We start from the raw sequence: 57671 nt of genomic DNA on the forward strand, positions 1-57671 counted from the left end.
CGCCGCCCTGCGCGAGGTGCACCGGCCCGCCAGCAAGGAGGCGCTCTACCGGGCCCGGCGCCGGCTCAAGTGGGACGAGGCCTTCGCGGTGCAGCTCACCCTGGTGCGACGCAAGCGGCAGGCCGCCGACCGTCCAGCCCGACCACGACCCGGGGTGGACGGTGGCCTGCGGGACGCCTTCGACGCCCGCCTGCCGTACCAGCTGACGGTTGGTCAACGGGAGGTCGGCATCGAGATCGCCACGGACCTGGCCACCGCCCACCCGATGCATCGGCTGCTCCAGGGCGAGGTCGGTTCCGGCAAGACGGTGGTCGCGCTGCGCGCGATGCTGCAGGTGGTGGACGCCGGTGGGCAGGCCGCGCTGCTGGCCCCGACCGAGGTGCTCGCCGCCCAGCACCACCGTGGCATCCGCGACCTGCTCGGGTCCCTGGGGCGGGCGGGCGAGCTGGACTCCGCCGAGCACGCCACCCGGGTGGAGCTGGTCACCGGATCGTTGGGTGCCGCGGCCCGCCGGCGGGCGTTGGGCGAGATCCGCAGCGGCGCCGCCGGCATCGTGCTGGGCACACACGCCCTGCTGTACGAGGGCGTCGACTTCGCCGACCTCGGTCTGGTGGTGGTGGACGAGCAGCACCGCTTCGGCGTCGAGCAGCGGGACGCGCTGCGGGCGAAGGCGGAGCAGCCGCCGCACGTGCTGGTCATGACGGCCACCCCGATTCCCCGTACGGTGGCGATGACCGTCTACGGAGACCTGGAGGTCTCCACCCTGTCGCAGCTGCCGCGGGGACGCTCCCCGATCGCGTCGCACGTGGTTCCGGCCGCGGAGAAGCCGGCTTTCCTGGACCGGGCGTGGCGCCGGCTGCGGGAGGAGGTCACCGCCGGCCACCAGGCGTACGTGGTCTGCCCGCGCATCGGCGACGGCCCCTCCTCGGACGAGGAGGCGGCGGCGGAGGAGGACGACACCGCCCGTCGGCCCCCGCTCGCGGTGACCGAGGTGGCGCCGCTTCTCGCCGAGGGGCCGCTGCACGGACTGCGAATCGGGGTGCTGCACGGTCGGCTGCCCGCCGAGGAGAAGGACGCGGTGATGCGTTCGTTCGCCGCTGGCGATCTCGATGTGCTGGTGGCGACCACTGTGGTCGAGGTCGGGGTGGACGTGCCGAACGCCACCGTGATGATCGTGTTGGACGCCGACCGGTTCGGGGTGTCCCAGCTGCATCAGCTCCGGGGCCGGGTCGGTCGTGGTTCCGCCGCGGGGCTCTGCTTGCTGGTGACCGAGGCGATGGAGGGTAGCTCGGCGCGGGAGCGGCTGGACGCCGTGGGGTCGACAACGGATGGTTTCAAGCTCGCCGAGCTCGATCTGGAGCAACGCCGCGAGGGCGATGTGCTCGGCGCTACCCAGTCCGGTCGCCGCTCGCACCTGCGGCTGCTGTCGCTGCTGCGGGACGCGGACCTGATTCGTGACGCCCGGACCGAGGCGATCAACCTGGTCGAGGAGGATCCGGAGCTGGTGCGCCATCCGGCCCTGGCGGCGTCGGTGGCGGCCCTGGTGGACGCGGACCGCGCCGAGTACCTGGAGAAGGGGTAGCCGCGCCAGCGGCTGCGGCGCAGACCCGAGCGGAGCCGGTCCGCTGTGGCCCTTCCCGCGGGATCGGGTCCGGTCCGCTATGGCTGGTCCCGCGGGATCGGGTCCGGTCCGGCAGGCCGGGACGGGATCGGGTCCGGCGAACGGCGAAGGGCGGGCCGACCAGCTGGTCGGCCCGCCCTCAGCGGTCAGTAACCCTTAGCTCAGGCGGTGAACCGGAGCTTGCGACGACGGGCCATGACGAACAGGCCGCCACCGACGGCCAGCAGCACGGCGGCGCCGGCGGCGATGCCGCCAGCCGCGGCACCGGTCACTGGCAGGCCGGGGTCGCCGCCGCCCTCACCGGGGGTGCAGTCCTCGGGCTTCTCCCAGGCGATCGGCTTGGGGTCCTCGATGCCCTCGCCGCTCGGCGTGACAATCAGGCCCTCCTCGGCCGGGAAGGAGACGGTGCCGCTCATGCCGGGCTCGACGGTCAGCGTCTGCGGCTCACCCTTGTTCGGGGTGAAGGTCGCGGTGGTGGTCTCGCCGTCTTCGGGGTTGTTGATCTCGAAGATCAGCTCGTCGCAGGTGGACTTGTAGGCGCCGGTCGGCTCGCCCGGCTTGACACAGTTGTCGGCCGGCTCCGGATCGCCGTGGAAGAGCGGCTCCTTGCTGCCCTCGACGGTCACCTTGATGTCGGTCGCCTGCTCCGCCGGAACCTCCACCGAGGTGCTTTCGCCGGGCTTGACACTCACCTTCTCGGTGAAGGCGCCGGCACTGGCTTCGACGGTGAACTCCGCCGGAGCGGTCGCGTCGTCGGCGTTGTTGAGCGTGACGTGGGCGATGCCCTCGCAGTCAGCCTGGATGCTCGCCGACGGGTTGGGGACCGTCGGAGCCGGCGGCTCCGAGGGCGACGGGGTCGGAGTCGGAGCCGGCGGCTCGGAGGCCGACGGGGTCGGAGTCGGCTTCGGTGGCTTGCAGGTGCCGCAGAACTTGACCTTCGCCGTGCGCATCCGGTCTTCGACGAAACCGTTGTCCCACTCGGCCCGGACGGCCAGCGACGCCATGGTGACGTTGCTGTCCACCCGGAGGTTGGCGGTCAGCGCCTTCTTCACCGAGTGCGGGTACTTGTCGCCGTCGGTGACGCTGATTTCGGGGATGGTGACCTCGGTGGCCTTCCCCCCGACGTAGGTCTTGGCGACGACCTCGACCAGCTTGTACTTCTTGACGCCCTTGGGGGCGTAGGTCTTGATGGACCAGTCGACAACCCACTCGCCGGTGGCAACGTCGCACTTGGCCTGACCGGTGATTTCGCTGTGGTGGGCGCTGGCGGGGGCGGCGAAGATCGCCACACCGGTGAGACCGAGCAGCGCGCCAGCGGCGACGGCGCTGGCACGTCGGAATAGGGCATGGAGACGGTTCACGTCTGCTCCTGAATGAGGGATCGGACGACGTGCCGGGCGGAACGGGAGGTAGCGGCGATGTTGGCGTGGACCGCGGGCTCACGGCGCTCGCCTGGGCACAGGCTGCGCTCGCCAAGGCGGGCGCACAGCTGGTGACTGTACTGGTTTGTGATCAATATCGGGAGCCGGGATGAGGGGACTCACATGATGTTGTTAATTCGTGATCATTGATTGGCGGAGGGTTGTCGAGCGATGACCGTCCGATGTGTGCCGTCGGTGACTTCCGGCCTGGTTCGGCCCAGAAGCGCTCGGCCCGGCGTAGGTGACGTAGCGTCGCAGCATGACCAGGAGCAGGCGGTGACGCGCATCGTGGCGGGCGCGCTTGGTGGGCGCCGGATCACCGCCCCGCCCGGCGCCGGCACCCGGCCGACCTCCGACCGGGTCCGGGAGGCGCTGTTCAGCGCCCTTGAGGCGGCCGTCGACCTGGCGGGGGCACGCTTCGCCGACCTCTACGCCGGGTCCGGAGCGGTGGGGCTGGAGGCGCTCTCCCGGGGTGCCGGGCACGTGCTGTTGGTCGAGTCGAACCCGCGGGCCGGCCAGACGATCCGGGCGAACATGGCGGCCCTGCGAACTGGTCCGGCTGCCCGCCTGGTTGCGGGGAAGGTCGCCACCGTGCTCGCCGCCGGTCCCGAAGAGGGCCCGTACGACGTGGTCTTCGCCGACCCGCCCTACCCGGTGTCGGATGAGGAGGTTTCCGCCATGCTCGCCGCGCTCGCCGGCAACGGGTGGTTGGCGCCCGAGGCCCTCGTCGTGGTGGAGCGGTCGAGTCGCAGTGGGCCGGTCGGCTGGGTGCCAGGTGTCACCGGCGAGCGCAGCCGCCGGTACGGCGAGACCATTCTTTGGTACGGTCGCCGATCATGAGGCGTGCGGTCTGTCCCGGCTCGTTCGACCCGGTCACCAATGGTCATCTCGACATCATCGGCCGGGCCAGTCGGCTCTTCGACGAAGTGATCGTCGGAGTGGGGATCAACCAGTCGAAGACCCGTCTGTTCACCGTTGACGAGCGCATCGGCATGCTCCGCGAGGTGATCTCGTCGTACGACAACGTCCGGGTGGAGTCGTTCCGCGGCCTGTTGGTCGACTTCTGTCACGCCCAGCGGGCCAGTGTCCTGATCAAGGGGCTCCGGGCGGTCAGTGACTTCGACTACGAGTTGCAGATGGCCCAGATGAACATCGGCCTGGCCGGCGTGGAGACACTCTTCATGCCGACCAACCCGCTCTACTCGTTCCTCTCCTCGAGTCTGGTCAAGGATGTGGCGAAGTGGGGTGGTGACATCTCCGCCCACGTGCCCGAGGTGGTCCGCGAAGCCCTGCTGGCGCGCCTCGACCCGCCGTCGCGGCTCTGATCCGTCGTCGGTGTCCCGGCTCCGCGGCCGGTGACTCGGTCCGGTCCGCCGACGTCAACCCCTCCCGGCGACGCGCCGGGAGGGGTCATGATGCACCGGTGGATGGCACAGCGCATCATGGGTGGGAGCGCCGAACCGGGGTTCAACCCGCATCATTGAGATCGGCCGACGAACGACAGGAGTGAGGTACCAGTGGACCCGCTCGATCGAATCGACGAACTGATCACCATGGTGGAGCAGGCCCGCTCCGTGCCGATGTCCCGCAACAACTGCATGTTCGATCGGGGCGAGATGATCGCGGTCCTCGACGAGCTGCGCGCCGAGTTGCCCGCGGACCTGCGCCGGGCCGCCGCGTTGCTCGATGAGCGAGACAAGATCATGGAGGCCGGGAAGCGGGAGGCCGAACGGATCATCGCCGAGGGGGAGACGGAGCACGCCCGGCTCGTGTCGGTGAACGAGATCACCGTCTCGGCCGAGCACGAGGGGGCGCGGATCGTCGCCGAGGCGCGGGCCGAGGCGCAGCGGCTCCGGGAGGAGGTGGACGACTACGTCGACACCGCGCTCGCCAACTTCGAGCAGTTCCTTACCCGAGCCCTCGCCTCGATCGAGCGGGGTCGGGACAAGATGCACGCGCTCCGGGAGATCGGCACGTTCAGCGGAGAAGAGGCTGAGCGGCCATTGAATTTCTAGGGTCGGCCGCCAGAACCGCGGCTCGGGCCGCGCCGGAACAGGTGCGAACCGCCGCCGCCGTGGGTGGAAACGCCCCCGGTTCGACGCTGCGGCGACCACCCAGGTAATCTCGGGTGTCGGCCCTCCTACCGGCCGGAGTCTAACTATGCCCAAGCACACGCCTGCACCACTCGACCCCAGGTCGCCGCTGGTCCTCGACACGAGGGACCTGCCGCGTCGACCTGGTGCGTTGCGTACGGTCCGGCGGGTGGCGGCGGCACCGGCGGACCTCGGCGTGGAGTTGATCGGCGTGCCGGCCGGTGCTGACCTCGACCTCGACCTGAGGTTGGAGTCGGTATCCGAGGGGGTGCTCGTCTCCGGGACCATCAGTGTTCCCATCAAGGGCGAGTGCAGCCGCTGCCTGCGCGAGATCAACGACGTCGCGGCCGTCCCGGTCCAGGAGCTGTACGCGTACGAGAACAGCACCACGGACATGACGGCCGACGAGGACGAGGTGGGCCGGATGCAGGGCGATCTGATCGACCTGGAGCCGGTGCTGCGGGACGCGGTGGTGTTGACGCTGCCGACCAACCCGCTCTGCCGGGAGGACTGCCCAGGCCTGTGCCCCGACTGCGGGGTGGGCTGGGCCGAGCTGCCGGCCGATCACAGCCACCAGCAGGTCGACCCACGTTGGGCGGCCCTGTCGCAACTGACCCGTAAAGAGGAGTAAGAACCGTGGCCGTCCCCAAGCGCAAGATGTCGCGCAGCAACACCCGGTCCCGTCGGGCGCAGTGGAAGACCGCGGCGGTTGCGACCGTGGCCTGCCCGCAGTGCAAGTCCGCCAAGCTGCCGCACGCCGCCTGCTCCGTCTGCGGCACCTACAACGGCCGTCAGGTCCTTGAGGTCTGACCTGGACGACGAGTGACGCCCCCGACCTCTGGTCGGGCGGCGCGTGCGCCCCGGCGCTCGCCCGATGTCCCGGCTCCCATCGCCGCCGGCTGGCCTGTTCCGGTCGAGGTCCCGGTGGAGCCGGGCATCGTGCGGATCGCCGTCGACCTCCTCGGCGGGGACGACGCTCCCGCCGTCGTGGTTGACGGCGCTCTGCGGGCCGTCCGTGCCGACCCCGACCTACACGTCCTGCTCATCGGCCCGCCCGAGGCGCTCGGCGAGCTGACCGTCGCCCTCGATCCCGCCCAGCGCTCCCGGATCATCGTGCGCCCCGCCGAGCGGGGAGATCACACCACCGCGCGAGCCAACTCCACCGTTGGCGCCGCCGTGGACGCCGTCCGGGAGGGCGCGGCCGACGCGCTCGTCTCCGCCGGTTCGACCGGTGCCACCGTCACCGCCGCGGCCCTCGGGCTTGGCCGCTGGCCCACCGTCCGGCAGCCGGCCCTGGCCGCCACCCTGCCCGGGGTGAACGGCCCGGTGGTCCTCCTCGACGTCGGCGGCTCGTTGGAGCCCCGCCCGGCTACCCTCGCCCGGCACGCGGCGCTCGGCGCCGCGTACGCCGCCGTCACGCACGCGCTCGAGTCGCCGCGGGTCGGGCTGCTCTCGATCGGCACCGAGCCCGGTAAGGGCGACCGCGCGCGACGCCTGGCCGATCCCACCCTCGCCACGGTGCCGCTGCCGTGCGCCGCTCGCTACGTCGGCCTGGTCGAGGGGTACGACGTTGCGTCCGGCGCGCGCGCCGATGTGGTGGTCACTGACGGATTCACCGGTAACGTGCTGCTCAAGGCGATCGAGGGCGCGTACGCCATGACCGGTGGCCCACCGGCTGGCGGCCGGGCTCCCCGGGCCGCTGCCCTGCTCGGCATCGCTGGCACGGTGGTGGTGTGCCATGGCGCTGCCCACGGAGGGGACATCGCCTCGGGTATCGCGTTGGCCGCCCACCTGGCCCGACGTGGGGCCACCGACCAGGTCCGTGCGCTCCTCTCCGATATCGGCGCGGAAGCTCACCCGGACCGCAACGACCGCATCACCGACACCGAGGTACGCACATCATGAGCATCGACAAGCGTCGGCGGCCGGCCGTCGGACACCTGGAGGCGGCGTTCGGCGTGGCGCTGGACCCGGAGCTGCTGGAACGGGCCTTGACCCACCGCTCGTACGCGTACGAGAACGGCGGTCTGCCCACCAACGAGCGGCTGGAGTTTCTCGGCGACTCGGTGCTCGGTGTGGTGATCACCACCGCGTTGTTCCACAACCATCCGGACCTGCCCGAGGGGCAGCTGGCGAAGCTACGGGCCAGCGTGGTCAACATGCGGGCCCTCGCCGAGGTAGCCCGCGGTCTGGGCCCCACCGGCCTCGGCCCGTACCTGCTGCTCGGCAAGGGGGAGGAGAGCACCGGCGGGCGGGACAAGGCGAGCATCCTCGCCGACACGCTGGAGGCGCTGCTTGGCGCGATCTACCTCGAGAGCGGCCTGGAGACCGTGGCGAGCGTCATCCATCGTCTCTTCGACCCGCTGATGGCCGAGTCGGCCGGGCGGGGCGCGGCGCTGGACTGGAAGACCAGCCTGCAGGAGTTGACCGCCGCCCAGGGGCTGGGCGTCCCGGAGTACCGGATCGAGGGCACCGGGCCGGACCACCTGAAGACCTTCACCGCCTGGGTGGTGGTGGCGGGCCGGCGTTACGGCGGCGCGGAGGGGCGGAGCAAGAAGGAGGCCGAGCAGCGGGCCGCCGAAGCGGCTTGGCGGACGTTGACCGCGCAGGCGGAGCAGGAGCCGGCCAGCGCCGGCAGCGGGGCGGCCGGCAGTGCCTGAGCTGCCGGAGGTCGAGACCGTCCGGCAGGGGTTGGCGCAGTGGGTGATCGGGCGGCGGATCGCCGAGGTGCAGGTGCTGCACCCGCGCGCGGTACGCCGACACCTGGCCGGTGCCGCGCACTTCGCGGACGTGCTCGTCGGGACGACCTTTCGGGACGTGCGGCGGCGCGGAAAATACCTGTGGCTACCGCTGGACAGCGGCGATGCGGTGATCGGGCACCTCGGTATGTCGGGGCAGCTGCTCCTGCAGCCGGCTGCGGCGCCGGACGAGAACCACCTCCGGGTCCGGTTCCGGTTCGCTGCTGACGGACCCGAGTTGCGCTTCGTCGACCAGCGGACGTTCGGTGGGTTGTCGGTCAGCGCCGGGGGTGCGGAGCTGCCCGCGGAGATCGCACACATCGCCCGGGATCCGCTGGACCCGGAGTTCTCCGACGCCACCTTCGTCGCGGCGCTACGCCGCCGCCGTACCGAGATCAAGCGGGCTCTGCTGGACCAGACGCTGCTCTCCGGCGTGGGCAACATCTACGCCGACGAGGCCCTCTGGCGGGCTCAGTTGCACGGCGCCCGGCCCGCCGACGGGCTGACCGGCCCGGCCGCGCTGCGCCTGCTCGGGCACGTCCGGGACGTGCTCGGCGAGGCGATCAAGGAGGGCGGAACGAGCTTCGACGCCCTGTACGTCAACGTCAACGGCGAGAGCGGTTACTTCGACCGGGCACTAAACGTGTATGGGCGGGCGGACCAGCCGTGCCGGCGGTGCGGTGCGCAGGTGCGCCGCGAGGCGTTCATGAATCGGTCGTCATTCAGCTGCCCGCGCTGCCAGCCGCGGCCGCGCGGGAGGGTCCCGGCTCGCGGCTGAACCGAAGCGCCCGGTTGAGGTAGCGGCGCTACCTCAACCGGGCACCCGGTCGGGACGGGGCGGACGACGACCCGTGGTCAACGGGGCGCGGCGAAGACCTGCGTCCAGTAGGGTCCGTTGCTGGTCGCGATGCCGACGCCGATTTCGGTGAAGGAGCAGTTCAGGATGTTCGCCTTGTGACCGGGGCTGTTCATCCAGGCCTTCATCACCGCGGCCGGCGACTGCTGGTTCCAGGCGACGTTCTCCCCGATGGCACTCCACTGGTAGCTGACATCGTTGACGCGGTCGCCGAGGCCGCTGCCGTTGCTGCCCGTGTGTGTCATCTTCTTGTTGTCGGCCTGATCCTGGCTGTGCCGCTGGGCGGCGGTCATCAGCTTGTCGTCAATGCTCAACGCCGCGCAGCCGGCCGCCGCGCGCTCGACGTTGGCCAGGCGAACCACCTCGGCGGCGTCTTCGCTGACGTTGCCGTTGGTGGGCGTGGTGGTGCTGCTGGTGGGGGGCGCGGTGGTGCGGGTCGGGGCGGGCCGGGAGGTGGCGGTGGAGCGCGACGCCGTCGGGCTTGGCTTGCGACTGGGCGTCACCGACGGCGACGGTGCGGGCGCGCTGGTGCTCGGCGTGGCGCTGGGGCTGGGGCTGGCTGAGGTCGGCGTCGCGCTGGGGAGCGCACTCTCCTCGGTCGGGTTCGTCGCCACGATGTCGTCAATGGCCGAGGTGGGGCTGGTCGCATCGCCGCCGGCGAAGGTGACGGCGCCGACGCCGAGGCTCACCACCAGCATGGCTGCCGCCGCGGCTCCGCCGATGAGCAACGGTCGTCGGTTCCGACGGCCGGGTCGATCCTCGCCGGCCGGCAGGCCATCGGTCGGTGCGGCGGCTCCCGCGATGGGCGGCATGCTGGTCGTCGGCTCGTCGGCGTACCAGCCGGTCGGCTTCGGGGCCGGCCACTGGCCGGCGGGCGCCGGTTGCCCGGTGGGGGTGGCCGCGCCGTGCCAGCCACCGCTGGGGTTGTCCTGCCCGCCCGCGAACCGCTGGTCGCGCCAGTCGCCCGGCTGGTCCTGCTGCCAGCTCTGGGTGGGCTCCCCGTGCTGCCAGTTCGGGGTGGCGTCCCAGCCCGGCGTGGGCTGCTCGTGGTAAGGGTCACCGGTGCGTCCGTAGTGCGGGTGCTCCGCGGCTCCCCAGCCCCGGACCGGCTCGGCGTCGGGCCGCCAGGGCGCGGTCGGCTGCTGCTGGTCCCACTGGCCGGTGGGCCGGTCCCACTCGTTGGCGGGCTGGTCCCACCGGTTGGCGGGTTGCTCCCACCGGTCGGTGGGCTGCTCCCCGCCGCCGGAGGGGCTGTCCGGCTCATCGCCGAACAGGTAGGCGGAGCGCGGTTCCGGGCGGTCTGTCGGCCAGGCTGGCTCGTCGGCCGCCGGTTCGGGTTGCCGACGGCTACCGTCCGGGTTCCTCGGGTCGTTCCAGCCGTACACGACGGTCGCCTCCACGGGTTGAGGTGCGGGCCGGGGCGACGCTACGTCGCGGCCGCTGCCTGCGGCAACGTGGCTAAGAAAGAGTTAAGGGGAACCCAGACCCGAGGGGTGGGGAGTTGGCGGAAGTTGTGCGTACAGTTGGGTGGTCCGGACAGTGCATGTCCGCGCCGAAAGGCAACCCCCGTTAGGTGGACAGGTCGACGTGGAGATGTTTCACGGCCTGTAGCAACTTGACGAAGGAGGGGGTGCCGGCTCAATATGTAGGTGTCGCCAGTCGCGCCCGGTCATGCCCAGAATTTGCTGGAGTGACAGTCGCGTACTAACTGGGCGCGCGTTGGCCGGCTTTTCCGGCAGCGCAAATCAAGGAGTCAACATGGCGAAGGCCCTGTACGGCCACGTAGGTGCGGCGCCCGATCGGCGCCTGCTCGACGAGGTCACCCGACTGCGTGCCACGGTTCAGGCACTCGAGTTCGAGATCACGCGGTTGCGTGCCGAGAACGATCGGCTCGCGGCGGCGGCAGCCGAGGCGGACGACCTGCTCCGTCTCGCCGAGCCCGCGCTGACCTGACCCACCAGGTCGGCACTGATCCGCAGTCCGCAGAAAACTGAATCGCACCAGGTAAGAAGCGCGCCGACACGACTGTGCCGGCGCGCGGCTCTGTGTCCGCCGTCACCTGGTGGATTGCGCCCGGGGGGTGCGCCGTTACCCGGGCCGGTCGGCATTTCGACCGGGCCGTCATCTGTGCCTCCGGTCACCTGTGCGTTCGGTCACGGGTTTCGGTGCCGGGGCGCCGAAACAACGCCCACGTCATCGTTTTCCTTGATCGGCTCGGGTGTGGAAACCTGAATCAGATATGACCGGCGGTGGCGCCGCGGGGCGGGTCGCGTGCGCGGTGACCGCCGACTGCGGGTTAGTCTGCGGGTTCACCAGGTCCGCGCAGCCGGGCGACGGTACGGCGGCCACCGGACGAGGATCGAGAAGGTGCATCTCAAGAGCCTGACGGTCAAGGGCTTCAAGTCCTTCGCCTCAGCGACGACGCTGAAGCTGGAACCGGGCATCACCTGCGTGGTGGGCCCGAACGGCTCCGGCAAGTCGAACGTTGTCGACGCCATCGCCTGGGTCCTCGGCGAGCAGGGCGCGAAGGCACTGCGGGGCGGCAAGATGGAAGATGTCATCTTTGCCGGCACCGCCGGGCGGGCCCCGCTGGGCCGCGCCGAGGTGACCCTCACCATCGACAACACCGACGGCGCGCTGCCCATCGAGTACACCGAGGTCTCGATCACCCGCCGGATGTTTCGCTCTGGCGAGAGCGAGTACGAGATCAACGGCGACTCCTGTCGGCTGCTCGACATCCAGGAGCTGCTCAGCGACTCGGGCATCGGCCGGGAGATGCACATCATCGTCGGGCAGGGTCGGCTCGACGGCATGCTGCACGCCAAACCGGAGGACCGGCGGGCCTTCATCGAGGAGGCGGCCGGTGTCCTCAAACACCGCAAGCGCAAGGAGAAGGCGCTGCGGAAGCTCGACGCGATGCAGACCAACCTCAACCGGCTCACCGACCTCACCGCCGAACTACGCCGCCAGCTCAAGCCACTCGGCCGGCAGGCCGAGGTGGCCCGTCGGGCCGCGGTTATCCAGGCGAACCTGCGGGACTCCCGGCTCCGACTGCTCGCCGACGACCTCGCCACCCTGCGTAGCACCCTGGCCAAGGAGATCGCGGACGAGACCGCGCTGCGTGAGCGGCGCGAGCGAACAGAGGCCGAGCATGCCGAGGTGCAGGCCCGCCTCGGCGAGCTGGAGGCGGCGCTCGCCGAGGATGCGCCGTTGCTCGCCGCGGCCCAGGACACCTGGTACCGGCTCTCGGCGCTGCAGGAGCGGTTCCGGTCGATGGAGCAGCTGGCCCGGGAGCGGCGGCGCCACCTCAGCGCCACGCCGGACGACGAACGGCCGGGCCGTGACCCGGACCAGCTCGAGGCGGAGGCGGAGCACGTCCGCGAGCAGGAGGAGGAGCTTCGCGCGGCGCTCACCGACGACCAGATCCGGCTGGCGGAGGCGGTGGAGCACCGCCAGGAGCTGGAGCGGCAGCTCGCCGCCGCCGAGCAGGAGCTGGTTGCGGCGGCGAAGGCCAACGCCGACCGGCGGGAGGGGCTGGCCCGGCTGGCGGGGCAGGTCAACTCCGCCCGCGCCCGTACGGCCACCGCCGGTGAGGAGATCGAGCGCCTCGACACCGCGTACGCCGACGCCCTGGCCCGGGCGGAGCGGGCCCAGGCCGAGCTGGACGCGGTGGAGGAGCAGTCCACCGAGGCCGATCGGGACAACGCCGGCCTGGATGCCCGCCACGCGGAGGCGGTCGCCGACCAGGAGCAGGCGCAGGCGGGGGTCCGGTCGTGCGGCGACGCCGAGCGATCCGCGGAGAAGGAAGCCGCGACCTGGAAGGCCCGCGAGGAGGCGCTCGCCCTGGGCCTGCGGCGTAAGGATGGCGCGGGTGCCCTGCTGGCTCGGGCCGGGGAGGTGCCGGGGCTGCTCGGCGGCCTCTCCGGGCTGCTCACCGTCGCGCCCGGGCACGAGGCCGCGCTCGCCGCGGCGTTGGATGGGCTCGCGGACGCCGTCGTGGTCAGCGGCGTGGACGAGGCGGCGGAAGCGATTCGCCTACTCAAGATCACTGATGCAGGTCGGGCTGGTCTGCTGGTGGGTAGCCCGGCCGGCCCCGGCATGACCGGCCCGGCCGACGCGCTGCGTCCCAAGCTGCCCGACCGGGCCCAGTGGGCGCCGGACCTCGTGGAATGCGACCCGCCGATCCGGCCGGCCGTACACCGGGCGTTGCGGGATGTCGTCCTCGTCCCCGACCTCGCCACCGCCGCCGAGGTCATCAGCGACAATTCCGAGCTGCGGGCGGTGACCCCGGAGGGGGACGTGCTCGGGGCGTACGCCGCCGCCGGCGGGTCGGCCAAGGCGCCGAGCTTCATCGAGGTGCAGGCCGCCGTCGAGGAGGCGCGGACCCATCGCGTCGCCGCCGAGCAGACCGCTGCGCAGCTACGCGAGCAGCTGGTGCGGGCGCGGGCCGAGGTGGCGGTGGCGAAGGAGGCGGTGCAGCAGGCCGCCGCCGCGAAGCGGGAGGCTGAGGGGCATCGCAACGCCGCCGCTCGCCGGCTCGCCGAACTGGGGGCGGCGGCCCGGTCGGCGCGGGCCGAGACCGAACGGCTCGGTGCGGCCCGCTCCCGCGCCGTCGAGGCCCGCGAGCGGGACCTCACCAGCCTGACCGAGCTGGCCGAGCGGCTGCGGCTGGCCGAGGAGGCGCCGGTGGACGTCGAACCCTCCACCGAGGAGCGCGATGAGCTGGCCGCGGCTCTCCCCCGAGCCCGGCAGAACGAGATGGAGGTACGGCTGGCGGTGCGTACCGCCGAGGAGCGGGTCTCCTCGATCGCCGGCCGGGCCGACTCGCTGCGCCGGCAGGCCACGGCCGAGCGGGCCGCCCGGGAGCGGGCGGCGGCGCGGCGGGCGGTGCGTACCCGGGGCGCCGCGGTCGCCGGGGCGGTGGCCGCCGGAGCGCACACAGCGCTGACCCAGCTCGATGTCTCCATTGCCCAGGCGGCGCAGCAGCGGGACACCGTGGCCAGCCAACGCGCGGCCCGGGAGGCCGAGCTCGCCGAGGTGCGCGGCGCCGCCAAGCGCCTCGGGGCGGAGCTGGAGCGGCTGACCGGCCAGGTGCATCGCGACGAGGTCGCCCGCGCCGAGCAACGGCTGCGGATCGAGCAGCTGGAGGCGAAGGCGGCCGAGGACTTCGGTCTGGACCTGGCGACCCTGATCGCCGAGTACGGTCCGGCCCAGCCGGTCCCGCCGACCGACGCCGAGGTCGCCGCCGCCGACCGGGACGGCCTGCCCGTGCCCGAGCCCGTCGGGTACGAGCGGGCGGTGCAGGAGAAGCGGGCCGCCAAGGCGGAGCGGGAACTGACCCTGCTCGGCAAGGTCAATCCCCTCGCGCTGGAGGAGTTCGCGGCGCTGGAGGAGCGGTACAAGTTCCTCTCCGAGCAGCTGGAGGACCTGAAGGCCACCCGGCGGGACCTGTTGACCGTGGTCAAGGATGTGGACGACCGGATCCTGTCGGTCTTCGCCAGCGCCTTCGCCGACACCGCCCGGGAGTTTGAACAGGTCTTCAGCGTGCTCTTCCCCGGCGGCGCGGGGCGGCTGATCCTCACCGAACCGGACGACCTGCTCACCACCGGCGTCGAGGTGGAGGCCCGCCCACCGAGCAAAAAGATCAAACGGTTGTCGCTGCTCTCCGGCGGGGAGCGGTCGCTGACCGCGGTGGCGATGCTGGTGGCGATCTTCCGGGCCCGGCCCAGCCCCTTCTACATCATGGACGAGGTGGAGGCGGCGCTCGATGACGTGAACCTGGGCCGCCTGCTCACGCTGCTCGCGCAGCTGCGGGAGAAGAGCCAGCTGATCGTCATCACGCACCAGAAGCGGACGATGGAGGTCGCGGACGCGCTCTACGGCGTGACCATGCGAAACGGCGTAACCCAAGTAATCAGCCAGCGGCTCGACCGAGCCGGGGGCGGGCAGGAGGATAGCGAGTGAGTCGGGAACGAGCGACGGCGTTGTTGGTGGACTTCGACGGGGTGCTGCGCCGCTGGGACCCGGCGGTTCCCGCTGGCGTCGAGCGGACGTACGGGCTCACCGAAGGTGTCCTCTACGAAATCGCGATGTCCTGGGGGTTGCTCCAGCCGGTACTGACCGGCCAGGTGAGCCACGCCGAGTGGATGGCGAGTGTGGTAGCGGCGCTGACCCCGTCGGTGGGGGAGCAGCAGGCTCAGGCGGCGGTGCACGAGTGGCAGCGCTACCGGGGCGAGGTCGACCCGCAGGTGCTGTCGTTCGTCCGGGAGGTCCGGGCGTCCGGGGTCCCGGTCGGGCTCGCCACGAACGCCACCGACGTACTCGACGCCGACCTCGCCGCCCTCGGGCTCGAGGATGAGCTGGATGTCGTAATCAACTCGTCGGTCGTCGGCACGCACAAGCCGGCGAAGGAGTACTTCGAGGCGGCCTGCGAGGCGCTGCGCACCTCGCCGTCGCGGGTGCTGCTCGTTGACGACAACGACCGGGTGGTCGCGGGGGCCCGGGTGGCCGGGCTGTCGGCGCACCGCTGGAGCGGCCCCGGCGACCTGCGCTACCTGCGGGCCGCCCTGGCCCCGGCCGGCTGACGTTCAGTCTCCGGTGACGCCGTCGAGGCGTTCCCGGATCAGGTCGGCGTGGCCGTTGTGCCGGGCGTACTCCTCGATCATGTGGAGGTAGACCCAGCGCAGGCTGAGCTGGTCGCTGCTGCCGTCCCGTCGGCCCAGCGTGAACTCCTCGTCGAGGTCGCGCCCGGCGGCGGCGTCGTCGGCGGCCGCGATCTCGGCCCGGAAGGCCGCGAAACTGGCCTCCGGGTCGGCGGTCTCCACCCGGAACTCCGCGTCCGGATCAGCGGTGAAGTCGAACGGGTCGGGCAGGTCCTGCCCGGCGAAACGCTGCCGGAACCACGCCCGCTCGACGTAGGTCATGTGCCGAACGAGGCCGAGGAGGGAGAGCGGGGACGGTTCGACGCTCGCGATGCGTAGCTGGTCGGCGGTCAGGCCCGCGCACTTGTGTAGCAGCGTGTCTCGGTGGTAATCGAGCCAGCCGGTGAGCAGGGCGCGCTCCGCACCGAGGAGGGGCTCGTGCCGGCGGTCGATCTCAGGTGCTTTCCAGATCATGCCCGTATCCTCGCGCAGCGGGTCCGGGATGAGCGCACTACCCCGGCGAGGGCTCATGCCGGCGCCATCTGGACCAGACCCGGCGCCGTCCGGCGAGCCGGGACCGGGTGTTGGCCGGGCGTCAGCCGCTGGTGAGCTGGTGGCGCATCACCTCCCGCAGCCCACCCGCGCTGGTGGTGCCCGCGATCGTCACCTCGGCCGTCCGCCCGTCGTGTCGCAGGGTGCCGATGGCGTTGCCGAAGTACGGGCCGGCCAGCTTCGTCCAGCGCAGCGCCGGCCGGCCGGTCCCGCCGGTGCGGGACAGCGCTCGGGCGGCCATGGCCAGGGCGGGTGACCAGCCCAGCCGCAGCGGTAGCCGCATCCCGGCCGGCACCTGGTTGTGCAGCGGGGAGCAGGTGAGCTGGTGCACCGGGGTGACCACCGCGGGATCGGCGAACCGGGCCCGGGCCAGGTACGAGTGGTGCACGTCGCCGCTGAGGACACTGATTGACGCCGGCGCGGTGCCTGGGGCGCGCTCGGCCGGCTGCCCCGGCTCACCGGGCGGCCCGGGCTGCCCCGGCTCACTCGGCCCACCCGGCTCACTCGGCTCACGGCGAGGGCGGGTCGCCCCGTCCGGTGTGCCGCCACCGATGCGGGCGAAGAGGGCGCCGAGCGCGTCGAAGGAGCGCCGGAACGCCGCCCAGTGTTCGAGGTCGACAGCGCGGCGCAGCTTCTCCGCCGCGTCGGCCACCCAGTGGCGGTGCGAGTCGGCGAGCACCTCGTTCCACGCCTCCACGTGGTGGATGGCGGGCGGCAGCAGCCAGGGCAGGGACGAGCCCACGACCAGATGGTCGTAGCTACCGTGGGCCTGGTCGACCAGCCAGGACCACTCGCCCGGCGGTAGCATCGCCCGCCGGCCCGGCTCCAGCACCCGGCTACCCCGGTTGTCGAGCATGACCAGGCGGGTCCGGCCGACATCGAGCGCGAAGCTCCACTGGTACCGCATCGCCTGCCACCGTTCGGGGCCGGGCGCGAGGTCGGACTCCTGGTCGACCTGGTGACCGAAGTCGCGGAGTGTGTCGGTGGCGTCCTCGGCTGCGGTCACCTTCGCGTAGAGCGGGTCGGCCGCGACCTCCGCCGGGGCGAGGTTGCCGAGGTGCTGGTAGACCCAGTAGGAGGCCAACCCGCTGCTGATGCGTTCGCTCCACCAGGGCTGGGCCCGGGCGTGGGCGCGCCAGGCGGCGGAGGTGTTCCAGTCGTCCACGATCTCGTGGTCGTCGAAGATCATGACGCTCGGCACGGTGGAGAGCAGCCAGCGGGTCTCCGGGGCACGCCACGACTCCAGGTAGAGCTTGGTGTACTCGTCGAAGCTGACCACCTGGTCCACCGGCGCGCCCACCGGCCGCCGCCGACGCCGCCGGAGTAGCCGTCGTACGGTCGGTGAGGTCTCGTCGGCATACACCTGGTCGCCGAGGAGCACCAGCAGGTCGGGCAGGTCCGCCGGGTCGGGGGTGGCGGCCAGCCCGCGGGCGTACGCGTCGAGCGCGTCCGGAGGCAGTTCGCGGGCGGTGGCGTGCTGGGTGGCTTCCCGGCAGGAGCCGAACACCAGGCGTACCGGCTGGTCCCGGTCGTCGGCGGCCCGGGTACGGATGACGCTGGGCCGGTACGGGCCGGGCAGCGGCCAGACGGGTTCCCCGTCGAGCAGTACCTCGTAGCTGCTGATGGTGTCGGGGGTCAGCCCGGAGACCACGACCAGGGCGTAGTGGTGCTGGTAGGCGGAGAAGGTGGGTGCGGTCCCGGTCGCGCCGTCGGCGGTCTGGACGGTGACGGTCGCCGGGGCGCTGGTCTCCACCCAGATGGTGGCCTGCGTGCCGACAACCCGGCGGAGCAGCGGGCCGACGAGCAGGTCTGCGGCGGGCATGGTGGGCCTCCCGATGAGCGTGTCGTCCCTGCTACCCGGCCGGCGGGCGCAGCAGTGGGTGCGGACGAGCCTATTGCCCCGCCGGCATCCGGCGGGGGTGCGGTGGTGGAGACGCAGTCGCCCGCGTCTGACAGGATTTCGGGCATGACGGATTACCTCCTCATCGCACTCGCCCTGCTCGGCGTGCTGATTCTCGGCACCGTCGGGCTGGTGGCACCGAAGCTGCGTCGCCGTCGGGAGCCCCCGTTGCCGACGGCGGAGGTCGAGACCCGCGCCGAGGAGGACCTCGCTGGACCGCCGGTCGAGGCGGCCGAGGCGGAGTCCACCGGGATCCTGGTCGAGCCGCCGCCGGCCCCCCCGGTGCAGGTGCCCGAGGTCCCGGCTGAGGTCCCGGTGGAGGTCCCGGAGCCGACCGCCGGCCGGTTGGTTCGGCTCCGCTCCCGGCTGTCCCGCTCGCAGAGCGTGTTCGGCAAGGGGCTGTTGGGTCTGCTCAGCCGGGACCGCCTCGACGAGGAGACCTGGGAGGAGATCGAGGACAGCCTGATCACCGCGGATGTCGGCATCGACTCCACCCGGGAGATCGTTGACCGGCTCCGCGAGCGGACCCGGGTGCTCGGCACCCGTACCGTCGCTGAGCTGCGTACGCTGCTCGCCGCCGAGCTGGTCAACGCCCTCGACCCGGAGCTGGATCGGGCCCTGCACACGGCGCCGAAGGACGGCGTGCCGGCGGTGCTGTTGGTGGTGGGGGTCAACGGGGCTGGAAAGACCACCACCTGCGGCAAGGTCGCTCGGGTACTGGTGGCGGATGGCCGGAGTGTGATCCTCGGTGCGGCCGACACGTTCCGCGCTGCCGCCGCGGATCAGCTGGAGACCTGGGCGGGCCGGGTCGGGGCGGAGACCGTCCGGGGCCCGGAGGGGGCCGATCCGGCCAGCGTCGCCTTTGACGCGGTCAAACGCGGTATCGAGACCGGGGTGGACACGGTGTTGGTCGACACCGCCGGCCGGCTTCAGAACAAGGTCGGCCTGATGGACGAGCTGGGCAAGGTCAAGCGGGTGGTGGAGAAGCATGGTCCGATTGACGAGACGCTGCTGATCCTCGACGCCACCACCGGCCAGAATGGTCTGGAGCAGGCGCGGGTCTTCACCGAGGCGGTGGACGTGACCGGCGTCGCGCTCACGAAGCTCGACGGTACCGCCAAGGGCGGCATCGTGATCTCCGTGCAGCGCAAGCTGGGTATCCCGGTGAAGCTGGTGGGCCTCGGCGAGGGGAAGGACGATCTGGCTCCGTTCGACCCCGCGCAGTTCGTGGACGCGTTGCTGGGCGCCGAGGCCGGGTCGGACGCGTAACCCCACGGTGATGACCAACGATCGCGCCCACCCCGGGTGGCGCGACCCGCACCAACCGACCTCCCGCCTCGGGCGGCCCTATGTAATGGCACGAGAGATCCCGCTGCGCGGCGGCAACGTGAGCACGGTGGTCCGGGTCGGGGACACGGTCCGGCGCAACGCCGGCCCGTGGACACCGTCGGTGCACGCCCTGCTGCGGCACCTGGAATACGTGGGGTTTACCGGCGCCCCCCGGGCGCTGGGGATGGATGAGCGCAACCGCGAGGTGCTGTCGTACCTGGAGGGGGAGTGCGGGGAGTACCCGCTGGCCCCGCACTGGGTCACCGACGAGGCGCTGGTGACGGTCGCCACGATGCTGCGGATGTTTCACGACGCGCAGTACGGCCTCGTCCTGCCGGAAGGGGCGGTGTGGCGTTCCTTCGGCCCGTCGCCGGAGAGCGAGGTGATCTGCCACCACGATGCCGCCCCGCACAACGTCATCTGGCGCCCGGACGGCACTCTCGGCATGATCGACTTCGATCTCGCCTCGCCGGGCTCCCGCATCTACGACGTCGCCTACGCCGCCTGGACCTGGGTGCCGGTCTTCGCCGACCGAGATTCGATCACCCTCGGGTGGCGGCATCCGGACCGGCCGCGGCGGCTGCGGCTCTTCGCGGACGCGTACGGGCTCATCCCGCGCGACCGGCATCGGCTGGTCCGTACCATCCGCAAGCGGATCGTTGACCATGTGGAGGGCATCCGGCGGATGGCCGCTGCCGGTGATCCGGCCTTCGTGCGGATCGTCAACCGTGGGCACCTCCGTCGCCCGCTGCGAGACCTGCGCCTACTCGACTACGAGCAGCACCTCCTTGAGGACGCGCTTCGGGCGCCGGGGTAGTAGTCGTTCGGTGCTGCCGTGGCGGACGGTAGGCGGGTGCGGGTGCGGGTGCGGGTGCGGGTGCGGTTGCTGTTGCTGGTGCTGGTGCCGGTGCGGGGCGAGCTCTGGTGGGTGAGCGCGCGCCGGTGTGTCCGTCGAAGGCGTCCTCCATTTCATATGGGTAGCTTTTTCGGGTTCATGTTTATTTGGGCTTCATGTCGGTTTTGCTCGGTGGTGGCTGCTACTGCCTGCCTGGTAGCCGAGGAACGCCAACCGGGCTACCCGGAGCGGTGCGTTCCTCGTCCATAACGGGGGAAGGGACACCGAAACGACATGAACCATCAGCACCGCACGCACGAACCTGCTCGCCCCGACAGGGGGCGGGCGAGATCACGATGGTGGGCCGTCGGGCTCGCCGGTGTGGCCGGCCTGGCCCTCACCGCCACCATTGGGGCCGCCACCGCCGCTGCTGGCGCGGACGGGCGACCTGGTGCCGACAAGGGAGACCACCCGACGGGTATCCCCGTCCCCTGCGACGCGGACAAACTGATCGCCGCGATCACCCTCGCCAACGCCCGGGGTGGCGCTGTCCTCGACCTCGCCAAGGACTGCACCTATCTGCTCACCGCCGAACTCGACGATGCCGGCCTCCCCACCATCACCACCCCGATCACCCTCAACGGCGGAAAACACACCACCATCAAGCGCGCCGCCGCGGTCGACCCGTTCCGCATTCTCGCCGTGGACGTCGGTGGTGACCTCACCCTCAAACACCTGACCATCACCGGCGGGCAGACCGTTGGAGGCGACGGTGGTGGCCTCCTGGTGAACGCTGGCGGCCGCGCCACCCTGAAGCACGTCGAGGTCGTGAACAACGTGTCCGACCAGAACGGTGGAGGTGTGGCCAACAGCGGAACGGTTGTCGCCGAACACTCCAGCATCAGCCGCAACATCGCCGCCGTGAATGGTGGTGGTGTCTACACCACGGGTCAGCTCACGGTCAGGTACTCACGGGTGGACAACAACACGGCTAGCAATGGGGCTGGCGTTGGCAGTGCCCCTGGTGCGGCGATCCGAGTGGAACACAGCTCCATCACGGGAAACCAGGCCGAGACCAGTATCGGAGGCATCCAGTTGGAGGGGATCGGCTACATCGCCGATACGAAGATCGCCGATAACACCGCCGGCGAGACCGGGGGCGTCGCGGTGTTCGGTCAGACCACGATGCGACGCGTCGGCATCATCAACAACACCGCGAACGGGTTCACCGCGGGCGGGCTCTTCGTTGCACCGGGGCTTCCGGTATCCCCCGTGGCGGTCCTCGAGGACAGTCGGATCGAAGGCAACACCGCTGCCACCGACGGTGGGGGAATCTTCAACGCTGGGCAGGTGGTGCTGCGGCGGACCTCGGTCGCCGGCAACCAGGCGGGTGAGGAGGGCGGTGGAATCTTCAACTCCGCCACCGGTACGGCCACCCTGTTCACCTCCAAGATCATCAAGAACATCGCTGTCACCGACGGCGGCGGTATCTTCAACGAGGTGGGTGGAACGGTGAACCTGAACACCGCCACCGGCACCGTCGTCGTGAAGAACCGGCCGAACAACTGCGTCAACGTACCCGGCTGTTCCGGGTAGCGGTCCGGCCGCGTCAGATCCACCAGGGCCCCGTTCCCGCCGGTTTCCGGTGGGAACGGGGCCGCTGTTGTGCGGCGTCAACCAGGCGGGAACTCAGCGTGGGCCTAGCCCCGTGGGTGTGCTCGGTCGCCGATCGGCTGGTCGCGGCGTCCTCCGTTCGGCTGTCCGCGGCCCGCTTCACACGCGCGAAACAAGTCGTCATCGATTGGAAATCGACGGGTGACGCTGCGGGAAACAGGGAGCGAGCAGGCTTCCGGGCAACCGGTGGACGGGCAGTGCTGCCTCGGAAGCCGTGAGGAGGGAACTTCACCTTAGGAGGCCAGCGTGCCTGAAGCACCGACCATCGACACCGGCAACACCGCTTGGCTGCTGGTGTCGAGCGCGATCGTGCTGCTCATGACGCCCGGATTGGCGCTGTTCTACGGCGGCCTCAACCGGGCCAAGGGCGTCCTCAATATGATCATGATGAGCTTTTCCGCGATCGGGCTCGTCAGCATTCTCTGGTTGTTCTACGGCTTCTCTGCCGCCTTCGGTGCGGACCGGGGTGGGGTCATCGGCGACCTCGGCCAGTATCTCGGCACCAAGACCTTCATGGCGGAGACCGACCTGTGGGGCGAGACCGGCATTCCGCTCTACGTCTTCATGGCGTTCCAGATGATGTTCGCCGTCATCACGGTCGCCCTGATCAGCGGTGCGATCTCTGACCGGGCCAAGTTCTCCGGTTGGTTGCTGTTCGTGGTCGGCTGGGCGAGTCTGGTCTACTTCCCGGTCGCCCACTGGGTGTGGGGCGGCGGATTCATCGGTGCGGAGCTCGGCGCACTCGACTTCGCCGGCGGCACCGCGGTGCACATCAATGCCGGGGCGGCGGCGCTGGCCCTGGTGCTGGTGCTGGGCCGGCGGCTCGGCTGGCCCCGGGAGACGATGAAGCCGCACAACGTCCCCATGGTCGCCCTCGGCGCCGGCCTGCTCTGGTTCGGCTGGTTCGGCTTCAACGCCGGCTCCGAACTGACCGCGGACCTGACCACCGGGCTGGCCTTCGTCAACACCCAGGTGGCGACCGCCGCCGCCGTACTCGGCTGGTTGCTGGTGGAGAAGGCGCGGGACGGCCGACCCACGCTGGTCGGCGCCTCCTCCGGCGCCATCGCCGGACTGGTCGCGATCACCCCGGCCTGTGCCTTCATCACCCCATGGGCCGCGGTGCTGCTGGGCCTGGTCGCCGGTGCGGTCTGCGCGCTGGCGGTGAGTCTGAAGTACCGGCTGGGCTTCGACGACTCGCTCGACGTCGTCGGCGTGCACTTCGTCGGTGGCTGGATCGGCTGTCTGTGGATCGGTCTCTTCGGCACGTCGTCGGTCAGCTCGCTGGTCAGTGACGAGGGCCTCTTCTACGGGGGTGGGGTGGCCCAGCTGGGCGTCCAGGCGCTCAGCGCGTTGATCGTCACCGGCTACTCCTTCGCGGTGGCCTTTGTCCTCGCCTTTGTCCTGGAGAAGACGATCGGCTTCCGGGTCGGTAAGGAGGCCGAGGTCGAGGGGATCGACATCGCCGAGCACGCCGAGAGCGGCTACGACCTCTCTCCCGCCGCCGGTTCCGCCGGTGGTGGCGCGTTCGCGGCGGCGGGCCTGGCCGGCGGGAAGCCGGCCGGGGAGAGCAGCGCCGCGGAGCAGGTCGAGTCGGCCTCGTCGGCGGGTGGTCGGCGGTGAGCGGCGGGCCCGCCGCCGAGCAGGTCACGGGTTAACGTTCCGGGAATGGAGGGGTTGGACATGAAGCTGGTGACCGCGGTCATCAAGCCATACCAGCTGGACGCGGTGAAGGAGGCCCTGCACGCGCTCGGGGTGGCCGGCCTGACCGTCAGCGAGGTCCAGGGCTACGGCCGCCAGAAGGGGCACACCGAGGTGTATCGGGGTGCCGAGTACACGGTGGAGTTTCTGCCCAAGATCCGGGTGGAGGTACTCACCGACGAGCTGGATGTTGACAAGATCGTTGACGCCGTCGTCGCCGCCGCCCGGACCGGCAAGATCGGTGACGGCAAGGTGTGGGTCACCGCGGTCGAGGAGGTCGTCCGGGTCCGTACCGGCGAACGCGGCCTCGACGCCGTGTAGGCGTCCCACTGGCGGGAGTAGGTACCGATGACCTCGTTGATCAAGAAGCGTACGGCCGGACCGGACCTCCTGATCAACGAGGTCACCGGTGCTCCTGGCGGGATCGACGCCGCGGCGCGGGCGGCCCGGGCGGCGTCGATCGACGGCTGGCTCGCCGGGCTGCTGCCCCGCTGGGAAGGGGTCGCGCTGGTCGCGGTGGGCGGGCTCGGCCGCCGTGAGTGCGCTCCGTACGGGGACCTCGACCTGCTGCTGCTGCACGCCGACGTACCCGGGGTGGACGAGCTGGCCGCCGGCATCTGGTACCCCGTCTGGGACGCCGGGCTGCGCCTCGACCACTCGGTACGTACCGTTCCCGAGGCCCTCGCGGTCGCCCAGGATGATGTCCGGGTGGCTCTGGGCCTGCTCGATGCCCGATTCGTCGCGGGTGACGAGGCGCTTGCCGACCGGCTGGTTCGCTCGGCCGCCGACCAGTGGCGACGTGGCGCCGTGCGTCGACTGCCCGGGCTGCGCGAGCTGACCGAGGCCCGGTGGAAGGCCCACGGAGAGCTGGCGTTCCTGCTCGAGGGGGACCTCAAGGAGGCTGCTGGCGGACTTCGCGACGTGGGGCTCCTCCGGGCGATCGCCCGCGCCGGCGTCACCACCGCGCTCCGGCCCGCGGTCCACGCCGCTCACCTGCGGCTACTGGATACCCGCGACGCGCTGCACCTACGAGCCGGTCGGCGGGTTGACCGGCTGGTCGCCCCGGAACGCGACGGTGTCGCCGCCCTGCTCGGGTTGCGCCAGCCACGAACTGACCTGTCGGCGGCGCGGGTGCACGAGGGGGATCTGCTGCTGCGCCGGGTCGCCAACGACGCCCGGACGGTGAGCCACGCTCTCGACGACGCCCTCCGGGCGGCCGACCGGCTCCGCGCTCGGCGTCGCGGTGCCGACCGCCGACCGCTCCGCCGGCCGGTAGCCCGGGACGTGGTGGAGCACGACGGTGAGCTGGTGCTCGCCCGCGCGGTGATCGGGGTACGCCCGGAGCCGAGCCTGTCCCTGCGGGTCGCCGCCGCGGCGGCGACCACCGGTCTGCCGATCGCGGCGGCCACCTGCGAGTGGCTGGCCGCCTACTGCCCGCCGCTGCCAACTCCCTGGCCGGCCGCGGCGCGCGCCGCCCTGGTCACGCTCCTGGGCGCGGGGCCGGGGCTGGTGTCGGCGTGGGAGACCTGCGACCGGTACGGGCTGGTTGACGGCTGGCTACCGGAGTGGACCCGGATCCGGAGCCTGCCGCAGCACCACCCGGTGCACCGGTTCACCCTCGACCGGCACCTGGTGCAGACCGCGTACGAGGCCAGCCAGCTCACCCGGGAGGTGGACCGACCGGACCTGCTGCTGCTCGGCGCCCTCCTGCACGACGTGGGCAAGGGGCTACCCGGTGACCACAGTCAGGTCGGCGCACCGATCGCGGCGGCGGTCGCCGCCCGGATCGGCCTGCCCGCGGCCGAGGTGGCGCTGATCGGGCGGCTGGTCCGGCTGCACCTGCTCCTGCCCGAGGTGGCGACCCGGCGCGACCTGGCCGATCCGGTGACCGTGGCCGGCGTGGCGGCGAAGGTCGTCGACACCAGCACCCTGGAGCTGCTGCACGCCCTGGTCCGGGCCGACGCGGCGGCCACCGGCCCGGCCGCCTGGTCGCGCTGGAAGGAACGGCTCGTCGCTGATCTGGTGGCCCGGGTCCGTACCACACTGGACACCGGTCGGTTACCCGAACCGCCCGTACCGGATCCGGCGTTGGTCGCCGGCCCACTGCCGGTGGTCCGCGTGACCGGGGACGAGGTGGCGGTGGCGGCGGCCCACCGGCATGGGCTGCTCACGACGGTGGCCGGTTGCCTGGCTCTGCACCGGCTCGACGTGATCTCCGCGGACGCCTCAACGGTGTCCGGGCGGGCGTTGGTCGAGTTCCGGGTCCAACCCCGCTACGGCCTCGCGCCGGATCCGGTAGCGCTCGGCGCCGACCTACGCCGGGCCGTGACCGGTGCCGGCTCGGTGGTCCAGCGGCTGCGGGGGCGGGCCGTCGCGGCCGGCGGCGCGGGACCCGCACCCCAGGTGCGGTGGTACCGGGAGGCGGCCACCGACGCGGTGGTGTTGGAGCTGCGGGCGGCCGACGCCGCTGGCCTGCTCTACCGGGTCAGCGCGGCGCTCGACGAGGTGGGAGTTCAGCTGCGAGCGGCGCGGATCTCCACCCTCGGCGCCGCCGTGGTGGACGCGTTTTACCTGGTCGGCGCCGGGCTGGATGCCGAGGACCAGGCTCGGATCTCCGCCGCTGTCCTGGCTGCGGCGCGATGAGGGGGCGTATGCCGTCGGCTGGACGGCAGGTACGCGGGCGGCGTCGGGTGTGCCGGCCGGAAGCGGGTGGATCGCGGGCCGGATACCCTAGCGGTGGCTGGACAGCTCGTCCGGCCGTGCTCGTGCTCACCAGAACTCTGACAAACGGGATGTTCGCGTGTTTGACACCTTGAGTGACCGCCTGTCCGGGATCTTCACCAAGCTCCGCGGTAAGGGACGGCTCACCGACGCCGACATCGACGCCACCGCCCGCGAGATCCGCCTCGCGTTGCTGGAGGCGGACGTGGCGCTGCCGGTGGTCAAGGGCTTCATCGCACGAGTCAAGGAGCGGGCGCGGGGCGCCGAGGTCTCCCAGGCGCTGAACCCGGCCCAGCAGATCGTCAAGATCGTTAACGAAGAGTTGGTCAACGTCCTCGGTGGTGAGGCACGGCGGCTTCAGTTCGCCAAGCAGCCGCCGACCGTGATCATGCTGGCCGGCCTCCAGGGCTCCGGCAAGACCACACTCGCCGGCAAGTTGGCCAGTTGGTTGCGCGGTCAGGGCCACCAGCCGCTGCTGGTCGCCGCCGACCTGCAGCGCCCCAACGCCGTCGGGCAGCTTCAGGTGCTCGGCGGTCGTGCCGGCGTGGAGGTGTACTCCCCGGAGCCCGGCAATGGCGTCGGCGACCCGGTGCAGGTGGCTCGTGCCTCGATCGAGCACGCTCGTCGGGCTGCCCGGGACATCGTCATCGTGGACACGGCCGGCCGCCTCGGTATCGACGCCGAGATGATGCAGCAGGCGGCCGACATCCGGGACGCGGTCAACCCGGACGAGGTCATCTTCGTCATTGACGCCATGGTTGGCCAGGACGCGGTGCGCACCGCGGAGGCGTTCCGGGACGGTGTCGGCATCACCGGTGTGGTCCTCTCCAAGCTCGACGGTGACGCCCGTGGTGGTGCCGCGCTGTCGGTCCGGGAGGTCACCGGCCAGCCGATCCTCTTCGCCTCCACCGGCGAGAAGCTGGAGGACTTCGACGTCTTCCACCCGGACCGGATGGCCAGCCGGATTCTCGGCATGGGCGACGTTCTCACCCTGATCGAGCAGGCCGAACAGGCCTTCGACGTCGATCAGAAAGAGAAGATGACCGCCAAGCTGATGGGCGGTGAGCAGTTCACCCTGGAGGACTTCCTCGACCAGCTCATCGCCGTTCGGCGGATGGGGCCGATCGCCAACGTGCTGGCCATGATGCCGGGCATGGGCCAGATGAAAGACCAGCTCGCCGAGGTGGACGACAAACACTTCGATCGGGTTACCGCGATCATCCGGTCGATGACCCCGGCCGAGCGCACCAACCCGAAGATCATCAACGGTTCACGCCGGGCCCGCATCGCCAACGGCTCCGGGGTTACTGTGATGGACGTCAACCAGCTACTCAATCGCTTCACCGACGCCCAGAAGATGATGAAGCAGATGGGCGGCATGATGGGTCTGCCCGGCGGGCGCCGAAAGGCGACCAAGTCGCCGAAGAATAAGCGCAAGGGCGGGAAGGGTGGCGGTCGGTCGCGGGCCGGCACGGGGGCGCGGGGCGGCTTCCCCGCTGGCATGCCGCAGCTGCCGCCGGGCCTGGGCCCCGACGACCTGGCCGGCCAGGGGCTACCACCGGGATTCAAGCTTCCGAAGATTGACTTCAACAAGCTCGGCAAGGGGGACCAGCGCCCCCGATGACCGGGTTCGAGACGGGGCGGGGCCGGTACTGATCGCCACTGATCGAACGCCGGCCGTCGCCCGTCGGCGCCGGCCGTGGCCCCGTCGGCGGACCGTGGCCTGTCGGCGGTGACCGTGGTCCGTCGGCGGACCGCGGCCTGTCGCGTCGTCTGTGGCCCATCGGCGGTGGCCTGCCCGCACGCCCTGGCAAGCGATCAGGTAGGACTGAGCGTATGGCTTTGCACGTGCGCGGTGTGCTCCTGCCCGAAGATGAGGTCCGGGACATCTGGCTGGTCGGTGACCGGGTGACCTTCCAGCCGGTGGCCGACGCGGAGACCATCGCGGATGGTGGCTTCCTGCTCCCCGGCCTGACCGACGCGCACTGCCACATCGGCATCGCCCGGGGCGGGGCACCGATCACCTCGCTCGACCAGGCCCGCGAGCTGGCCCAGGTCAACCGCGACGCCGGGGTGCTCGCCATCCGGGACGCCGGCTCCCCGTACCCGTATCCGGAGCTCGACGACGCCCCGGACCTGCCGCGGCTGGCCCGGGCCGGCCGGCACGTCGCCCCACCGAAGCGCTACCTGCGCGGCGTCGGGGTGGAGGTCGACGCGGCAGAGGTGGCCGCGACCGTCGCCGCGCAGGCGGACGCCGGTAATGGCTGGGTCAAGCTGGTCGGCGACTGGATCGATCGCGGCGTCGGCGACCTCGCCCCGGCCTGGGACGCGGAGACCATGACCGCCGCGGTTCGAGCCGCGCACGCCGCCGGGGCCCGCGCCGCCGTGCACACCTTCTCCGAGTCCGCCGTCGACATCATGGTGCGGGCCGGGGTCGACTCGGTGGAACACGGCACCGGTCTGAGCCTGGACCTGATCGACGTGATGGCCCGGCAGGGCACCGCGCTCGTACCAACCATGATCAACATACGGACCTTTGGCGGCATCGCCGACCAGGCGCGGGCGAAGTTCCCCGGCTACGCCGACCACATGCTCGCCCTGCGGGACCGCTTCCCCGAGGTGGTCCGCGCCGCCTACCAGGCCGGCGTGCCGATCTACGTCGGCACGGATGCCGGCGGTGGCATCGCGCACGGTCTGGCCGCCGAGGAGATGCTGCTGCTGCACGAAGAGGCCGGGATGCCCGCCGAGGCCGTCCTCGCCGCCGCCTCCTGGCGGGCCCGCGAGTGGCTCGGCTTTCCCGGCCTGGTCGAGGGAGGCCGGGCCGATCTGGTCGTCTACCCGGAGGATCCACGGCAAGACCTCCGCGTCGTCCGATCCCCCGCCCGCGTCGTCCTCCGCGGCCGGGTACTGCGCTGATCCACCCCGGGGCGGGTCAGTAGTCCGGCGTGGAGCGACCGCCCGCTGACGGCGACCGCCCCGGCGGCACATAGGATGTGCGGTCATGGCGCGCGTGCTCACTCCCCGTGCGGAGGACTTCCCCCGCTGGTACCAGGACCTGATCGCCAAGGCGAAGCTGGCCGACAACGGCCCGGTCCGGGGGACCATGGTGATCCGACCAGCCGGCTACGCCATCTGGGAGCGGATGCAGGCCGAGATGGACAACCGGATCAAGGCTGCCGGCGCGGAGAACGCGTACTTCCCGCTCTTCATCCCGGAGGGCCACCTCAAACGCGAGGCCGAGCACGTCGAGGGCTTCTCGCCGGAGCTGGCGGTGGTTACCCACGGCGGCGGTAAGCAGCTCGCCGAGCCGGTCGTGGTTCGCCCGACCAGCGAGACCGTCATCGGCGAGTTCATGGCCAAGTGGGTCGACTCGTACCGGGACCTGCCGTTGCTGCTCAACCAGTGGGCGAACGTGGTCCGCTGGGAGCTGCGCCCCCGCATCTTCCTGCGGACCAGCGAGTTCCTCTGGCAGGAGGGGCACACCGCACATACGACCCGCGAGGACGCCCGCGCCTACGCGCGACGGATTCTGCACGAGGCGTACGAGGACCTGATGGTCAATGTCCTCGCCATCCCGGTGCAGGTGGGCCTCAAGACGGCCCGGGAGCGTTTCGCCGGTGCGACCGCCACCTACACCCTTGAGGGCATGATGGGTGACGGCAAGGCGCTCCAGCTGGGCACCAGCCACGAGCTGGGGCAGAACTTCGGCCGCGCCTTCGACATCAGCTACACCTCGGCCGAGGGGGGTCGGGAGTACGCCTGGACCACCTCGTGGGGCACCTCCACCCGGATGCTCGGTGGTCTGATCATGTGCCACGGCGACGACAATGGCCTGCGGGTGCCGCCGAAGCTCGCGCCGGTCCAGGCGTACGTGATGGTCGTCAAGGACGGCGAGGGGGTCGGCGAGGCCGCGGCACGGCTGCACGACGCGCTGCGGGACGCCGGCGTGCGGGTCGCCCTTGACGACCGGACCGACACCCCCTTCGGACGTCGCGCGGTGGACGCGGAGTTGCGCGGCTATCCGATCCGCGTTGAGATCGGCCCTCGCGATCTGGCCGCGGGGAACGCGGTCGTGGTCCGGCGGACGGACGGCTCGAAGTCCCCGGTTCCGGTCGCCGACGTGGTCGCCGTGGTACGCGCGGCGCTCGACGCCGACCAGCAGGCGCTGCACGACCAGGCGCTCGCCAGCCGGCAGTCGCGGACCCGCGAGGTGGGGACGCTCGCCGAGGCGATCGAGGCCGCGGCGACGGGCTGGGCCCGGGTGCCATGGTCGGTGGTCGGTACCAAGGGCGAGGCGGAGGCGAACACCCAGGGTGTCACCGTGCGGTGCCTGATCCGGGCAGATGGCTCGGTGCCGGACAGCGAGGACGAGCCGGACCTGGTCGCCATCCTGTCCCGGGCCTACTGAGCTGCGCCTGCACCGGGCCGGTGCCGCCACCGATCCGGTCCGACCAGATCTGACCCGGTCTCAGGTCCGACCCTGGTCCGACCTGATCCGGCCCGAGTTGGCTCGGGTGCTCAGATGGGGCAGCTCGACAGCGAGCGGAGCGAACCGGGCCACCGGCGCTCGTTGGAGCGCAGACAGTCGGCGAGGCTAACCGGTCGTCGGTTAGGTGAGCGTGGCGTTCCCGAGCGGTCTTGGCTGGGTGGGCTTGGCGTTCCGAGCGGTCGTCGGCGGGCGGTAGGGTCGGCCAGGTGAGGTTCGAGCCTGGGCGGTTGGTGGTGCACCGCAACGTGCGGCGGGGGCGGATCGGTTGGGTTCGTCCGGCGCGCGTGGTCAGCGATGACGACCGGGGGCTGCTGCTCTGGGTTCCCCGGGGCTCCGAGGTGGCCAGCGAGACCACCGACGCCGGAGTTGGGATGCGGGCGATCCCGTTCGCCGAGTGGATCGTCTCCGGGTACCGACTGACGCCCGCGCGGTGGCAGGGGCCACCCCTGCTGAAGTTCCTGCCGGTCGGGGCCGCGCACTCGGTCTGGTTGTTCCAGGATGAGCAAGGGCATTTCGCCCATTGGTACGTCAACCTCGAGGAGCACGGTGTTCGCTGGGACGACGGTGGGCTCGCCGGCGTTGACGTGGTGGACCAGGATCTTGATGTGCTGATCCACGCGGACCGTCGCTGGGCGTGGAAGGACGAGGACGAGTTCGCCGAGCGGCTCGACTTCCCGGAGCACTACTGGGTGCCCGACCCGGACGCGGTCTGGGCTGAGGGGAAGCGGGTGATCGCCCGGGCCGAGGCGGGTGACTTCCCGTTCGACGGCACCTGGTGTGATTTCGTGCCGCCGGTCGAGTGGACCGCCCCGCTGGATCTGCCGCCCGGGTGGGACCGGCCGCCAGCGCGCTGAGGACACCGCCCACCGGCCGCCGGAGCCCACTCGGCCGTCGGCGCCGACGGCGCCCACTCGACCGCCGGAGCCAACCGCTGCGAGCGCGCCGGTCCACCCGGGCTGAATCGGTGTGCTCCTCGTCATAGTCGAACGGTGAGCCGGGGCCGGTCCGATGTGAGGCTTCTCGGTTCGATCTGGCAGAATGGCTTGCTGGTATCCGGCGTGGGTCCGGCGCCCTCTACCCGGGCACCACGTCAGTCCACCCGAGCAGTCTCCGGCCCAACCCCACTGTGCCGGAGTGCGCGCTCACCCGTGCACCGCCCGTCCAGAGGCGGTGGAAACAACAGGAGCGAAAACACTGTGGCCGTAAAGATCCGGCTCCTGCGGATGGGCAAGATCCGCAACCCGCAGTACCGCATCGTCATCGCCGACTCGCGCACCAAGCGTGACGGCCGGGCGATCGAGTTCGTCGGGATCTACCAGCCGAAGCACGACCCTTCGGTGATCGAGGTCAAGTCGGACCGGGTGCAGTACTGGCTCTCCGTGGGCGCGCAGCCGAGCGAGGCGGTGCAGCGCCTGCTGGAGAAGACCGGCGACTGGCAGAAGTTCAAGGGCCTGCCGGCTCCCGAGCCGCTGAAGGTTGCCCCCGAGCGGGTCGACCGCAAGGCGGCCTACGAGGCTGAGGCGAAGGCCGCCGCCGGTCTGGCGGAGACCCCGGCCAAGCCGGCGAAGAAGGCCGCCAAGGCCGAGGCGGCGCCGAAGACCGACGAGGCGGCGCCGAAGACCGAGGAGCAGGCCGGTGCGGGCTCCGGCGAGCAGGGCTGACGTGGCACTGCGTCCAGCGCTGGAGCATCTGGTCAAGGGCATCGTCGACAATCCCGACGATGTCCGGGTCCGGCTGGTCGATTCCCGGCGGGGCAAGCGGCTCGAGATCCGCGTGCACCCGGAGGACCTCGGCACGGTGATCGGGCGGTCCGGGCGGACCGCGAAGGCGCTGCGCCAGGTCATCGGTTCCATCGGTGGACGCGGCGTACGCGTTGACATCGTCGACTCGTACTGATGCTCGTCGTCGGCAGGATCGGCAAACCGCACGGGATCCGCGGTGAGGTGACCGTGGAGGTGCGGACCGACGAGCCTGAGACGCGGTTCGCCCCGGGCTCGGTGCTGCGCACCGAGCCCGGGGCGAACGTGCCCGCCCACGACGGTGCGTACCGGGTGCCGGGTGAACTGACCGTTGAGGCTGCGCGGTGGCATCAGGGGCGGGTGCTGCTGGTGGCGTTCGAGGGTGTGCTCGACCGTAACGTCGCCGAGGCGCTTCGTGGAACCCTCGTCGGGGTGGACCGCGCTGATGTGGCCCCGCCAACGGACCCGGAGGAGTTCCACGACCACCAACTGGTCGGCTTGGCCGTGGTCACCCCCGCTGGGGAACGACTGGGTGAGATCGCCCGGATCGACCACGCTCCCGCCGCGGACCTGTTGGTGCTGCGCCGACCCGGTCGTCGGGATGCGTTCATTCCGTTCGTCCAGGCGATCGTTCCCGAGGTTGATCTCGCCGGCGGTCGCGTGGTCGTGGATCCGCCCGGCGGTCTGCTCGACCTCTGACCCGTAGGCCTGCTCGACCGCTGACCCCGGCGGGCCGGTTCGACCCCCGGCTGGTGCCCGGTGTGGCCAGGCCGCCCGGCCCGCACAGTTGCTGGAGCCCCGCGATGCGCGTTGACGTTGTGTCCATCTTCCCGGAGTACTTCGCTCCGCTGGACCTGTCGCTGATCGGCAGGGCCCGGGCCGGTGGCCACCTCCAGTTGGCCGTGCACGACCTCCGGACCTGGACCCACGACGTGCACCGGACGGTCGACGACACCCCGTACGGTGGGGGGCCGGGGATGGTGATGCGACCGGAGCCGTGGGGGGAGGCGCTGGACGCCCTCGCCCCGCCGGAAGCTGACCCGCCCCGGCTGTTGGTGCCCACGCCGGCTGGTGCTCCATTGACCCAGGCGCTGGCCCACGAACTGGCCGCCGAGCCGCACCTACTCTTCGCCTGTGGCCGGTACGAGGGGATTGACCAGCGGGTGCTTGAGCACGCTGCGAGTCGGATGCCGGTCACCGAGGTCTCCCTCGGTGACTATGTGCTCTTCGGCGGCGAGGTGGCGGTGCTGGTGATCCTGGAGGCGGTGACCCGGCTGCTGCCCGGGGTGCTCGGCAACGTTGGCTCGCTGGACGAGGAGTCGCACGCGCACGGGCTGCTGGAGGCGCCGATGTACACCAAGCCGGCTGCCTGGCGGGGCCAGGAGGTGCCGGCGGTGCTTCGCTCCGGGGACCACGGGAAGATCGCCCGCTGGCGCCGGGATGAGGCCCTCGTGCGGACGGTCGCCCGGCGCCCCGACATGGTCGCCGCGCTGGCTCCGGAGTGCCTGGACCGGCAGGACCGGGCGACGTTGGAGCAGGCCGGGTTCCCGGCTGCCCCCAGCGATGTGGCAAAATAGGGGGTTGCCGCAGTCGACCGCGCCGCGGGTGGCTGCGAGGACCCTCGACCGGGGCCGGCGAGTGCCGGCGGCCATCCGGGGGTCAGAATCACCCATTCGCGCATCGACTGACGATGCGCCGTGAGCCTCGCGAGGACGCAGCGATGAACATCCTGGACGCGCTTGACGCCCAGTCGAAGCGGACCGACGTTCCCGATTTCCGCGCCGGTGACACCGTCAAGGTGCACGCACGGGTCGTCGAGGGAAACCGGTCCCGGGTCCAGATCTTCCAGGGCGTCGTCATCCGTCGTCAGGGTGACGGTCTGCGGGAGACCTTCCTGGTCCGCAAGATCAGCTTTGGGGTGGGGGTCGAGCGCACCTACCCGATCAACAGCCCGGCCATCGACCGCATCGAGGTCGTGACCCGCGGTGATGTCCGGCGGGCCAAGCTCTACTACCTCCGTGAGCTGCGCGGCAAGAAGGCGAAGATCAAGGAGAAGCGGGAGAAGCAGCCGAGCTGAATCGTGCTGCACCACCCGTCCTGAGCTGCGCGTATGGTGTACGAACCGGAGGGCACCCGCCGGGACGTGCCAACGCAGCCGGACGCCCCGCCCAGCGGCGGGGCAGGTGTCCACTGCCGTCCGGAGACCTCGACCAGGTCCCCGGGCGGTAGTGTCGTTTCTGCGGACCGGGGAGGCGTGGTGCAGACGCGCGACGAGGACGGCACGGTCGATCCACGCCGTCGCCGAACGCGGCGCCGCCGGCCGTTGCCGCTCTGGCAGGAGCTGCCGCTGCTGCTGACGGTCGCCTTCTGCCTGGCGGTGCTGATTCGGACCTTCCTCCTTCAGGTGTTCTTCATCCCGTCCGGCTCGATGACCGAGACGCTGCTCGTCGGAGACCGGGTGCTGGTCAACAAGGTCGTCTACGACGTACGGGACCCGGTGCGGGGCGAGGTGGTGGTCTTCCGCGGCCCGGAGCGGTGGGCCGCCCAGCTCGACGAGGAGCCCGACCCGGGATTCCTGCCCCGGCTCACCGCCACCTTCGCTGATCTGGTGGGGGTCGGTGGCCCCGGCGAGAAGGACTTCATCAAGCGGGTGATCGGGCTGCCGGGCGACCGGGTGAGCTGCTGCGATGAGCAGGGGCGAGTGCTCGTCAACGGCATCGCCATCAACGAGCCGTACGTGTGGCGCGACTCGCCGCTGGACCTCCCGCCGAATCCGGGCGAGTGCCGTTCGCGTCGCTTCGACGAGGTGATCGTCCCGCCCGGGCAGCTCTTCCTGCTGGGCGACAACCGGCTGGTCTCCCAGGACGCCCGGTGCCAGGGTCCGGTGCCGATTGACAATGTGGTCGGACGGGCGGTCGGCGTGGTGTGGCCGTCGTCGCGGTGGGCTGCACTCTCCACTCCAGAGGTCTTCGCGAACGTTCCGGCGGCGGCGGGTTCCCCGACCAGTGAGCCACCGCCGGTTCGGCCGAGCCCGGACGGTGGCGCGCTGCTGCTCCTCCCGCTCCCGGCCGCGTGGCTCAGTTCTCGCGCGTTCCGTCCGGTGCCGCCCAGCTCGGCAACGTAGGCTCCATTCCGTGATTGACGAGCAGACCGACAAGTCCCGCAACTCCTTCTGGAAGGAGCTGCCAATTCTCCTGGGCGTGGCGATTCTGGTCGCGGTGCTGGTACGTGCCTTTGTGTTGCAGACCTTCTTCATCCCGTCGCCGTCGATGGAGAACACCCTCCAGATCGACGATCGGGTGCTGGTCAACAAGCTGGTGTACGACTTTCGCTCGCCGAAACGAGGCGAGGTGGTCGTCTTCAAGGCGCCGACCTCCTGGAGCCCGGACGGGGAGGACTTCATCAAGCGGGTCATCGGCATCGGCGGCGACCACGTGGTCTGCTGCGACGAACAGGGGCGGATCACGATCAACGGGGTCGCGCTAGATGAGCCCTACCTCTACTCCGTCGGCGGCGAGCGGGACCAGCCCGCTGACCAGGATTTTGATGTCACCATCCCGCGGGGGCGGCTCTGGGTGATGGGCGACCACCGATCGGCCTCGGGCGACTCGTTGCAGCACTGGCAGCAGTCGGGGGAGGACGTCCACGAGGCGACCGTCCCCGAGGATCGTCTCGTCGGCCGGGCCTTCACGATCTTCTGGCCGCTGGACCGGGCACGTTGGCTGAGCGTGCCCGAGCAGTACGCCCCGATTCCCCGGCCCGGAAGCTGAGCCGGTGGGCCGGGTAGGCCCGGTAGGCGACGGCGAAGGCGTCTGGCAGGCTGGGATGGTGACCGTCGCCCACGCCCCCCGTCGCGCCGCCCGGGTGCTGCTCGTCGGCGCGTCCGGCCAGCTCCTGATCGTTGAGCCGTGGGTGAGCGCGGACAGGGGTGGGCCATGCTGACGCCGCCGCGTACCGTCGTCCGTCGCGACGGCGGGCTCTATGCGTTGGAGCGCGCCCTGCAACGACGCGGATTTGGGCGGGTGGCCGGCGCCGACGAGGCCGGCCGGGGTGCCTGCGCCGGCCCCCTGGTGGCCGCCGCCGCCATCCTGCCGCCGGGGCGGCGCGGCGAGATCGACGGACTCGCCGACTCCAAGCTGCTCACCCCGGCCAGCCGGGAGCGGGTGTACACGGAGGTCGTCGCTCGGGCGTCGGCGTACGCGGTGGTGGTGATCCCGGCGGCGGAGGTGGACCTGCGCGGACTGCACGTGTGCAACCTGGCGGCGATGCGTCGTGCGCTGGCGTCGCTGGCCACCCCACCGGAGTACGTGCTGACCGACGGCTTCGGGGTGGACGGGCTGGACGTGCCCGGCTTGGCGGTCTGGAAGGGCGACCGGGTCGCGGCCTGTGTCGCGGCAGCCAGTGTGCTGGCCAAGGTCACCCGAGATCGGATCATGGTGGAGCTGGACCTGGAGTTCCCTGGTTACGGGTTCGCGGAGCACAAGGGCTACATCACCGCCGAGCACTCGGCCGCGCTGCGGGAGCGCGGGCCGTGCCCAGAGCACCGGTTCTCGTACGTCAATGTCGCGACCGTCTCCGGCCGACACGGGGCCCCACCCCGGGCCCGGCGACCGCTGGTCGCCGCGGCCGACGAGGCGATGGAACGCGCTGGGGCGGTAAAGGGTACCGTCGGCGTGGCGTTGGGCGAGCGGCCCTGGGCTGCGGCGTCGGTGGGGAATGATGTGGCCATGGAAGGCGGGATGGGATGAGCGCGGAAGATCTCGAAAAGTACGAGACAGAGATGGAGCTGCAGCTCTACCGGGAGTACCGCGACATTGTCCGCCAGTTCTCCTACGTTGTGGAGACCGAGCGTCGGTTCTATCTGGCGAACCAGGTCGACCTGCACGTCCGTAACTCGGACGGTGAGGTTTACTTCGAGGTCGAGATGCACGACGCCTGGGTGTGGGACATGTATCGTCCTGCCCGGTTCGTCAAGAACGTCCGGGTAATGACGTTTAAGGATGTCAACGTGGAAGAGCTGGAGAAGCCGGATATCTCGCTGCCGGCCGACTCCGGGTTCGGCAACTGACCTCTGGACCTCGCTGACTCTCCCTTACCCCCCAGCGGGCCCAGCGCCGTCGCCCTGACCGCACGTCACCCCGATCCCACCCGGCGGACCCAGGCCGGCCCCGCATAGCAGATCGAATCGCTTCCCGTACTCCCTCCACAGTGTTGTGGCTATCCACAGGTGAGCTGGGTGGGGGGTGGCCGCCGACCGGCCGTCCGGGCAGGCTGCCGCCATGGAGCTGTCCCCGATCCTCGCCATCCTGCTCAGCGTCGGGCTGGTCACCACGCCCGCCGTCCCCGCCGCACCGGTGGTTGGGCTCAGGTCGCTGTTGGTGGGCTCCCCGTCGTCCGGGGCGTTTCCGACCTTCCAGTGGCCGCTGCCGGGGACGCCGCCGGTCGTGCGACGGTTCGACCCGCCGCCGCAGCCCTGGTTGCCCGGCCACCGCGGCGTCGACCTAGCCGCCGCCGCAGGCATGCCGGTGGTTGCGGCGGGCGATGGGGTGGTCACCTTCGCCGGTGCCGTGGCTGGCCGCCCGGTGCTCACCGTGACCCACGCCGCCGGCCTGCGGACCACCTACGAGCCGGTGCACTCCGATGTCGAGGTTGGCACGCCGGTCCGGGCCGGCGTGCCGGTCGGTCGGCTGCGGGCCGGGCACCCGGGCTGCCGGGCTCCGGCATGCCTGCACTGGGGTCTGCGCCGCGGCGACATCTATCTGGACCCGTTGGCGCTGCTCGGTCGGGGGCCGGTGCGACTGCTGCCACTCGACGGTGCGCCTCGGTAGCGGGTACCCAACCAGTCCGCCCGGCAGCGGGTATTTCCAGTCATTATTGGCCGCTTTGACAGGTAGGGAAGTTTTAGTAATTCTTGAACTTTATTGAGAGCATAAGCGCCCTGTGAAAGTCGAATTCCCTTTATAATTACTTACTATGGTTTTTGAGTAGATCTTACAAGCCGCAGCTACGGGAAACTCTATCGCCCGTTTCGAGCTATTCCTCCTCACCCTTTGTAGTTGTTCTTGCGCTTTGGGGAAAGGTGCTCCTAAGGTCCTCTGCGCAAACGTGAAGATCGTGCGGGGGAGGGTCTGTGGCGCGTCGGATGACGGCCGCCGTTCGTTCGTGCCTGGCTGTGAGTGTCGCCGTGTTGACGGTGGCCGGGTTGGCGAGCGTGCCGGGCGAGCCAGCGGAGTTCCTGGCTGCGGGACCGGATGGCGTGACAGGTGGCGTGGAGAGTCGCTCTGACGAGGCGGTCTCCCTGCGGGCTGCCCGCGAGAGCGGCGAGCCGGTGCAGGTGAAGAGTCTGACCTCGGAGACAACCGAGGTGTACGCACTGCCGACGGGGCAGTTCCGGGCGGACATCGCCGCCGGCATCCAACGCTTCCGCCGGGACGGGATGTGGGTCCGAGTGGACCTGACACTGCAGGCGGGACCGGACGGCTCGGTGCGACCCGCGGCCCATCCGAACGATCTCTGGATCTCGGGTGCCCAGGGCGCGGGCGAGCACGAGCTCGCCGCGGTGGTCCTGGATGAGGGCCGGGTCGCGATGGGGTGGTCCGGAGCGTTGCCAAAGCCGGTGTTGGAGGCCAACCGGGCGACCTACCCGGACGCCCGACCCGGCGTCGACCTGGTGGTGGAGGCGACCCGTCTCGGGTTCGAGCAGTTTCTGGTAGTCAAGAACCGGGCTGCCCTGGCCAGCGTCGGCGAAGTTGACTACGTGTTCTCCGGCTCTGGTGTGGATTCCTCAACCCGTGGTGCCGACGGTTCGGTCCTGCTGAGGGATCGTGCGGGTGAGCAGACGGCACGCATTCCCGCTCCCCTTATGTGGGATGCGCGGAAGGACATTGTTGGTAGTCCTGTCAACGAAAAGCGGGTCCGCACGGATGTCGTCGATCGGAGCGGTCGCGTCGAGCTAACGCTGACCCCGGATCTGGACTGGCTGCGTAGCGACTCTACGGTCTACCCGGTCACTATCGACCCAACGGTCAATCCGCTGGGGACGACGTTCGACACGTACGTGCGGGAGACCGTGACCAGCGATCAAAACCAGCGGAACGATCTGCAGGTCGGGCTGTTGGGAACCACCCCGACGGAACTGACGCGCTCGTTCCTCACCTGGGATACGACGGTGCTCGTCGGGAAGCAGGTCACCGCGTCAACGGTGTCGTTCTGGAACTTTTGGTCAGGCACCTGCACGCCGAGGCCCTGGGAGATTTGGACGACGGGGACGTCGACCTACACGACCACGATCACGAACCAGCCGGAGTGGTTCACCAAGGAAGCTACCTCGACGTCGACGCACGGTTCGTTCGAGTGTAGTGACGCGTGGGCGACGATTGACGGGAAGAGCTTCTTCCAGCGGGCTGCCACGGCGAACAAGACCCGGGCGGGTATGGGGCTCCGCGCGAGCGACGAGACGGACACCTCCGCTTTCAAGCAGTTCCGGTCCCGGGAGGGTGCCAGCCCCTCGCAGGACCCGAAGGCGTCGGTGACCTACAACTCGTGGCCGACGGTGGAGTCCCGCTCGACCGCTCCGAGCACCAGTTGCGTGACGGGCACGGACCGTCCGCTGGTGAATACGCTCACCCCGCAGTTCAAGGCGACCGTCTCGGACGGGGATGGAACGGCGATGGCGGTCACCTTCGAATGGTGGGCGATGAATGCCGACCGTCCGGTCGGCTCGGTCAGCTTCAATAGTGTGGCGTCCGGTGCCACGGCGGCGACGACGGTCCCGGCCGGCGATTTCGTGGACGGTGGCATCTACCGCTGGCGGGTGAAGGCCGCCGATGGTGTCTCCGGCAGCGATGTCTGGTCGTCGTTCTGCGAGATGCAGGTATACGCCACGGATGCCCCGGTGACCGGCTGTGTCGGCGGTACGGACAGCGACTTCAACGGGGATGGCATTGCTGACATCGCTATCGCCGATCCGGAAGCGACCGTCGAGGGCAAGGACAAGGCGGGTCACATCCGGCTGGTGTACGGCGGCGGCGCGGGCACGGTCGAAACCTTGCATGAGGGCAACTCCCAGGTGTCGGGCGCGGTCGGGGCGGGTGACCAGTTCGGGCACTCCGTCTCGGCGTATGACGCGAACAACGACGGTTGTACTGACCTCGCGGTCGGGGTGCCCTTCGAGGACCTGGCGACAACGGAAGACGCAGGTGTCACGTACGTCCTGCTCGGCACGCCGGACGGACTCGCGCGGGGGCCCGCGTCGTTGACCTTCCACCAGGGTGCGGGTGCCACTCCCGAGCAGGCCGAGGCCGACGACCAGTTCGGGTTCGCCGTGGCTGGTGCGGTTTCCCTAACCGGGGAGCCCTATCTTGTGGTCGGGGCCCCGAGCGAGGACATCGGCGGCTCGGTCGATGCCGGTGTGGCGCACTACTTCCGCGGAAACCTCAACGTGCTCTTCCAGGCCGGGGAGCTCATCCCGGGCGTGGTCGAGCAGGACGACCGCGTGGGCTACGCGGTGGCGGCCTCGTCTAATCACTTCGCCATCGGCTCCCCGGGTGAGGCGATCGGTCCTGAGGTGTTCGCGGGAGCTGTCGGCGTGTTCAGCAGCTACGAATTGGTCGATGGTAGCCCGAGACTGGCGGTGAATTTTCACCAGAACGTCGCCAACGTGTCGGGCGTGGCAGAGGCCAACGACCTCTTCGGTAAAGCAATTTCGATCGCGCCCTACCGGCCGGCTGGTGCCGCGGCGGACCAGGCGGACTCGCTGGTGGTGGTCGGGGCTCCTGGTGAGGACATCAACGTCGAAGAATCCAACACCGTGGTGGCAGACGCGGGCTTGGTACAACGGTTCCACGTCACCGCCGAGGCGACCTTCACGGAGCTGCCTGGGTTCACCCACGCCCTGGAGGATGGCGCCTACCTGGGCGAGGACGTCGCGGTGGTGAACACCGAGCCGGCCAGCGACGGCACGAACGACACCATGTTCCTGGCCGTCGGCGCTCCCGGTGCGGACGCGGGCGACCTGCTCGACGCGGGTCGCGTACTGGTGATCCCCGCTCTGGCCGACCCGATCGGCACGCCGACAACGATCCAGCGCGAAGCCGCCAGCCTGCCCGGCAGCGCCGTGACACAGGAGTTGATCGGCGTCAGTCTCGGGGCCACCTCGCAACAGCTGTACGTCGGTACTCCGTATCGCGATCCGGCGGTGTACGGATTCGCCTGGTCCAGCCTGGCGGACGGCGCGACATCGCCGAGCACTACCTGGCAGCCCGGTCAGGGCGGAATCCCCGCCGGCGGGGACGCCTTCGGCGCGGCGATCGGGTGATGGCACACATGACAACGCAGAGTTCACCGGGGGAGGAACGTACGGTGGTTCGTCGCAGGCGTCGGCGGGACGGGCTGTTCAGGGTCGGGCTGGTGGCCGGCATGCTCGGCCTGTTGGCCGGGATGGTGTTCGTGCAGCCGCACGAGGCGGTGCCGTTGGTTCCGACCGCCGCGTTGGCGGAGGAGCCGGTCCGGGACACCGAGGCGGAGGCGCTGGTAGCGGCGAAGGAGCTTGACCAGCCGGTGGAGGTGCTGGCGCTACGCACGGAGTACCGCGACGTGTTCGCGCAGCCGGACGGGACGTTGATCGCCAACGACTACACCCAGCCGGTCCGGGTCACTCAGGGGGATGACTGGGTTCCTGCCGACGCGACGTTGGTGGTCCAGCCGGATGGCTCGTACGGCCCGAGCGCGGCGTTGCTCGGCATCCAGCTCTCCCCAGGCGGCGATGTGCCGCTGACGGTGGCGACGCGGGATCAGAAGAGTATGACCCTGACCTGGCCGCACGGTCCGCTACCCGAGCCGGTCGTGGTGGACAGCCAGGCGACGTATTCGAACGTGCTCCCGGACGTGGACCTGGTCACGAACGTAACGGTCGAGGGCTTCTCCCACGTGCTGGTGGTCAAGACGCCGGAGGCGGCCGAGCTTCCCGAACTGCAGGACCTTCGGCTCGGTGTCACCACTGTCGGGTTGACGATTGAGGAAACCCCGGAGGGTGGCGTGGTGGCGCTGGACCCGGCCACCAACAACCCGGTCCTTCAGGCCGACGCGCCGACCATGTGGGACAACGGCCCCCAGGAGGGCGGTGGAGCGCTGGCCGCCAAGGCCCTGCGTTCCGCCAGCGGCACCAGCGTTACCTCGACCGATCCTGGTGCGGCTTCCGCGCAGGGCCCGGGTGACGCGTCGAAAGTGGCGCCGGTCGAGCTGGAATACGCCGAGAACGTGCTGACGCTGACCCCGGATCAGGGCATGTTGACCGATCCGGCGACGTCCTTCCCGCTCTACATCGACCCGGTCTGGCAGAGCAGCACCAACAGTGGCTGGGCGATGGTCGACAGCGGCTATCCCAACGAGGAGTACTGGAAGTTCGACAACAAGCGGCACGAACGGATCGGGCGCTGCCCCAGCTCGTGCTTCAACTCCAAGGTCAAGCGGCTGTTTTACCGGCTCGCCACCCCGTACTCGGGTCGAACGATCCTGAAGGCGGAGTTCAGGGTGACCTTGCAGCACGTCTACAACAGCACGGCCCGAGCGGCCGCGCTCTACCTGATGCCAGCCGGGATCAGCTCCGCCACCAACTGGAACAACCAGCCTGGTGGCTCCGGGTGGTCCGGAGCGAAGCACCTCGCCACCAGCTCTCCCACCAGCACCAAGTCGAGCTGTACGTCCACCAACCAGAACACGGAGTGGAACGCGAAGGCCGCCGTGGAGCTGGCAGCGAGAAATGGGTGGAGCACGGTGACCCTCGGTCTGCGATCGGTCAACGAGACCAGCGGGGTGCACACGAAGCGGTTCTGCGACAACGGGGTCCTCTCCGTGCAGTACAACCGGGCACCCCTGATCGCGAACGAGAACGAGCTCACGATGTCTCCGGGTGGGCAGTGTGTCTATGGCGCGGGGGCACCCTATGTGGACGTGCCCCCACGGCTGAACGCGGTGCTGCGGGACCCGGACCACTCCTCGGCGCACACCGAGCAGATCAAGGCCCAGTTCAAGGTGACCTGGACGCCGAGCGGTGGGACGGCGCAGTCGCGTAGTTACACAACACCGTTGAAGGCCAGCGGATCGGTCTTCTCGTACACGGTGCCGAGCGACATCGCGCAGAACGTGCCGATCTCGTGGGAGGTACGGGCCAGCGACAACACCAGCTGGGGGCCGTGGAGCAGCGACGGATCCCGCAATGTCTGTCAGTTCCGGTATGACAAGTCGAGCCCGACCCCGCCGGACGTGGATTCCGCCGTGTACCTGCCGCAGGACGCGGCGGACAACGGGACGGCAGACGCCCCACTCTGCATCGAAAGCGACGAGTGGCTGGGCTCGATCGGTATCCCTGGCAGCTTCACCTTCGACTCCGCCGCGACCGACGTGGTGGAGTACCGGTACGGCTTCAACACCAACCCCGTGCCAGGAGTCAACGTGCTGCGGCCCACCATGGACGGCGGGCCGGTGACGTTGGCCGACTGGTACCCGGAAAGGGAGGGCCCGCGGACGATCAACGTCCAGGCCGTTGACCGCGCCGGCCGGTCGAGCACCATCGCCTCCTGCACCTTCCGGGTGGGTAAGCGGCCGCCGACCGCTGCCTGGGCCCTCGGCGAGGTCGCCGGACAGGACATGGCGGACGACGCGCTCGGCGGCAACGACGCGACCGTTGGTAGCGGCGTCACCTTCGGTGTGCAGGGGCCGGGCGGCGCCTCCGACACGGCGGCCCAACTCGACGGGACGAGCGCCGGCTATCTCACCACGGCGAGCAGCGTGCTGACCGACACCTCCACCAGTTTCGCCGTCAGCGGCTGGTTCAAGGTCGATGATCCCTCCCGCCAGCAGGTGGCGGTGAGCCAGGACGGCACCGGTGAGCCGGGCTTCGCGCTGGGCGTGCGAAACGGGGCATGGTTCTTTTGGGTACCGACCACCGAGGTCAACTCGCTCGGTCGGTGGGAGGTGACCGCCGAGGCAGCGACCACGGAGTGGACCTACGTCACGGCGATCTTCGACGGCGGCAAGAAGGAGATGTCACTCCAGGTCGGGTCCAACCCGCCGCACGTCGCCGAGCGCCGTTCGTTGACGAAGTCGCGCGGTCCGCTCCAACTCGGTCGCCGGCTTGTCAAGAGCGGATACGCCGACTACTGGCAGGGCACGATGGCCGACGTCGCCGTCTTCGACCGCCTGATCGTTGACGACGAGGTCACCTCACTGCAGAAGACGCCACCGAGCCGAAAGGCGTACTGGCGGCTGAACGCGGAGACCGACATGCTCAGCCCGGAGCACGGCGGTGGGGTGGGGCTCACCCTCGGCTCCGGCGCGATGGTCTTCAACCATCCGGTGCTGGCTCTGCTCGGGGGTGGCCACCTCGCGCTCACCGGCAGCGCGGACAGCTACGCCACCACGCCCACCAACGCCGACATGGCGGGCAGCTTCTCGATCAGCGGCCGGGTCAAGCTGACCAGCAGCTGCGAAGGCACTCCGATGACGGCCTTCTCCCAGAAGGGCAGCCACGGCAGCTCGGTGGTGGTGCGCTGCAACGAGGCCGGTGAGTGGGAGCTGGCCGTGACCGAGACCGACGAGGTGGGCCCGGAGTGGATCACTGGGAACACCGAAGCGAAGCCGAAGTTGATCGGCAAGGGTGACCACCTGGCGCTCGTCTACAACGGCTACACCCGAGAGATGGTGCTGTACGTCAACGGAGAGCTTCGAACGGCGATCGAGCTGGTGTCGCCGTTTGTCGCCACCGGTGGGGTGCAGGTGGGACGGGCGTTCCTCAACGACTCGTTCCAGGAGCACCTCTCGGGGGCCGTTGACGATGTCCGGGTCTACGACGGGGTCGCTGACCCCGTGCTGATCCAGCGGCTCAATGTGCAGACCCAGGAAAAGCTCGCGCTCTGACGCAACCACTGCTGGGTCCGCCCGTCGTCGGGCGGACCCAGCACACCTCACGCCTTCCTTCTGATGTTCCTCGACCCCTTGGAGGGGTGATGTTCTCCCGACATCTGGCCCGGCCCGGCCGACTCAACCGCCGCATCGTGCGACCGGTCGCCTGGGCGATGGCTGGCGTTATGGGGGCCAGCCTCATCCAGGTCGCGGCGCCGCCCGTCGCGGCTGAGCCGAGCCTGAGCCGGCCCGCCACCACCGACCCGGGGAAGATCCTGCCGACGCGAGATCCGCTGCCGGTCAAGCCACGTACGGCGAACCCAGCGGTGATCGCGGCCGCCACCGAACCAGATGCAGTCACCTGGCCCGCAGCCGGGGTCGCGGACATCAAGGTACCGACCACCGCGGCGGTCAGCGCCCCCGCCAGCGCCGTCATGCGGGCCGAGACCGCCGTCGTGCCGGCCGAGACCGCTGTCATGTCCGCTGAGACCACGGACATTGGTGGACTGCCGGTTTCGGTGTCGCCGGCACCGGAGACGACCGACGCGACGCCCAAGGCGTCGGCACACCGGGACCGTGACACTGATCCCGTCCCCAGCAAGGTGCGGGTCGAGGTGCTCGACCGCGGCGCCACTAAAAAAGCGAAGGTGGACGGTCCGCTCGTCCGCGTCACTAGAAACGACGGCCGGTCCACCGACGGCACGGTCCGACTCGGCCTCGGCTACGCGGGCATCGCGGGTGCCTACGGTGGGGATTTTGGGGCACGGCTGCGGTTGGCCCAGCTACCGGAGTGCGCCCTGACCACACCCGAGCAGGCGCAGTGCGTTGCCACGCCCGTGCCCACGTCCAACGACAACGTGTCGAAGACGCTCTCCGCCGAGGTGCGTACCGGTGCGCTGGTCGCCATGGTCGCCGACGACGCCTCGTCGCAGGGCGACTACAGTGCGACGAAGCTGGCACCGTCGGCCAAGTGGTCGGTCGGCCAATCAGCGGGTGGCTTCTCCTGGACCTATCCGCTGCGTACCCCGCCGGTGCCGGGGGGTGGCGCGCCGCCGATCACGCTCGCCTACTCGTCACAGTCGACTGATGGTCGGACGGCAGCGACGAACAATCAGGGCTCGTGGATCGGTGAGGGCTTCAACTACGAACCGGGCCACATCGAGCGTCGGTACAAGCCGTGCTCGAAGGACGGGCACGAGCGGTACGCCGACCAGTGTTGGGCGTACGACAACGCGACCATCTTGCTCAACGGCCAGTCGACGGAGCTGGTCAAGTCCGGTGACACCTGGCGGTTCGCGGCCGACGACGGGTCGAAGGTCGAGCGGTTCACCGGTGCGGTCAACGGTGACAACAACGGCGAGTACTGGAAGGTCACCGCCACCGACGGCACCGAGTACTACTTCGGCCTGAACCGGCTTCCCGGCTGGACCTCCGGCAAGGAGGAGACCAAGTCGACGTGGACGATGCCGATCTACGGCGACGACAAGGGTGAGCCGTGCTACGACGAGACCTTCACCTCGGCCCACTGTGACCAGGCGTGGCGGTGGAGCCTCGACTACGTCAAAGACCGGCACGGCAACGTCAGTTCCTACTTCTACCAACAAGAGATAAATCACTACGCACGGGGTGGGCGCACTGACGTTAATGGTGTGCCGTACGTGCGCGGCGGTTGGCTCAAGCGCATCGACTATGGGCAGCGGCATGAGGCGGTCTACACGACCGATGCTCCGGCCCGGGTCCGTTTCGACACGAAGGAACGGTGCCTGCCCAGCGGGGACATCGACTGTGACCCGCAGGACCTTAACGACACCACTGCACCGCACTGGCCTGATGTGCCGTTCGACCGCAACTGTGCCGCGAACACCAAGTGCGCGCTGGACCAGATCGCCCCGAGTTTCTGGACCCGGGCCCGGCTGACCGGCATCACCACGGAGATCCGCGAGGGCGCCGACTGGGCGGCGGTGGACCACTGGAAGCTCGACCACCTCCTCACCGACAACGGTGACGGGTCCCGGACCCTCTGGCTTCACAAGATCACTCACACGGGCCTCTATGGTCCCGGCGTGGATATCGCCATGCCATCGGTGGAGCTGGGGGGTCTGCAGCTGCCCAACCGAATCGACCGTAACGGTGACCACATCGCCCCGCTGGTGCGTTTCCGACTAGCCACGGTCTGGACCGAAGCCGGCGGGCAGATCGATGTCAACTACGCCACCCCGGACTGCACCCTGTCCAACCTGCCCACCCCGGGCAACAGCACCCGCCGCTGCTATCCGGTGCGGTGGAACCCGCTCGGCAGCGGCGACCCGATTACCGACTGGTTCCACAAGTATGTCGTCGAGCAGGTCGTCGAGACCGACCGCACCGGTGGCGCCCCGGACATGGTGACCCGTTACCAGTATCTGGACGGGGCGGCGTGGCGGCACGCCGACCCGGACGGGATCACCGATCCAAAGGACCTGACCTGGAATAACTGGCGCGGCTACGGCCGGGTGGTCGTCACCTCCGGTGACGGCCAGGTTCAGACAACCAAAACGGAGTACCGCTACCTGCGGGGCATGCATGGTGACAAGGATCCGGACGGTGGTACTCGCACGGTCACCGTGACCGACTCCACCGGCGGCACCCACACCGACCACGACGAGTTCTCCGGCCACCAGGTGGAGAGCATCGTCCACGACGGCGCCGAGGTGGTGAGCAAGGAGATCGCGACTCCGTGGCGGCACAACACCGCGACGGAGACCCACAGCTGGGGCAGTAAGAAAGCCTGGTTTGTCAACACCACCCAAACCCGGAGCCTGGTCGCGCTGGCGGCCGGCGGCTGGCGGGAGACGAAGCAGACGTCGACCTTCGACACGAGCTTCGGCCGAGTGACCCAGACTGACGACGAGGGCGACATCGCGGTCACCGGCGATGAGTCGTGCAGCCGCACCACCTACGCCGACAACCCCACGCGTCAACTACACGACCTAGTTTCGCGTGTCGAGTCAGTGTCGGTGAGGTGCTCCGTCACCCCCGACCGCAGCAAGCAGGTCATCTCCGACAACAGGACCAGCTACGACGGCCAGGCGTTCGGTGAACCGCCGACGCTGGGTAACCCGACCCGGACCGAGCGGCTCAAGAGCCACGACGGCACGTCACCGACCTACATCCGCGAGTCTGAGGCAACCTTCGACGAGTACGGGCGGCAACTGACAACGGTCGACGCTCTGGGCGCGGTCACGACCACGGAGTACACCGAGACCGACGGCTTGACCACCCTTGTTAAGACGACCAATCCGCTGCAGCACACCACGACCGTCGAGTACACCCCTGCCTGGGACCTCCTCCCGGTGAGTCAGGTGGACGCGAACGGTTTGGAGACTGAGCTGGAGTACGACGGGTTGGGCCGGCTGGTCAAGGTCTGGTTGCCGGACCGTTCGGGTCTCAGCGGACTCGCACCGAGTATCCGGTTCACCTATCTGGTCCGCACCGACAAGCCGGTCGCCGTCAAGACCGAGCGGTGGCAGGTCGATGGCTCCTACCGCGTCGAGTACCAGCTGCATGACGGGCTGCTTCGGCCCCGGCAGGTGCAGTCGGAGGGTCCGGACGGTACCCGTGCGATCACTGATACTTTCTACACCGCGACTGGGCAAATCGCGAAGGAGTACGAGACCTACACCGTCGCCGGTGCACCCACCGACGTGATTTACCCGGCCGTGAACGGCGACGTGAACGGCCAGAAGATCTACGTCTACGACGGCGCGGATCGGGTCAAGGCCGAGATCTTCGCTGTCGCTGGCAACGAGAAGTGGCGCACCACGACCACCCACGGCGGTGACCGAGTATCCGTGGATCCGCCGGCCGGCGACACTCCCACCACCACTATTACGAACGCGCTGGGCAAGACAACCGAGCTACGGCAGTACAAGGGCAGCGAACCGTCGGGCGACTTCGACGCAACCACGTACGCCTACAACGAAGCTGGGCGGCTTGAAACGGTCACCGATCCGGCCGGGAACGTCTGGACGCACGAGTACGACCAACTTGGCCGGAAGAGCAGCTCGGTCGACCCGGACTCGGGTAGGTCGACGTTCATCTATGATGATCTGGACCGGATCACCAGCACCACCGACGCCCTGGACCAGACGATCAGCACCACCTACGACCAGATCGGTCGCAAGAGCGCCGTGTACCAGGGCTCGGCCGAAACCGGTGAGCTGCTGAGCAGTTGGACCTACGACCTGGAGATGCTCGGCCACATCTCGTCGGCAAGTCGGTGGGTCGAGGGGCACGAGTACGCCACCTACTACTCGATCTACGACGAGTTCTACCGCCCGGCCGGCACCTACATCTCCGTGCCGGAGCATGCCGGCGCGGAACTGGCCGGCCTCTACACCTTCGGCACCGAGTACAACTCCGACGGCACCGTCCAGTCGAGGTCCTGGTCCGACGGGGGCGGCCTGCCCTTCGAAACTGTCGTCTACACCTATGACGACCTCGAACGTGTCACGGCGATGACGGGTGACGCCGCCTACGTGACCGACGTCGACTACGCCAGTACCGGTGAGGTCCTGCAAACCGAAGCGGTGGTGGGTAGCCGGAAGGTGTGGTCGACCTACGAGTACGAGCAGGGCACCAAGCGGCTCACCCGCCAACGACTGGACCGCCTGATGGCCCCGGTCGTCGACATTGACGCCCGCTACACGTACGACCCGGCCGGCAATATTTCGCGCATCGCCAACAACCCGTCCGGCACCCGGGACACGCAGTGCTTCACCTACGACTACCTGCGCCGCATGGAGCAGGCCTGGACGTCGGCGAGCGCCGCCGAGGACCCGTGTGCGGGTGGCCCATCGGTGACTGGTGTGGGCGGTCTAGCGCCCTACCACCACGCCTACACCTTCGACGCGACTGGTAACCGCACGACCGAGACCCAGTACTCGACCAGCGGCACCCCATTGATCGAGCGCAGCTACAGCTATCCGGCCGCCGGCGAAGCGCAGCCGCACACGCTCCGGGAGATGACGGAGAAGACTCCGCAGGGCGACCGGCTGCACTCCTACGAGTACGACGCGACCGGTAACACGACGAAGCGTATGAAGACCGGTGAGGACCAGACCCTGGTCTGGGACGCCGAGGGCAACCTGGAGTCGGTCACGGACGCCGACGGGACGAAGACCAGCTTCCTCTACGACGTGGACGGTTCGCGGATGCTCCGCAAGGAGCCGGACGCGACCACGCTCTATCTGCTGGAAATGGAGATCCGGCTGGACCACCAATCCCGGTCCACGGCAGCAAGCCGCTACTACCCGCTGCCCGGTGGCAGCACCCTGGTCCGCAAGGTCGACGGTCTCCGGTATGTAGCCAACGATCACCACGGCACCGGCCAGGCGACGGTCGACGAGGCCGGCGAGATCACCCACCGACGGACGACCCCATACGGTGAAATCCGCGGCGCCGAGCCGGGGGAGTGGCCGACGGAGAAGGGCTTCGTCAACGGGACCATCGACTCCACGACCGGCCTGATCAACATCGGTGCCCGAGAGTACGACCCGGTGGCAGGCCGGTTCATCTCCGTTGACCCGATCATCGACATCAACGTTCCGCAGCAGATCAATGGGTACGCGTACGCCAACAACAACCCCACCACCTACAGCGACCCCAGTGGCCTGTACTTCGAAGAGGGTGGTGTCTACGGCGGTGGCCGTCGCGCCTACAAGTACGGTGGTAAAACCGTAATTACCGGCAAACCGCCAAGGCAGCCACAACTCCCCAAGCCGCGTCCGGCACCGTTACCCGCGCCCTCGCCGACACCCGGTAGCTCCGATTCGAAAGGCTCTACGCCCGACAAAAAAGAGAAGCCGAGTCGGCTGAAATTGGTTCTCCAGTTAGGGAAGCGATTCGTGTCAACGGCCCAATCACGCAACATCGGATGGGCCACGCGAGGGGTGGTGAAGAGTACGGGCGGGAATTGTGAATATCGGCGCGAACTATGGATATGTCAGCAGGGGTGGTTGCCGATTAAGGCCAGGGGTGGCACCATGTACGGCACGACATTCGTTACCGACGTGGCCCCTGGGGACGTTAGTAAGAAGCTCGCAACTCACGAGAAGTACCACCGTGACCATCAATGGAATAAGCATGGTTACGGGTTCCCGGTGCTATACTATGGTGCCGAGGTGATCGATGTCTGGATTGGCGGAGGCTGTAACAGATATGAGGCAGCGGCCGAAGCTGCCAGCGGTGGAGGGGGAGGTTACACCTGTTGAGAATGCGATTCACCGCTTGCCTCGCGAGTTTGCTGCTAATCTCCGGTTGTGGTGTGTTCTTGCCCAGTCATGACTATTACGCGGTCGGGGTTGCGCAGATCGGTGACCAACTCTACGTCTATGCGCCGTTGTGTGACGGTGAACGAGTGGTGGGGGTTGAGGCATACGATAATCTATTGTCCGGGCAGGAGCCCAACTATGACCCTGATTCGATGCAGTTCACCTACTGGAAGGCGCAGGATCCGACTCGCGAGTCGGTGGCGAATGGTTGGATTGCGCTTGGAGACAGTAGTGGATTCCGGACGACTGCTGTGGTGGCGGGCTCGAATATCGAGCTTCCGGAGAAATTAGGAGTCAGCCTGCAGCTTGACGTGGGGAGTCAACATGCAGTGGAGGGCGTAGTATCGGTTTCGAAGGCGCCAAGATATCCTGCCGGCGCGGACCCCCGTAGCGTCCGCTACGCGTACCGCCCCGAGCGCAATGGAGCGGATGCGCGTGATCCCAGGGAGATTCGCGATGAGTCCGGCTGCGCTGCGAACTACCCGGCATGATTAGGTCATTCAGCCAGATCTGGCGCCAGATCTCATGGGGAAGGCTGGTGAACACCAAGAGGTCGTCGTGGGATGTGGTCGAGGTGTTAGGTGGCGGCTGGGACTTCGCCTCGATCGTTTCGTGGCCACGACGTGAAGCCGGAAGATCTCTTCGTCATCGGCTCCAAGAGCTACCATCCGGACCCGTTCAAGGCTGCATGACGAGGCACTAGCTAGTGCCGTAGCCACGAACGTTTGCGGTGTTGGGGTCAGGCTGTTCGGGGTAGCTGGCTGGCCCCATCGTCGTTGTCGTTCGCTGCGGATGCGGCGCGTTCGTGGCGTTGGGCGGCCAGGGCGTCGGGGTGGCGGGCGTTGGCGTTGCGCCAGCGCAGGTACGCAGCAGCCGCGTCAGCGCGGGGTGGTTGGGGTGGTTCAGCCGGCGATGACGAAGGTGCGTAGCGGCCCGAACTGGGCCTCGATCGGGTTGGCCCAGGAGGCGTAGGTCGAGGTGAGGCAGAGCTCGACCTTGTTCCGGACCGCCCGCTCGCAGTCACGAGCAACCAGCGCGACGGCATCACGGAACCCTCGGGGTGGGCTTGGGCGCAGCAACATCCTTCCAGCCCGCCCGCGTGGGGCAAGCCATCTCGGATGTCACCGATCGGCGCAGCAGACCCACCCGATCCAGTCGAAACCGAGATAGACCCACGATACCGCCCAAATGCGGGATACTGTGACGCCTGACGGTGCTCGTGAACAGACCTCGCGTAGCTGTTGCATCCGGCTCAGGTGTCGTAAGGGTGTGCACTACCGGTATCGCTTGGTGTCGGCGGAACTTCGAGTCCACTGCGCCGGCTGAAACAAGGGGGTTCCGAGACGCAAATCTTCACACCCAGGAAGTGATGCTGATGTGGAAAATGGTACGTCCGACGAAGAGGCGCGCGTCCACGATTGCTGCCGGGGCGCTTGCCTGCACGGTGGCTGTCGGTGTCGCGGGCAGTATGCCGCACGCGCTCGCCGAGCCCACGTCGCCGTTGGCGCCGGAGAGTTCCCCGTCAGTGCAGAATGATGGTTGGGGTGCCCCCGATCGTGGCCGCTATGTCCCGTCGGTTCCCCCTTCCGTGGAGCCTCAGCATCGGGGTGATCGGCAACGTGAGCCAGTGCTTTTCTCTACCGATATGTCGATGGGGCTGACCACGGGCTCCCGTAACGGTATGTCCACCTCGGTCCCGGACATTGACGACTCGTACGCGCTCGCCCTTGCGTTGGCGCACGGGGTTGATGTGCGAGGCGTTGTGGTGACCATGGGAAACTCGATGGCTACGCCCACTGTGGTCACCGCCCAGGCGACGGTTGATGCACTCGGTGCCGATATACCCGTGGTGCAGGGGGCGGAGGTCTGGTTGCCGGTCGAGGCCCAGCAGACCACCGGCGGCGCGGATCTGACCGGCACCTGCGTCAACGATGGCGTCCGGTTCATGGCCGACCAACTGCGGGAGACCGGCGGGCTCACGATCCTGGCGATCGGTCCGTTGACTGACGTGGCGTGTCTGACCATGAACTTTCCGGAAGAGGCCTCTCTCATCTCCCGGATCGTCGCCCTCGTTGGCAGTAAGCCGACGACGGTGTTCGAGATTTTCGGCACCCCGCTGGTTGACTTCAACTACATCATGGACCCGCGTGCCGAGCAGATCCTCCTAGACGAAACGAATATTCCTTTCACGGCCATCACCTTCGACCTCTCCTCGCTGGCGCCGATCCCGATTCCGGAGTTGGAGCGGCTGGCCACCAGTACGGACCCGCTCGCGCGTTTCTACGGCGAGTCGTCGATGCCGCGCCTGGAGATGCTGAAGGAGATAGACTTCGGCCCCGCGTACCCGATTTTTGACGCCGCCGCCGCATGGCATCTGATTCGGCCGCAAGACCAGGTATGTCAGCAGGCGGGTTATCGACTGAAGACCGGATCGCCAGCGACAGCGGAGGCCGGGGAAACAGATATCTACGACTGGTTCTCGCCTGAGATCACCGAAACCCGGCAGGTCACCTCGTGCACGGCTTTCACGAGTAGGGAGGCGGCGGGCCGCTACCAGCATGCGATTCTTCAGGCCGTTGGCGGAGATGGGTGGACCGACCGGGATGTCCTTCTGAACGAGGAGGAGCCGCTGCGGACCGACGAGTGGTCCGCACCGACCACGGGACCCCTGCGGACCGACGAGTGGTCCGCACCGACCACGGGACCGCTGTGGACCGACGAGTGGTCTGCGCCGACGGACACCGGGCCGCTGTGGACCGAAGACTGGGCGCTCCCCACCGAGGAGGGGCTCCAGCAGACTGAGGAGTGGGCGCTTCCCACCGAGGAGGGCGCCACCTGGGATGAGGAGGGTGTTGTCCCGGAGTAACGGGAGCCCCGCCAAGCACGGGCTACGTCCCCACGCCGAGTGGCTGGGTACGTAGCCCGTTCGCGTCAGTGGTTGGCCGCTGCGACCGCGGGAGCGTCGTGGCGGTGCCTGCCCTGGCGCACCCCGCAGGTTCGACGGGCGAACATCGCGACGGGCCCGCCGGCTCACGCCCGGGGGTGGGCCTGCCGGTACGCGGCCCGCAGCCGCTCGACCGACACGTGGGTGTAGATCTGGGTACTGGCCAGCGAGGAGTGCCCGAGGAGTTCCTGCACCGCCCGCAGGTCCGCGCCCCCCTCCAACAGGTGGGTGGCCGCCGCGTGCCGCAGCCCGTGCGGGCTGGTCCGGGGCAGGCCCGCCGCGGTGGCGTACCGGCGGACGATCCCCCGTGCAGTGGTCGGGTTGAGCCGGCCGCCCCGCGCCCCGAGCAGCAGTGCGTTCGCTGACCGAGCGCCGACCAGCCGGGGACGGCCGTGGCGTAGCCACGCGTCGAGCGCCCGTTGCGCCGGGATTCCGTAGGGCACGCTGCGTTCCCGACCCCCTTTGCCGAACACCCGGAGCACCCGCCGGCCCGGGTCCAGGTCCGCGACGTCAAGCCCGCACGCCTCACTGACCCGGACCCCGGTCGCGTACAGCAGCTCCAGCAGCAGGTGGTCTCGCAGCCGGGCCGGGTCGGCGGTCTCTGGCGGAACGTCGTCGGTCAGCTGCTCCTGGGGTGCCGCGTGCGCCGCCTCCAACAGGGCGGCGGCCTGATCAACCGGGAGTACGGCGGGTAGCTCCCGGTGGGCGCGGGGACTGGCCAGGCCGGCGGCGATGTCGGTCGGCAGCCGGCCGTCGCGGTGCGCCCAGGTGCTGAAGGTGCGGGCCGCGGCGGCCCTTCGGGCCATTGTGGTCCGGGCGGCTCCCGTCGTGCGCTGCCGGGCCAGCCAGCTGCGGATCTGTGCCAGCGTCAGGTCGGCGGGGGTCCGGGCTCCCGCCCGTACGGCGTGGTCGAGCAGGCTGATGACATCGGCGACGTACGCCCGGACGGTGTGGGTGGAGCGGTCCTGGACCTGGGCCAGCTGGGTCGCGAAGTCGTCCGCCGCCTCGCGTAGCGGCGCGGGCAGCGCCGCGTGCCGGGCCCGGGTCGCTTCGCCTCGCTTCACCGGCGGGCCTCGCACCAGCGGGTGAGCCGGCCCGGTGGACCGATGGTGAGCTGCTTGTCGGCGTGCACCCGAACAGCCTACGGGCGCTTTGCCGGCCGCTGCGGCCCCGACGGCTCCTGCGGCGTTGACGCCTCCTGAGGCATCAACGGACCTGCCGCGTCAGCGGGGGCGAGAGCGCGTATCCGTCGCCGCGTCGGCTGACCAGGCCCAGCTCCTCAAGGAGGGCCAGCTTGCGTAGCGCTGTCCGGGCCCCGACCCCGGACCGGGCGGCGATGTCATCAACTCCGCGCACGCCCCGCCGGGGCAGCGCCTCCAGCACCATCGTGGACTCGTCGTCGAGCTGGTCTCGGACCCGCACGGGACCCCGGACCTGCGGTGCCAGGTCCCCGCCGATGCGACCCACCTCCTCGAGCACCTGCGCGGGGGAGACGACCAGCCGGGCCTCCGGGTACTGCCGAAGCAACTCGTGCGCCCCGACGGACATGGTGGAGGTGACCGGGCCGGGCACCACCATCGCCGGCCGGGCGATCGCCAGGGCCCGGTGCATCGTCTGGGTCGCTCCGCTGCGGGCGGCGGCCTCGACCAGCACGCTGCCCCGGGTCGCCGCGGCGATCACCCGGTTGCGGATCAGGAACCGGGGCCGCAGCGGATCCGCTCCCGGTATCCACTCGCTGACCAGCAGCCCGGTGTCGGCGATCCGGTCGAAGAGGGCGGTGTTGCCCGTCGGGTACGGCCTGTCCAGGCCGCAGGCGAGCACGGAGACGGTCAACCCGCCGGCGGTCAGCGCCCCCCGGTGCGCGGCGGCGTCGATTCCGAACGCCCCGCCCGACACGACCGTCCAACCCCGTTCGGCCAGTCCGTCCGCCAGCTCGGTGCCCACGTGGAGGCCGTAGCCGGTCGCGGCCCGGGCGCCCACCACCGCGACCGACCGGTCCAACGTCTCGGCCAGGGGGTGCCCGCCCCGCACCCAGAAGCAGAGCGGTGGTGCGGTCTCCCGGTCGACCCGGCGGGTCGAACCCGCCAGCACGAGGCGGTGTAGGTCGGCGACGGGCCATGGCCACTCGTCGTCGGCCGGCGTCACCAGCCGGGCGCCGAGGCGGTCGGCGCGCTCCATCGCCGCTGCGGCTACGGCCAGCGGGTCTCCGGCCGAGAGTCGGGCTGCCACGCTTTGCCGCAGGGCCTCCTCGGGGGCGCCGCCCTCCCGTAGCAGGGTCAGCGCGCCAACCGCGCCGTGCTGCTCGACCAGGTTGAAGACGGAGCGGTTACCCGGTTCGGCGATCCAGGTCAGCGCCACCCGGGCGAGGCGGTCGGCGTCGAGCGCCGCCGCGGATTGGTCACCCGTCGGGTGTCGTATCGCGGCCGGCTCCGGACTGCCCACCGGCTGGGAGCCCTCGCCGACCTCTCTCCATGCGGTCACCGTGCCGCTCCCCGGGGGTTCACAGCGCTTCCCCGGTGCGTAGGCCGATCGCCTCTCGGACGTCCTCGGCGTCGGGGCGCTGCCGACCGTCCAGGTCGGCGATCGTCCACGCCAACCGGAGGACCCGGTCGAAGCCCCGGGCCGAGAGTGATCCCCGGTCGAGTCGGGCACGGAGCTCCCGGAGGTCCGGGCCGGGCAGGCACCAGGGTGGCCGCCGCAGCACCGGCCCGGGTAGTTCGGCGTTACTTCGTTGGCCGAGGCGGGACCAGCGGTCGAGGGCCGCCGCGCGGGCTGCCGCGACCCGGGCGGCCACCACGGTTGACGGCTCGCCGCCGGCGCTCACCTGCATCAGCTCGGCGGCGCGTACCGGCCGCACGGTCACCTGGATGTCGACCCGGTCGAGGAGTGGACCGGAGAGGCGGCCGAGGTAGCGGCGTCGGGCGAGTGGGGTGCAGTCGCAGGAGATGTCCCCGGCCGGCTTGGCGCAGGGGCAGGGGTTGGCGGCCAGGACGAGCTGCACCCGGGCCGGGTATTCGGCGGTGCCTCGGGAGCGGGCCAACCGGACCCGGCCGTGCTCGAGTGGCTGCCGGAGGGCGTCGAGAGCGCGCCGATCGAATTCGGGAGCTTCGTCGAGCAGTAGTACGCCCCGGTGGGCCAGGGATACCGCGCCGGGGCGGGCGAGGCCGGAGCCCCCACCGACCAACGCCGAGACCGTGGCGGTGTGGTGC

43 protein-coding genes and 2 pseudogenes (2 of these 45 cut by a window edge) are annotated in these 57671 nt (G+C 69.9%); 37 read left to right on the forward strand and 8 right to left on the reverse strand.

The genetic code is table 11. The features are described from left to right. Positions 1 to 1582: the 3' portion of an ATP-dependent DNA helicase RecG gene (recG, locus tag SALPAC4_RS0115800; protein ID WP_019871148.1), read on the forward strand. It extends 623 nt beyond the left edge of the window; only the last 1582 of its 2205 coding nucleotides appear in the window; its start codon lies beyond the left edge, outside the window; its stop codon occupies positions 1580 to 1582. 200 nt (positions 1583 to 1782) lie between these two features. Here recG and SALPAC4_RS0115805 read toward each other — a convergent pair whose 3' ends face one another. Beyond that, positions 1783 to 2982, reverse strand: coding sequence for a hypothetical protein (locus SALPAC4_RS0115805; RefSeq protein WP_027644441.1), 1200 nt, complete (start codon positions 2980 to 2982; stop codon positions 1783 to 1785). 336 nt (positions 2983 to 3318) lie between these two features. Here SALPAC4_RS0115805 and rsmD point away from each other — a divergent pair, with 336 nt between their 5' ends. From rsmD to mutM, 8 genes are all read left to right on the forward strand, one after another. Next, on the forward strand, positions 3319 to 3882 hold the full coding sequence (gene rsmD, locus SALPAC4_RS0115810) for a 16S rRNA (guanine(966)-N(2))-methyltransferase RsmD (protein ID WP_027644440.1): 564 nt from the start codon (positions 3319 to 3321) through the stop codon (positions 3880 to 3882). Continuing rightward, a complete protein-coding gene (gene coaD / locus SALPAC4_RS0115815; RefSeq protein ID WP_019871150.1) occupies positions 3879 to 4367 on the forward strand; it encodes a pantetheine-phosphate adenylyltransferase in 489 nt (162 codons plus the stop codon). The genes rsmD and coaD overlap by 4 nt, the downstream gene beginning before the upstream one ends. Before the next feature lie 192 nt (positions 4368 to 4559). Beyond that, positions 4560 to 5057, forward strand: coding sequence for an SPFH domain-containing protein (locus tag SALPAC4_RS0115820; protein WP_019871151.1), 498 nt, complete (start codon positions 4560 to 4562; stop codon positions 5055 to 5057). Between the two features lie 145 nt (positions 5058 to 5202). Next, complete coding sequence (locus SALPAC4_RS0115825) at positions 5203 to 5766, forward strand: YceD family protein (protein WP_027644439.1); 564 nt, start codon at positions 5203 to 5205, stop codon at positions 5764 to 5766. Positions 5767 to 5771: 5 nt separating this feature from the next. Then, positions 5772 to 5945 carry a 50S ribosomal protein L32 gene (gene rpmF, locus SALPAC4_RS0115830; RefSeq protein WP_012181392.1) on the forward strand — a complete coding sequence of 58 codons (174 nt, stop codon included), beginning with the start codon at positions 5772 to 5774 and terminating at the stop codon, positions 5943 to 5945. 114 nt (positions 5946 to 6059) lie between these two features. Continuing rightward, positions 6060 to 7040 (forward strand): fatty acid synthesis plsX protein, encoded by a 981-nt coding sequence (locus SALPAC4_RS0115835; protein WP_019871153.1) that lies wholly within the window; start codon positions 6060 to 6062, stop codon positions 7038 to 7040. Beyond that, a complete protein-coding gene (gene rnc / locus SALPAC4_RS0115840) occupies positions 7037 to 7795 on the forward strand; it encodes a ribonuclease III (protein WP_018729900.1) in 759 nt (252 codons plus the stop codon). The genes SALPAC4_RS0115835 and rnc overlap by 4 nt, the downstream gene beginning before the upstream one ends. After that, positions 7788 to 8651 carry a bifunctional DNA-formamidopyrimidine glycosylase/DNA-(apurinic or apyrimidinic site) lyase gene (gene mutM / locus SALPAC4_RS0115845; RefSeq protein WP_019871154.1) on the forward strand — a complete coding sequence of 288 codons (864 nt, stop codon included), beginning with the start codon at positions 7788 to 7790 and terminating at the stop codon, positions 8649 to 8651. Before rnc ends, mutM begins: the two co-directional genes overlap by 8 nt. A 77-nt stretch (positions 8652 to 8728) precedes the next feature. Here the strand turns inward: mutM and SALPAC4_RS0115850 are convergent, their stop codons facing one another. After that, the gene (locus SALPAC4_RS0115850; RefSeq protein WP_027644438.1) at positions 8729 to 10114 is read right to left on the reverse strand and encodes a CAP domain-containing protein; all 1386 of its coding nucleotides are present in this window, start codon (positions 10112 to 10114) and stop codon (positions 8729 to 8731) included. Positions 10115 to 10487: 373 nt separating this feature from the next. Between SALPAC4_RS0115850 and SALPAC4_RS0115855 the strand changes: the two genes are divergently transcribed. From SALPAC4_RS0115855 to SALPAC4_RS0115865, 3 genes are all read left to right on the forward strand, one after another. Next, positions 10488 to 10682 (forward strand): hypothetical protein, encoded by a 195-nt coding sequence (locus SALPAC4_RS0115855; RefSeq protein ID WP_012181397.1) that lies wholly within the window; start codon positions 10488 to 10490, stop codon positions 10680 to 10682. A 414-nt stretch (positions 10683 to 11096) separates the two neighbouring features. After that, on the forward strand, positions 11097 to 14693 hold the full coding sequence (gene smc, locus SALPAC4_RS0115860; protein WP_027644437.1) for a chromosome segregation protein SMC: 3597 nt from the start codon (positions 11097 to 11099) through the stop codon (positions 14691 to 14693). Beyond that, the gene (locus tag SALPAC4_RS0115865; protein WP_019871157.1) at positions 14690 to 15313 is read left to right on the forward strand and encodes an HAD family hydrolase; all 624 of its coding nucleotides are present in this window, start codon (positions 14690 to 14692) and stop codon (positions 15311 to 15313) included. Before smc ends, SALPAC4_RS0115865 begins: the two co-directional genes overlap by 4 nt. A 3-nt stretch (positions 15314 to 15316) precedes the next feature. On the opposite strand, the gene SALPAC4_RS0115870 is transcribed toward SALPAC4_RS0115865, so the two are convergent. Together SALPAC4_RS0115870 and SALPAC4_RS0115875 are read right to left on the reverse strand one after the other, a co-directional pair. Beyond that, positions 15317 to 15844 carry a DinB family protein gene (locus SALPAC4_RS0115870; RefSeq protein WP_019871158.1) on the reverse strand — a complete coding sequence of 176 codons (528 nt, stop codon included), beginning with the start codon at positions 15842 to 15844 and terminating at the stop codon, positions 15317 to 15319. Between the two features lie 121 nt (positions 15845 to 15965). After that, a complete protein-coding gene (locus tag SALPAC4_RS0115875) occupies positions 15966 to 17744 on the reverse strand; it encodes an alkaline phosphatase D family protein (RefSeq protein WP_019871159.1) in 1779 nt (592 codons plus the stop codon). 144 nt (positions 17745 to 17888) lie between these two features. Between SALPAC4_RS0115875 and ftsY the strand changes: the two genes are divergently transcribed. The 24 genes from ftsY to SALPAC4_RS26650 all read left to right on the forward strand — a co-directional run bounded on the left by ftsY (position 17889) and on the right by SALPAC4_RS26650 (position 52009). Beyond that, positions 17889 to 19091, forward strand: a complete 1203-nt coding sequence (gene ftsY, locus SALPAC4_RS0115880) for a signal recognition particle-docking protein FtsY (protein ID WP_019871160.1) — start codon at positions 17889 to 17891, stop codon at positions 19089 to 19091. A 10-nt stretch (positions 19092 to 19101) separates the two neighbouring features. After that, a complete protein-coding gene (locus SALPAC4_RS0115885) occupies positions 19102 to 19968 on the forward strand; it encodes an aminoglycoside phosphotransferase family protein (RefSeq protein WP_027644436.1) in 867 nt (288 codons plus the stop codon). A 399-nt stretch (positions 19969 to 20367) separates the two neighbouring features. Further along, positions 20368 to 21582 (forward strand): right-handed parallel beta-helix repeat-containing protein, encoded by a 1215-nt coding sequence (locus SALPAC4_RS0115890; RefSeq protein ID WP_019871162.1) that lies wholly within the window; start codon positions 20368 to 20370, stop codon positions 21580 to 21582. A gap of 324 nt (positions 21583 to 21906) precedes the next feature. Beyond that, the gene (locus SALPAC4_RS0115895; protein ID WP_019871163.1) at positions 21907 to 23280 is read left to right on the forward strand and encodes an ammonium transporter; all 1374 of its coding nucleotides are present in this window, start codon (positions 21907 to 21909) and stop codon (positions 23278 to 23280) included. 60 nt (positions 23281 to 23340) lie between these two features. Further along, positions 23341 to 23679, forward strand: coding sequence for a P-II family nitrogen regulator (locus SALPAC4_RS0115900; protein ID WP_180198442.1), 339 nt, complete (start codon positions 23341 to 23343; stop codon positions 23677 to 23679). A gap of 27 nt (positions 23680 to 23706) precedes the next feature. Then, positions 23707 to 26001, forward strand: coding sequence for a [protein-PII] uridylyltransferase (locus SALPAC4_RS0115905; RefSeq protein WP_019871164.1), 2295 nt, complete (start codon positions 23707 to 23709; stop codon positions 25999 to 26001). A gap of 157 nt (positions 26002 to 26158) precedes the next feature. After that, positions 26159 to 27703, forward strand: a complete 1545-nt coding sequence (gene ffh / locus SALPAC4_RS0115910) for a signal recognition particle protein (RefSeq protein WP_018729913.1) — start codon at positions 26159 to 26161, stop codon at positions 27701 to 27703. A gap of 212 nt (positions 27704 to 27915) precedes the next feature. After that, positions 27916 to 28995 (forward strand): amidohydrolase family protein, encoded by a 1080-nt coding sequence (locus tag SALPAC4_RS0115915; protein WP_019871165.1) that lies wholly within the window; start codon positions 27916 to 27918, stop codon positions 28993 to 28995. An 85-nt stretch (positions 28996 to 29080) separates the two neighbouring features. Next, a complete protein-coding gene (gene proS, locus SALPAC4_RS0115920; RefSeq protein ID WP_018729915.1) occupies positions 29081 to 30487 on the forward strand; it encodes a proline--tRNA ligase in 1407 nt (468 codons plus the stop codon). A gap of 287 nt (positions 30488 to 30774) precedes the next feature. Continuing rightward, the gene (locus tag SALPAC4_RS0115930) at positions 30775 to 31422 is read left to right on the forward strand and encodes a DUF402 domain-containing protein (RefSeq protein WP_019871166.1); all 648 of its coding nucleotides are present in this window, start codon (positions 30775 to 30777) and stop codon (positions 31420 to 31422) included. Between the two features lie 342 nt (positions 31423 to 31764). Then, a complete protein-coding gene (gene rpsP, locus SALPAC4_RS0115935) occupies positions 31765 to 32229 on the forward strand; it encodes a 30S ribosomal protein S16 (RefSeq protein WP_018729917.1) in 465 nt (154 codons plus the stop codon). Further along, positions 32204 to 32464 (forward strand): RNA-binding protein, encoded by a 261-nt coding sequence (locus SALPAC4_RS0115940; protein ID WP_018729918.1) that lies wholly within the window; start codon positions 32204 to 32206, stop codon positions 32462 to 32464. The genes rpsP and SALPAC4_RS0115940 overlap by 26 nt, the downstream gene beginning before the upstream one ends. Next, complete coding sequence (rimM, locus tag SALPAC4_RS0115945; RefSeq protein WP_019871167.1) at positions 32464 to 33006, forward strand: ribosome maturation factor RimM; 543 nt, start codon at positions 32464 to 32466, stop codon at positions 33004 to 33006. Before SALPAC4_RS0115940 ends, rimM begins: the two co-directional genes overlap by 1 nt. Before the next feature lie 104 nt (positions 33007 to 33110). Then, the gene (gene trmD, locus SALPAC4_RS0115950; protein WP_027644435.1) at positions 33111 to 33884 is read left to right on the forward strand and encodes a tRNA (guanosine(37)-N1)-methyltransferase TrmD; all 774 of its coding nucleotides are present in this window, start codon (positions 33111 to 33113) and stop codon (positions 33882 to 33884) included. A gap of 143 nt (positions 33885 to 34027) precedes the next feature. Beyond that, complete coding sequence (gene rplS / locus SALPAC4_RS0115955; protein ID WP_018218952.1) at positions 34028 to 34384, forward strand: 50S ribosomal protein L19; 357 nt, start codon at positions 34028 to 34030, stop codon at positions 34382 to 34384. A gap of 177 nt (positions 34385 to 34561) precedes the next feature. Beyond that, positions 34562 to 35431 (forward strand): signal peptidase I, encoded by an 870-nt coding sequence (gene lepB / locus SALPAC4_RS0115960; protein ID WP_019871169.1) that lies wholly within the window; start codon positions 34562 to 34564, stop codon positions 35429 to 35431. 10 nt (positions 35432 to 35441) lie between these two features. Then, positions 35442 to 36077 carry a signal peptidase I gene (gene lepB, locus SALPAC4_RS0115965; protein WP_019871170.1) on the forward strand — a complete coding sequence of 212 codons (636 nt, stop codon included), beginning with the start codon at positions 35442 to 35444 and terminating at the stop codon, positions 36075 to 36077. Between the two features lie 165 nt (positions 36078 to 36242). Beyond that, on the forward strand, positions 36243 to 37055 hold the full coding sequence (locus SALPAC4_RS0115975) for a ribonuclease HII (protein WP_019871172.1): 813 nt from the start codon (positions 36243 to 36245) through the stop codon (positions 37053 to 37055). Next, positions 37052 to 37375, forward strand: coding sequence for a DUF2469 domain-containing protein (locus SALPAC4_RS0115980; RefSeq protein WP_018218957.1), 324 nt, complete (start codon positions 37052 to 37054; stop codon positions 37373 to 37375). The genes SALPAC4_RS0115975 and SALPAC4_RS0115980 overlap by 4 nt, the downstream gene beginning before the upstream one ends. 211 nt (positions 37376 to 37586) lie before the next feature. Then, positions 37587 to 38135, forward strand: coding sequence for a M23 family metallopeptidase (locus tag SALPAC4_RS0115985; RefSeq protein ID WP_019871173.1), 549 nt, complete (start codon positions 37587 to 37589; stop codon positions 38133 to 38135). Positions 38136 to 38449: 314 nt separating this feature from the next. After that, positions 38450 to 41623, forward strand: a complete 3174-nt coding sequence (locus SALPAC4_RS0115990) for a DNRLRE domain-containing protein (RefSeq protein WP_317888990.1) — start codon at positions 38450 to 38452, stop codon at positions 41621 to 41623. A 101-nt stretch (positions 41624 to 41724) separates the two neighbouring features. After that, positions 41725 to 45222, forward strand: a complete 3498-nt coding sequence (locus SALPAC4_RS0115995; protein ID WP_188116873.1) for a LamG domain-containing protein — start codon at positions 41725 to 41727, stop codon at positions 45220 to 45222. A gap of 89 nt (positions 45223 to 45311) precedes the next feature. Next, entirely contained in the window at positions 45312 to 51458 is a 6147-nt protein-coding gene (locus tag SALPAC4_RS25365) for an RHS repeat domain-containing protein (RefSeq protein ID WP_223874766.1), read from the forward strand. Between the two features lie 29 nt (positions 51459 to 51487). Continuing rightward, positions 51488 to 52009 carry a hypothetical protein gene (locus tag SALPAC4_RS26650; protein ID WP_223874767.1) on the forward strand — a complete coding sequence of 174 codons (522 nt, stop codon included), beginning with the start codon at positions 51488 to 51490 and terminating at the stop codon, positions 52007 to 52009. A gap of 261 nt (positions 52010 to 52270) precedes the next feature. On the opposite strand, the pseudogene SALPAC4_RS28550 reads toward SALPAC4_RS26650, so the two are convergent. Continuing rightward, positions 52271 to 52528 (reverse strand): annotated as a pseudogene (locus SALPAC4_RS28550) (IS630 family transposase); the annotation flags it as partial. Positions 52529 to 53163: 635 nt separating this feature from the next. Here SALPAC4_RS28550 and SALPAC4_RS0116010 point away from each other — a divergent pair. Continuing rightward, on the forward strand, positions 53164 to 54384 hold the full coding sequence (locus SALPAC4_RS0116010; RefSeq protein ID WP_019871177.1) for a nucleoside hydrolase: 1221 nt from the start codon (positions 53164 to 53166) through the stop codon (positions 54382 to 54384). A gap of 164 nt (positions 54385 to 54548) precedes the next feature. On the opposite strand, the gene SALPAC4_RS0116015 is transcribed toward SALPAC4_RS0116010, so the two are convergent. The 3 genes and pseudogenes from SALPAC4_RS0116015 to SALPAC4_RS0116025 form a co-directional block, all read right to left on the reverse strand. Then, positions 54549 to 55526: a tyrosine-type recombinase/integrase gene (locus SALPAC4_RS0116015; RefSeq protein WP_027644433.1), complete on the reverse strand. Its 978-nt coding sequence runs from the start codon at positions 55524 to 55526 to the stop codon at positions 54549 to 54551. Positions 55527 to 55603: 77 nt separating this feature from the next. Continuing rightward, positions 55604 to 56943: pseudogene (locus SALPAC4_RS0116020) on the reverse strand (DNA-processing protein DprA). 19 nt (positions 56944 to 56962) lie between these two features. Beyond that, a protein-coding gene (locus SALPAC4_RS0116025; protein WP_019871180.1) for a YifB family Mg chelatase-like AAA ATPase crosses the window boundary here: on the reverse strand, positions 56963 to 57671 show its final stretch. 812 nt of this gene lie beyond the right edge of the window; the window shows 709 of its 1521 coding nt (coding positions 813-1521); its start codon lies off the right edge, out of view; the stop codon is at positions 56963 to 56965.

Origin of the sequence: Salinispora oceanensis (assembly GCF_000383575.1) — a bacterium.
Classification (GTDB): domain Bacteria; phylum Actinomycetota; class Actinomycetes; order Mycobacteriales; family Micromonosporaceae; genus Micromonospora; species Micromonospora oceanensis.

What these genes read in the sequence shown, in the direction of transcription:
- SALPAC4_RS0115985 (WP_019871173.1), top strand. Translation starts at nt 37,587, where the DNA reads ATGGAGCTGTCCCCGATCCTCGCCATCCTGCTCAGCGTCGGGCTGGTC.
- SALPAC4_RS0115885 (WP_027644436.1), top strand. Translation starts at nt 19,102, where the DNA reads ATGACCAACGATCGCGCCCACCCCGGGTGGCGCGACCCGCACCAACCG.
- SALPAC4_RS0115990 (WP_317888990.1), top strand. Translation starts at nt 38,450, where the DNA reads ATGACGGCCGCCGTTCGTTCGTGCCTGGCTGTGAGTGTCGCCGTGTTG.
- SALPAC4_RS0115875 (WP_019871159.1), bottom strand. Translation starts at nt 17,744, where the DNA reads ATGCCCGCCGCAGACCTGCTCGTCGGCCCGCTGCTCCGCCGGGTTGTC.
- SALPAC4_RS0115855 (WP_012181397.1), top strand. Translation starts at nt 10,488, where the DNA reads ATGGCGAAGGCCCTGTACGGCCACGTAGGTGCGGCGCCCGATCGGCGC.
- trmD (WP_027644435.1), top strand. Translation starts at nt 33,111, where the DNA reads ATGCGCGTTGACGTTGTGTCCATCTTCCCGGAGTACTTCGCTCCGCTG.
- SALPAC4_RS0115825 (WP_027644439.1), top strand. Translation starts at nt 5,203, where the DNA reads ATGCCCAAGCACACGCCTGCACCACTCGACCCCAGGTCGCCGCTGGTC.
- SALPAC4_RS0115975 (WP_019871172.1), top strand. Translation starts at nt 36,243, where the DNA reads ATGCTGACGCCGCCGCGTACCGTCGTCCGTCGCGACGGCGGGCTCTAT.
- SALPAC4_RS0115980 (WP_018218957.1), top strand. Translation starts at nt 37,052, where the DNA reads ATGAGCGCGGAAGATCTCGAAAAGTACGAGACAGAGATGGAGCTGCAG.
- rimM (WP_019871167.1), top strand. Translation starts at nt 32,464, where the DNA reads ATGCTCGTCGTCGGCAGGATCGGCAAACCGCACGGGATCCGCGGTGAG.
- SALPAC4_RS0115915 (WP_019871165.1), top strand. Translation starts at nt 27,916, where the DNA reads ATGGCTTTGCACGTGCGCGGTGTGCTCCTGCCCGAAGATGAGGTCCGG.
- SALPAC4_RS0115995 (WP_188116873.1), top strand. Translation starts at nt 41,725, where the DNA reads ATGCTCGGCCTGTTGGCCGGGATGGTGTTCGTGCAGCCGCACGAGGCG.
- rplS (WP_018218952.1), top strand. Translation starts at nt 34,028, where the DNA reads ATGAACATCCTGGACGCGCTTGACGCCCAGTCGAAGCGGACCGACGTT.
- SALPAC4_RS0115905 (WP_019871164.1), top strand. Translation starts at nt 23,707, where the DNA reads ATGACCTCGTTGATCAAGAAGCGTACGGCCGGACCGGACCTCCTGATC.
- proS (WP_018729915.1), top strand. Translation starts at nt 29,081, where the DNA reads ATGGCGCGCGTGCTCACTCCCCGTGCGGAGGACTTCCCCCGCTGGTAC.
- SALPAC4_RS0116010 (WP_019871177.1), top strand. Translation starts at nt 53,164, where the DNA reads ATGTCGATGGGGCTGACCACGGGCTCCCGTAACGGTATGTCCACCTCG.
- SALPAC4_RS0115870 (WP_019871158.1), bottom strand. Translation starts at nt 15,844, where the DNA reads ATGATCTGGAAAGCACCTGAGATCGACCGCCGGCACGAGCCCCTCCTC.
- SALPAC4_RS25365 (WP_223874766.1), top strand. Translation starts at nt 45,312, where the DNA reads ATGTTCTCCCGACATCTGGCCCGGCCCGGCCGACTCAACCGCCGCATC.
- rnc (WP_018729900.1), top strand. Translation starts at nt 7,037, where the DNA reads ATGAGCATCGACAAGCGTCGGCGGCCGGCCGTCGGACACCTGGAGGCG.
- SALPAC4_RS0115900 (WP_180198442.1), top strand. Translation starts at nt 23,341, where the DNA reads ATGAAGCTGGTGACCGCGGTCATCAAGCCATACCAGCTGGACGCGGTG.
- coaD (WP_019871150.1), top strand. Translation starts at nt 3,879, where the DNA reads ATGAGGCGTGCGGTCTGTCCCGGCTCGTTCGACCCGGTCACCAATGGT.
- ftsY (WP_019871160.1), top strand. Translation starts at nt 17,889, where the DNA reads ATGACGGATTACCTCCTCATCGCACTCGCCCTGCTCGGCGTGCTGATT.